Origin of the sequence: Tolypothrix tenuis PCC 7101 (assembly GCF_963874875.1) — a bacterium.
In the GTDB taxonomy this organism is placed as follows: Bacteria; Cyanobacteriota; Cyanobacteriia; order Cyanobacteriales; family Nostocaceae; genus Aulosira; species Aulosira tenue.
Map to the genome: position 1 here is coordinate 5509483 of NZ_CAWNJS010000001.1, position 57671 is coordinate 5567153.

At 40.2% G+C, this 57671-nt stretch carries 45 protein-coding genes and 1 tRNA gene (2 of these 46 only partly in view); 23 read left to right on the forward strand and 23 right to left on the reverse strand.

The window, feature by feature from the left end; all coding sequences use genetic code 11:
• The 4 genes from AACU25_RS21760 to AACU25_RS21775 all read right to left on the reverse strand — a co-directional run.
• On the reverse strand, window positions 1-760 hold the 5' end (the start) of the coding sequence (locus AACU25_RS21760; protein ID WP_096579196.1) for a transglycosylase domain-containing protein. Its footprint begins 1511 nt before the window's first position; 760 of the gene's 2271 nt are visible here — the first part of the coding sequence; the start codon lies at window positions 758-760; the stop codon falls past the left edge of the window.
• Between the two features lie 424 nt (window positions 761-1184).
• Window positions 1185-1826, reverse strand: coding sequence for a hypothetical protein (locus AACU25_RS21765; protein ID WP_190445943.1), 642 nt, complete (start codon window positions 1824-1826; stop codon window positions 1185-1187).
• Window positions 1827-2119: 293 nt separating this feature from the next.
• Complete coding sequence (gene lspA / locus AACU25_RS21770) at window positions 2120-2596, reverse strand: signal peptidase II (RefSeq protein WP_096579200.1); 477 nt, start codon at window positions 2594-2596, stop codon at window positions 2120-2122.
• Window positions 2597-2710: 114 nt separating this feature from the next.
• Window positions 2711-3298 carry a biotin transporter BioY gene (locus tag AACU25_RS21775; protein WP_096579202.1) on the reverse strand — a complete coding sequence of 196 codons (588 nt, stop codon included), beginning with the start codon at window positions 3296-3298 and terminating at the stop codon, window positions 2711-2713.
• A 540-nt stretch (window positions 3299-3838) separates the two neighbouring features.
• Between AACU25_RS21775 and pstS the strand changes: the two genes are divergently transcribed.
• The 9 genes from pstS to AACU25_RS21820 all read left to right on the forward strand — a co-directional run bounded on the left by pstS (window position 3839) and on the right by AACU25_RS21820 (window position 19976).
• Window positions 3839-5011, forward strand: coding sequence for a phosphate ABC transporter substrate-binding protein PstS (gene pstS, locus AACU25_RS21780; protein WP_096579204.1), 1173 nt, complete (start codon window positions 3839-3841; stop codon window positions 5009-5011).
• Between the two features lie 212 nt (window positions 5012-5223).
• Window positions 5224-6174, forward strand: coding sequence for a phosphate ABC transporter permease subunit PstC (gene pstC, locus AACU25_RS21785; RefSeq protein WP_096579205.1), 951 nt, complete (start codon window positions 5224-5226; stop codon window positions 6172-6174).
• Between the two features lie 19 nt (window positions 6175-6193).
• Complete coding sequence (gene pstA, locus AACU25_RS21790; RefSeq protein WP_096579207.1) at window positions 6194-7075, forward strand: phosphate ABC transporter permease PstA; 882 nt, start codon at window positions 6194-6196, stop codon at window positions 7073-7075.
• 55 nt (window positions 7076-7130) lie between these two features.
• On the forward strand, window positions 7131-7937 hold the full coding sequence (gene pstB, locus AACU25_RS21795) for a phosphate ABC transporter ATP-binding protein PstB (RefSeq protein ID WP_096579209.1): 807 nt from the start codon (window positions 7131-7133) through the stop codon (window positions 7935-7937).
• Between the two features lie 272 nt (window positions 7938-8209).
• Window positions 8210-10381, forward strand: a complete 2172-nt coding sequence (locus AACU25_RS21800; RefSeq protein ID WP_096579211.1) for a DEAD/DEAH box helicase — start codon at window positions 8210-8212, stop codon at window positions 10379-10381.
• 319 nt (window positions 10382-10700) lie between these two features.
• Window positions 10701-11180: an ankyrin repeat domain-containing protein gene (locus tag AACU25_RS21805; protein WP_096579213.1), complete on the forward strand. Its 480-nt coding sequence runs from the start codon at window positions 10701-10703 to the stop codon at window positions 11178-11180.
• A 49-nt stretch (window positions 11181-11229) separates the two neighbouring features.
• Window positions 11230-11811: a hypothetical protein gene (locus AACU25_RS21810; RefSeq protein WP_321206842.1), complete on the forward strand. Its 582-nt coding sequence runs from the start codon at window positions 11230-11232 to the stop codon at window positions 11809-11811.
• Window positions 11812-12051: 240 nt separating this feature from the next.
• Entirely contained in the window at window positions 12052-17034 is a 4983-nt protein-coding gene (locus AACU25_RS21815) for a two-partner secretion domain-containing protein (RefSeq protein WP_096579215.1), read from the forward strand.
• A 359-nt stretch (window positions 17035-17393) separates the two neighbouring features.
• Entirely contained in the window at window positions 17394-19976 is a 2583-nt protein-coding gene (locus tag AACU25_RS21820) for a CHAT domain-containing protein (RefSeq protein ID WP_096579217.1), read from the forward strand.
• A 348-nt stretch (window positions 19977-20324) separates the two neighbouring features.
• On the opposite strand, the gene AACU25_RS21825 is transcribed toward AACU25_RS21820, so the two are convergent.
• A tRNA-Pro gene (locus tag AACU25_RS21825) sits at window positions 20325-20398 on the reverse strand.
• 241 nt (window positions 20399-20639) lie between these two features.
• Here AACU25_RS21825 and AACU25_RS21830 point away from each other — a divergent pair.
• Entirely contained in the window at window positions 20640-21275 is a 636-nt protein-coding gene (locus tag AACU25_RS21830; RefSeq protein ID WP_096579219.1) for a YybH family protein, read from the forward strand.
• 12 nt (window positions 21276-21287) lie between these two features.
• On the opposite strand, the gene AACU25_RS21835 is transcribed toward AACU25_RS21830, so the two are convergent.
• The gene (locus AACU25_RS21835; protein ID WP_096579221.1) at window positions 21288-21773 is read right to left on the reverse strand and encodes a YcxB family protein; all 486 of its coding nucleotides are present in this window, start codon (window positions 21771-21773) and stop codon (window positions 21288-21290) included.
• A gap of 48 nt (window positions 21774-21821) precedes the next feature.
• Window positions 21822-23456, reverse strand: a complete 1635-nt coding sequence (locus AACU25_RS21840; protein ID WP_096579223.1) for a CocE/NonD family hydrolase — start codon at window positions 23454-23456, stop codon at window positions 21822-21824.
• A 337-nt stretch (window positions 23457-23793) separates the two neighbouring features.
• On the opposite strand from AACU25_RS21840, the gene AACU25_RS21845 reads away from it, so the two are divergent.
• Window positions 23794-24162: a Dethiobiotin synthetase gene (locus AACU25_RS21845; RefSeq protein WP_096579225.1), complete on the forward strand. Its 369-nt coding sequence runs from the start codon at window positions 23794-23796 to the stop codon at window positions 24160-24162.
• Between the two features lie 137 nt (window positions 24163-24299).
• Here AACU25_RS21845 and AACU25_RS21850 read toward each other — a convergent pair whose 3' ends face one another.
• From AACU25_RS21850 to AACU25_RS21865, 4 genes are all read right to left on the reverse strand, one after another.
• The gene (locus AACU25_RS21850; RefSeq protein ID WP_096579227.1) at window positions 24300-24911 is read right to left on the reverse strand and encodes a hypothetical protein; all 612 of its coding nucleotides are present in this window, start codon (window positions 24909-24911) and stop codon (window positions 24300-24302) included.
• 298 nt (window positions 24912-25209) lie between these two features.
• Window positions 25210-26238: a zinc-dependent alcohol dehydrogenase gene (locus tag AACU25_RS21855; protein ID WP_096579229.1), complete on the reverse strand. Its 1029-nt coding sequence runs from the start codon at window positions 26236-26238 to the stop codon at window positions 25210-25212.
• A gap of 141 nt (window positions 26239-26379) precedes the next feature.
• Window positions 26380-26565 carry a hypothetical protein gene (locus AACU25_RS21860; RefSeq protein WP_071989446.1) on the reverse strand — a complete coding sequence of 62 codons (186 nt, stop codon included), beginning with the start codon at window positions 26563-26565 and terminating at the stop codon, window positions 26380-26382.
• 53 nt (window positions 26566-26618) lie between these two features.
• Window positions 26619-27686 (reverse strand): glycosyltransferase family 4 protein, encoded by a 1068-nt coding sequence (locus AACU25_RS21865; RefSeq protein WP_096579231.1) that lies wholly within the window; start codon window positions 27684-27686, stop codon window positions 26619-26621.
• A 454-nt stretch (window positions 27687-28140) separates the two neighbouring features.
• Here AACU25_RS21865 and xth point away from each other — a divergent pair, with 454 nt between their 5' ends.
• Window positions 28141-28929: an exodeoxyribonuclease III gene (xth, locus tag AACU25_RS21870; RefSeq protein WP_096579233.1), complete on the forward strand. Its 789-nt coding sequence runs from the start codon at window positions 28141-28143 to the stop codon at window positions 28927-28929.
• 47 nt (window positions 28930-28976) lie between these two features.
• Here the strand turns inward: xth and AACU25_RS21875 are convergent, their stop codons facing one another.
• Window positions 28977-29408, reverse strand: a complete 432-nt coding sequence (locus AACU25_RS21875) for a hypothetical protein (protein WP_096579235.1) — start codon at window positions 29406-29408, stop codon at window positions 28977-28979.
• A gap of 618 nt (window positions 29409-30026) precedes the next feature.
• On the opposite strand from AACU25_RS21875, the gene hppD reads away from it, so the two are divergent.
• The 5 genes from hppD to AACU25_RS21900 all read left to right on the forward strand — a co-directional run bounded on the left by hppD (window position 30027) and on the right by AACU25_RS21900 (window position 35973).
• Entirely contained in the window at window positions 30027-31166 is a 1140-nt protein-coding gene (gene hppD / locus AACU25_RS21880; protein WP_190445942.1) for a 4-hydroxyphenylpyruvate dioxygenase, read from the forward strand.
• A 208-nt stretch (window positions 31167-31374) separates the two neighbouring features.
• Complete coding sequence (locus tag AACU25_RS21885) at window positions 31375-33030, forward strand: alpha/beta hydrolase (RefSeq protein ID WP_096583930.1); 1656 nt, start codon at window positions 31375-31377, stop codon at window positions 33028-33030.
• 121 nt (window positions 33031-33151) lie between these two features.
• Window positions 33152-33373 carry a hypothetical protein gene (locus AACU25_RS21890; RefSeq protein WP_190445941.1) on the forward strand — a complete coding sequence of 74 codons (222 nt, stop codon included), beginning with the start codon at window positions 33152-33154 and terminating at the stop codon, window positions 33371-33373.
• A 120-nt stretch (window positions 33374-33493) separates the two neighbouring features.
• Window positions 33494-34408: an ATP adenylyltransferase family protein gene (locus AACU25_RS21895; RefSeq protein WP_096579239.1), complete on the forward strand. Its 915-nt coding sequence runs from the start codon at window positions 33494-33496 to the stop codon at window positions 34406-34408.
• 203 nt (window positions 34409-34611) lie between these two features.
• Window positions 34612-35973, forward strand: a complete 1362-nt coding sequence (locus AACU25_RS21900) for a cysteine desulfurase-like protein (protein ID WP_096579241.1) — start codon at window positions 34612-34614, stop codon at window positions 35971-35973.
• Between the two features lie 146 nt (window positions 35974-36119).
• Here the strand turns inward: AACU25_RS21900 and AACU25_RS21905 are convergent, their stop codons facing one another.
• From AACU25_RS21905 to AACU25_RS21915, 3 genes are all read right to left on the reverse strand, one after another.
• Complete coding sequence (locus AACU25_RS21905; protein ID WP_096583932.1) at window positions 36120-36818, reverse strand: response regulator; 699 nt, start codon at window positions 36816-36818, stop codon at window positions 36120-36122.
• A gap of 504 nt (window positions 36819-37322) precedes the next feature.
• Window positions 37323-38021, reverse strand: a complete 699-nt coding sequence (locus AACU25_RS21910; RefSeq protein WP_096579245.1) for a Crp/Fnr family transcriptional regulator — start codon at window positions 38019-38021, stop codon at window positions 37323-37325.
• A gap of 109 nt (window positions 38022-38130) precedes the next feature.
• A complete protein-coding gene (locus AACU25_RS21915) occupies window positions 38131-39528 on the reverse strand; it encodes an amidase family protein (RefSeq protein WP_096583934.1) in 1398 nt (465 codons plus the stop codon).
• Between the two features lie 251 nt (window positions 39529-39779).
• Between AACU25_RS21915 and AACU25_RS21920 the strand changes: the two genes are divergently transcribed.
• A complete protein-coding gene (locus AACU25_RS21920) occupies window positions 39780-41228 on the forward strand; it encodes a hypothetical protein (RefSeq protein WP_096579247.1) in 1449 nt (482 codons plus the stop codon).
• Window positions 41229-41326: 98 nt separating this feature from the next.
• On the opposite strand, the gene AACU25_RS21925 is transcribed toward AACU25_RS21920, so the two are convergent.
• Complete coding sequence (locus AACU25_RS21925) at window positions 41327-41605, reverse strand: hypothetical protein (protein WP_096579249.1); 279 nt, start codon at window positions 41603-41605, stop codon at window positions 41327-41329.
• A 309-nt stretch (window positions 41606-41914) separates the two neighbouring features.
• On the opposite strand from AACU25_RS21925, the gene AACU25_RS21930 reads away from it, so the two are divergent.
• Window positions 41915-42838 carry a bile acid:sodium symporter family protein gene (locus AACU25_RS21930; RefSeq protein ID WP_096579251.1) on the forward strand — a complete coding sequence of 308 codons (924 nt, stop codon included), beginning with the start codon at window positions 41915-41917 and terminating at the stop codon, window positions 42836-42838.
• Between the two features lie 47 nt (window positions 42839-42885).
• Here AACU25_RS21930 and AACU25_RS21935 read toward each other — a convergent pair whose 3' ends face one another.
• Window positions 42886-43728 carry a protein phosphatase 2C domain-containing protein gene (locus tag AACU25_RS21935; protein WP_096579253.1) on the reverse strand — a complete coding sequence of 281 codons (843 nt, stop codon included), beginning with the start codon at window positions 43726-43728 and terminating at the stop codon, window positions 42886-42888.
• A gap of 515 nt (window positions 43729-44243) precedes the next feature.
• On the opposite strand from AACU25_RS21935, the gene AACU25_RS21940 reads away from it, so the two are divergent.
• Complete coding sequence (locus tag AACU25_RS21940) at window positions 44244-45449, forward strand: MFS transporter (protein WP_096579255.1); 1206 nt, start codon at window positions 44244-44246, stop codon at window positions 45447-45449.
• 183 nt (window positions 45450-45632) lie between these two features.
• On the forward strand, window positions 45633-45878 hold the full coding sequence (locus AACU25_RS21945; RefSeq protein ID WP_045872239.1) for a DUF7219 family protein: 246 nt from the start codon (window positions 45633-45635) through the stop codon (window positions 45876-45878).
• 288 nt (window positions 45879-46166) lie between these two features.
• On the opposite strand, the gene AACU25_RS21950 is transcribed toward AACU25_RS21945, so the two are convergent.
• The 6 genes from AACU25_RS21950 to AACU25_RS21975 form a co-directional block, all read right to left on the reverse strand.
• Window positions 46167-47219 (reverse strand): aliphatic sulfonate ABC transporter substrate-binding protein, encoded by a 1053-nt coding sequence (locus AACU25_RS21950; protein WP_096579257.1) that lies wholly within the window; start codon window positions 47217-47219, stop codon window positions 46167-46169.
• Between the two features lie 853 nt (window positions 47220-48072).
• Window positions 48073-48822: an SDR family NAD(P)-dependent oxidoreductase gene (locus AACU25_RS21955; protein WP_096579259.1), complete on the reverse strand. Its 750-nt coding sequence runs from the start codon at window positions 48820-48822 to the stop codon at window positions 48073-48075.
• A gap of 6 nt (window positions 48823-48828) precedes the next feature.
• The gene (locus tag AACU25_RS21960; RefSeq protein ID WP_096579261.1) at window positions 48829-49494 is read right to left on the reverse strand and encodes a class I SAM-dependent methyltransferase; all 666 of its coding nucleotides are present in this window, start codon (window positions 49492-49494) and stop codon (window positions 48829-48831) included.
• A gap of 445 nt (window positions 49495-49939) precedes the next feature.
• A complete protein-coding gene (gene metX / locus AACU25_RS21965) occupies window positions 49940-51016 on the reverse strand; it encodes a homoserine O-acetyltransferase MetX (protein WP_096579263.1) in 1077 nt (358 codons plus the stop codon).
• A 153-nt stretch (window positions 51017-51169) separates the two neighbouring features.
• Complete coding sequence (locus AACU25_RS21970) at window positions 51170-52474, reverse strand: O-acetylhomoserine aminocarboxypropyltransferase/cysteine synthase family protein (protein WP_096579265.1); 1305 nt, start codon at window positions 52472-52474, stop codon at window positions 51170-51172.
• Window positions 52475-52636: 162 nt separating this feature from the next.
• On the reverse strand, window positions 52637-53695 hold the full coding sequence (locus AACU25_RS21975) for a WD40 repeat domain-containing protein (RefSeq protein ID WP_321206826.1): 1059 nt from the start codon (window positions 53693-53695) through the stop codon (window positions 52637-52639).
• 490 nt (window positions 53696-54185) lie between these two features.
• Here AACU25_RS21975 and glyS point away from each other — a divergent pair, with 490 nt between their 5' ends.
• Window positions 54186-56336 carry a glycine--tRNA ligase subunit beta gene (gene glyS, locus AACU25_RS21980; RefSeq protein ID WP_096579269.1) on the forward strand — a complete coding sequence of 717 codons (2151 nt, stop codon included), beginning with the start codon at window positions 54186-54188 and terminating at the stop codon, window positions 56334-56336.
• Window positions 56337-56425: 89 nt separating this feature from the next.
• A protein-coding gene (murD, locus tag AACU25_RS21985) for a UDP-N-acetylmuramoyl-L-alanine--D-glutamate ligase (protein WP_096579271.1) crosses the window boundary here: on the forward strand, window positions 56426-57671 show its 5' portion. The gene runs 140 nt beyond the window's last position; only the first 1246 of its 1386 coding nucleotides appear in the window; the start codon lies at window positions 56426-56428; its stop codon lies off the right edge, out of view.

The window sequence follows — 57671 nt, forward strand, 5'->3', positions numbered from 1 at the left end:
TTAATACAGCGCGTAAAATCCCCAATGGATCAACCCCAACGTGCCAGTAATAACGACTATCTTCGGAAGCAATCACCGCTTTGGGTAGATAAGGGCCAAAATCCTCCAACCGCTTCATATCTACGTGAGATGTGGTTCTGGGTTCGCGCAGTGGGGTAGCACCATCACGGGCGTATACAATTACTGGCGCACGGGTAGCTGTAGGTAAAGGCCTCACGGAAAATTTCAACCATTCCACGCCAATTGCTAAAGCTACTAAAGCACTTACACCCCCAACACCATAAGCAGTCCAAGTTGCTGCTTTCACATACCAAGCTGGTGGGTCGATATATTGTAACCGCACAGAAGCTGCTAGTTCTGGCGGGCCTAAGGTAAAAATATCACCGTGACGTAATTCTAAAGAACTAATACGTCGCTTCCCACGGTAAATACCATTGGTGGAATTCTCGTCTTTAATCACAAAAACGGGAGTGCGCTGCGTAGAATCCCGTGATAATGACAAGTGAATTTGGCTAACTACCGGGTTACGGATCACTATATCGCAGGATTTAGAACTACGACCTAACACATAGCGATCGCCCAACAATGGATAAACCTCTGCCTTATCTGACCCCGCATCCTGCACCAAGAGTTCCGGTACTTTAGCATTAGGTTTGAGCGCTAGTTTGGAAAAATCTACTCTAGCTTGAATCGTATGTACGGCTTGTGTCAGTTGACCAAGTATAGTTTGTGGCTTTTGGGGGGGTTGGGGGGAACTCATCGGCTACTTACAGCACGGCTATTAATAAAGAATCGGCAGATTACAATCTGAATGGTTGTCTTACCCTATTTTAATCACAAGCCAAAGCATAAATTGGCTATACTGATTTTTTCAAATTTGATAATACACTTACGCAATCTATATTAAGCGTATTTACGATATTAATCGTGAACACTTATTTACATATTCAATAATTTTTATGATGCAACGATAATGCTGATTATATCTAGTGTTAATGTTATTCATAGGCAGTGTATAGCGATTTGCTTTTGTCATCTTAGCAACTGATAATGAAAAAATAATCGATGTAAATTTTACCGCTTCAACAGATATAAAGCACGCTAAAGCCAAAATGTATATCCCTATTTAGACAGATTTTATAATTAACTTTGTTTGTTTTAATGGGCCGAGTGTTCCGTTGAGGTTAATTCAGAATGAAGGGAAAATCTCTGAGCCTGATTGGTACAGCTCTAACTTTGGCTTTAAGTGCTAATGTTGCTGCAGCCCAGTCTAGTAAATCCTCCATTGCCCAAGCTGATAGCTCGTCCACTAGTGCACCAACGGAAATCAAAATGTCACCAGAAGGCATGAAGATTCTGTGTGAATACTTTCCGCTTAATTCCCGTTGTCCTGGTGGCGCAGCAGTTAACACTGGTAGTCCTAGCACTGGTTCTACAACCAGCCCCACCAGCCCCACTCCTGAGAATAATACAACACCAGGGCCCAGCGTTACACCAGGGTCTACTAAACCTGACAGCATAACACCAGGCACGACCACTATACCTGGGACTAGTCCTTCCGATACAAATACAACACCAGGGACTGCCCCTTCGGATACAACTACTCCCGCACCAGGTAGCACATCTACCCCTGAATCTACCCCTGAGTCTGGTAGCCCCACAAAGATTACTCCAGCAACACCAGGCAGCACTACTAGCCCAGATTCTGGCAGTACCAATAAAATGACTCCAGTACCAGGCAGCACTACCATTCCTGAATCTGGTACTCCTGGTAGTGTAGCTCCAGCAACACCAGGTAGCACAACTACCCCAGATTCTTCTACCATGCCAAGCAGTACTACTGAACCCAGTACTTCTCCATTACAGCCTTCTAAATAGTGGTTTACCTAAAGCTCTAGCTCATGGTAATTAAAAACTAATTTAGATTGTTGGCTGTCAAAATTTTAACAATATCTGTAAAAATTTGAGCTAATAAAAGCCTGGGAGAATTAATTTCCAGGCTTTTCTTATTACGTGGTCAGTGTATGTGCTTTTCCCTACTTTTTATATGAATGAAGATGGGAGAGTTGGGAAAAATCACAAATACCAAATAGCTACAAACAAATAACAACAGCTTGATTTACCTTGTCCTGTTATTGGAAGTTGGTGTTTTTTGCCAAGAAGCAATTAGCAAACAAACAATACCAATACTAATAAATGAATCTGCCATATTAAATACAGCAAAATTAATCAGCCGAAAATCGAGAAAATCAACCACATAACCTAAAATAAACCGATCAATACCATTGCCCATAGCTCCACCTAAAATCAAGCCATAGCCCAACTGATCCCAAAAATTTAACAAGGGGCCAAATAATGCCACTCCAATTAAAACTAAACTAACTGCTAAAGATAGCCAACGCAACCACTCTACTTTGCCACTTAAAAGACTAAAAGCAGCACCAGTATTAGTCACATAGGTGAAGTGAAATATATCTGGTAATAAGGGTAGTGTTTGTCCCAATTTAAAGGTTTGTACTATCCAATATTTTGTTAATTGGTCTATGAAAAAAGCGATGAGGGCGGCGATCCAGAACAGGTTATTTTTTAAACGCATGAAATTAGGGACTAGAGACTAGGGGCTAGATAATAGAGATTAGGAATAAAAAAGAAAATTTTATTGTATTTTTAATCTTTATCGCCTAACCTATATTGCTGATTTTCTCAAGAATTAATAAAACATTAAATGACGTAATATATATGCTATTACTGTGACGGCACAGACTACAGTAAATTGTCCTGGCAATACTGACCAGGAATATCTGAAGATTGCTTGTATTAATGTCAAGTTTTCTGTGCCTTGCCACTGGAAAAAATAGCTAATCATCAAATAACTAATACCGCAGATGTGGACAGATAACAAGCCACAAAGACAACTAAAAGCTAGGGTTTCTAATCTAGGTCTGGCTTTAAAGGCTAAAAAACCACAAATCCAAGCCCCCGGAATAAAACCTAGTAGATAACCAAAGTGAGCTAATTTAACGTAACCAATACCACCACCTTCAGAAAAAACAGGTAGCAAGGTTAAACCCATCACTAAATAAGCAATTTGGGAGAGTGCCCCAGCATTTTTACCTCCTAAACAACCTACTAGTAGCACCGCACCAATTTGATAGCTAACACCCAAAGAAAAAGTTTGAATTCTGTGCTGACTCCAACTCCAAGGTAAGCTAACACCATAGGCTTCAAGGAAGGTGCCCCCCATTGTCAGGAGTAAGCCAATCATAGACCATAATAATTGATTGGAAGCGGCAAACATTATATAAATATAGAAGGAATAAGCAAGCTCAACAAGCTACAACAAACACGACAGATATTAGTATGCAAATTTAATTTGTGCTAGCACTTGCAGCAGTAGATATAATTTTGTGCTTTTCAGTTAAATTTGTTAGCGATCGCTCCTTGTGTAGATCAGATTATACTGAGTATTAATTTATCGCTTAAGCGTGGTTTTAATAGCTGAAAATAGTACTAACTGCTTGGCAGTGGTCTAAAAATTAAAGTCGTATATATTATCACTTTTTGCTTGAATTGAATAATTTTTTCTGGCTTGAGCCCCTAACACTACATTAATCAACAGACTTTGTAAATATATACATTAATAATTAACTCAGCATTATTGATTAAATGTCCCATAACGAGGTATAAATTTTATCATTTAATAAATAATTATATTTGAAAAATTCATCTAAAAAAGACAGAGATTTTTTACTTTGTTAACCTTTTGTTTACCTTAGATTTTACCTTGGAGAGGTATTCTAGAAGCGCTCACTTGGAAGTTGACTAAAATTTGACAGCAATGCACTTACGTACAAGCGCAACCAAATATATTCGTATAGCAGCTTCAATATCAGTGTTAGCACTGACATTTAGCTTAACTGCTTGCGGTGGACAGCAAACAGATAACACAGCTACCAAGGAGACACCTGGTACTGCTACAGATGCTACTGCCTCCAATCCTGGTAAAACCTTAGATCTTGGTGGAAATATCAGCTTGACTGGAGCTGGTGCTTCCTTTCCAGCACCTCTGTACGCAAGTTGGTTTACTGATTTGAACAAAAAATATCCTAACTTGCAAGTTAACTATCAATCAGTTGGTAGTGGTGCTGGTGTTGAGCAATTTATCAAAGGTACTGTAGACTTTGGTGCTAGCGATGTTGCCATGAAGGATGATGAAATCCAGAAGGTACAAAAGGGTGTAATTTTGTTGCCTGTAACTGCTGGTAGTATTGTGCTAGCTTACAACTTGCCTGATGTTCCAGAACTAAAACTCCCACGAGCAGTTTACACAGATATTTTACTAGGTAAAATCAAGTCCTGGGATGATCCCTTAATTGCTAAGGCTAACCCTAACGCTAAACTGCCGAAACAGCCAATTTCAGTTATATATCGTTCTGATGGTAGCGGTACAACAGGCGTATTTACCAAACACCTTAGTGCTATCAGTCCAGAATGGAAGACTAAAGTAGGTGAAGGTAAAAGTGTAAAATGGCCTGTAGGTGTTGGTGCTAAGGGTAATGAAGGTGTCACTGCCCAAATTCAACAAACTCAAGGTTCAATTGGTTACATTGAATATGGCTACGCCAAACAAAATAATCTCAAATTTGCGGCTCTAGAAAATAAAGGCGGTCAATTTATTACACCGAATGATGCCTCTGCATCTAAAACTTTAGAATCAGTAACTTTGCCAGAAAATTTGCGGGAATTTATTACAGATCCAGAAGGTGCAGAATCCTATCCCATCGTTACTTATACTTGGATTTTGGCATACAAAAAATATGATAATGCTGCCAAAGGCAAGGCAGTAGAGGCAATGATCGAGTACGCTTTAACTGATGGGCAAAAGTTAGCCACTGAACTAGGATATGTTCCCTTACCTCAAAATGTGATTACTAAGGTAGCGACTGCTGCCGATCAAATCAGTCCAGACTATAAGATTGCTGTTGGTGGCAATACCAGTGCTAGTAAATAGCGATTTTTAACTTGAAAGTCAAGAGCTATATTATGGGAGCATATATTAGTCAAACTAAATTGACTAAGTAAATTATATAGACTTGTCGCTTACTTGGCGCTCCCCAATACTTAATCCTGATTTTGAGTTAAATAGGATTAATTGGCGACAATCTTATCTAATTTGGTTCTCTCCCACATTTTTCTCGATCTATATTGTTAAAGTCAGTATTCATGGCTACAAATACTCATAATCTGCTCTCAGCTATTAAAAGTCGTTCTGGAATAGATAAGTCGCTGGATCGGGGCTTTATTTGGCTGACGCGGATTTTTGCATTGGGAATCGCTGCTACTTTATTGTGGATTACCTTACAAGTTAGTATTGGTGCTTGGCCTGCCATTCAACAGTTTGGTGCTGGCTTTCTAGCCCAGAGCAATTGGAACCCAGTTAACAACCAATATGGGGTACTACCGCAAGTTTATGGAACTCTAGTGAGTTCTTTTATTGGTTTATTGCTAGCTGTACCCATTGGTGTTGGTACTGCTGTTTTACTAAGTGAAAATTTTCTGCCATCGAAAATACGCTTGGTATTGGTATTTTTGGTGGAACTACTCGCTGCTATTCCCAGCGTTGTTTACGGCATTTGGGGAATTTTTGTATTAGTCCCAATTATTACCAATGTGGGAAAATGGCTCAATAGTTCCTTGGGCTTTTTACCCATTTTTAGTACTCCTCCCTCTGGCCCTGGAATGTTGCCAGCTGGAGTAATTTTAGCAATCATGACTTTGCCCATCATTACAGCTATATCTCGTGATGCCTTAATTTCCATCCCTCCTAGTTTGCGTCAAGCAGCTGTAGGGCTGGGTGCAACCCGTTGGGAAACAATTTTTCAAGTTTTGATTCCTGCGGCTTTTTCGGGTATCGTCAGTGCTGTGATGTTGGCCCTGGGTCGGGCGATGGGAGAAACAATGGCGGTGACGATGTTAATTGGGAACTCTAATAACATCAGTTTTTCACTGTTAGCGCCAGCCAATACAATTTCTTCCTTACTAGCCAATCAATTTTCGGAGGCTAGTGGTTTGCAAGTAGCAGCTTTGATGTATGCTGCTTTAGTTTTGTTTGTTTTAACACTAATAGTTAATATTTTTGCCGAGTTAATTGTTCTTCGTATGAAGCGAATTTAGGGTGGTTGTAGGTTGAATTATGACTACTAGTTATCCGGAAAGCAGCCTAACACGCGCCCCCATGTCTAAGCGGACACTGTTTAATACAGTGATGACCGTTGTTGCATTTATCTGTGGGGCATTGGCGCTTTTACCTTTGTTGGCCGTGCTTTCGTATGTGCTGATTCAAGGCTTTAGCAGTCTCAGTCCCAGTATATTTACAGAATTACCGCCAGCACCTCTAAGAAAGGGAGGCGGTTTTGGTAATGCGATTTTAGGTACGCTGTTGATGGTCGGAATTGGTGCCTTGATTAGTATCCCCTTTGGGGTTTTGGCAGCAATTTATTTAACAGAATTTAGTTCCGGTAAAATTGCGAGAGTTGTGCGGTTTGCTACCAATATCCTTAGTGGTGTGCCCTCAATTATTGCTGGGGTGTTTGCCTATGGAATTATAGTTTTAACCTTAGTAAAGCTCAACTTGGGTTCTTACTCGGCCATAGGTGGTGGTTTTGCTTTAGCAATTTTGATGTTGCCAATTATTGTACGTACAACTGATGAAGCATTGCAATTAGTCTCACAAGATTTACGGCAAGCATCTTTGGGCTTAGGCGCTACGAAATTTCAAACTGTAGCACAAGTAGTATTGCCAGCAGCTTTACCAGCAATTGTCACTGGGATCACGCTAGCGATCGCAAGAGCAGCTGGAGAAACTGCGCCATTATTATTTACAGCTTTGTTCTCACAATTTTGGCCCAGTAGCTTATTCCAACCAACAGCATCGCTGGCTGTGTTGGTTTATAACTTCGCGATTACTCCCTTTAAAAATTTACAGTCACTAGCTTGGGCAGCGTCGCTAATTTTAGTGTTGATGGTGCTGATTACCAGTATCATTGCACGTTGGGCAACTCGCCAAAAAGCTTAGTGCAACCTAATCTCTAGGGCATATTAACTACCCCAAACTTACACTAGACTATTTTATGGCTACTAACATTAGCACAGTTAATGGTACTGACACCGTTTTACGTACAGAGAACCTGAACATTTATTACGGCAACTTTTTAGCTGTGCGGGATATTTGGCTAGATATCCCCAAAAACCGGGTTACAGCATTTATCGGCCCATCTGGTTGTGGTAAAAGTACATTGCTGAGATGTTACAACCGTCTCAATGACCTAATTGAATCCTTCCGCGCAGAAGGCAAAGTTTATTATTACGATAAAAATCTGTATGCACCCGACATTGATCCAGTAGAGGTGCGACGGCGAATTGGGATGGTATTTCAAAGACCAAATCCATTCCCTAAATCTATTTACGACAATATTGCTTTTGGTGCAAGAATTAACGGCTATAAAGGTAATATGGATGAGTTAGTAGAGCGCAGCCTTAAACAAGCAGCTCTATGGGATGAAGTTAAAGACAAGCTGCGCCAAAGTGCTTTTGCTTTATCTGGTGGACAACAGCAGCGCTTGTGTATTGCGAGAGCGATCGCAGTACAACCAGAAATTATCTTAATGGATGAACCATGTTCAGCGCTTGACCCCATCTCTACGTTGCGAGTTGAAGAACTGATTCACGAACTCAAAGAGAAATACACCATTGTGATCGTGACTCATAATATGCAACAAGCTGCACGGGTTTCTGACAAGACAGCGTTTTTCAATGTCCAACAGTCAGACAAAGGCGGTCGTAGCGGCTATTTGGTAGAATATGATGCGACCGAATTGATTTTCAACAATCCGCAGCAGCAAGATACCAAAGATTATGTGAGCGGTAGATTTGGTTAATTAATAGACATATTGCTAGGCGCAATCATGAGAGGTTTGCACTTATGTAAACATTACTCTGTTAATTCCCATTAAAGTGGATGAAGCGCAAGTGTGACTGTTAAAGCTGACAGTCACTAAATTTTATCAAAATTATTGAGAATTTTTCTGATTAATTTTTTTAGAATATCAAACTAAGATTCCCAGTTTCATCAATAAACGGGGAATTTTGTTTTTCATAACTGATTAAAACTGCTATATAATGCTGAACAAAATTTGCAACAAAATATCCTATGAGCGATACTTTTAATCGCCTAGCACCGTTTATTCAAGAATATATTTACGAGCATAATTGGACGGAATTACGTCCAGCACAGATTGCTGCTTGTCAAGTTATCTTTGATACTGATGCTCACTTGCTAGTGGCGGCTGCAACGGCTGCAGGAAAAACAGAAGCGGCATTTTTACCTGTAGTAACTCAATTACATGAAAAACCTTCGACTACCATCGGTGCATTATATATTGGCCCCATTAAAGCCTTAATTAATGACCAATTTGAGCGTCTCAATGGCTTGCTAAAAGCGGCAGATATCCCAGTATGGCATTGGCATGGTGATGTGAGTCAAAGTCATAAAAATAAGCTTTTAAAGAACCCTAAAGGGATTCTGCAAATTACACCAGAATCATTAGAAAGCTTATTAGTGAATAAACACCATGAATTAACTCGCTTATTTGGCGATTTACGGTTTGTGGTAATTGATGAAATTCATGCTTTTATGGGTTCGGAACGCGGTTGTCAAATTATTTGTCAATTGCAACGTTTGGCAAACATTACACAAAAACAACCCAGAAGAATTGGTTTATCAGCCACACTTGGCGATTACTCAATGGCAGAAGATTGGTTACGTTCGGGAACTGAAAAGTCAGTAATTACGCCAAAAATTGAAGCAGGTAAACGCCAGATTAAATTAGCTGTAGAACATTTTTATCTTAATGATGAAGTTGATGAAATAGAAGTAACTCCATACGATAGATATTTATTTAATCTGAGTCAATCGCGCAAGTGTCTGATTTTTGCAAATAATCGCACGCAAACGGAATCTGTGATTGCATCCTTAAGGCGAATTGCTAGCGAACAAGCATCACCAGACATTTATCATGTACATCACGGTAGTATATCTGCTAGTTTGCGACAACAGGCGGAAAATGCGATGCGCGAACCGCATAATCCAGCAGTTACAGCTGCTACTCTCACTCTAGAATTAGGTATAGATATTGGTCATTTAGAAAGAGTACTTCAGTTAGATTCACCCTTATCTGTAGCTAGTTTTTTACAACGTTTAGGACGTACTGGGAGAAGAGGTGAAGCTGCAGATATGCGCTTTATTTGTGCAGAAAATCAACCATCATTAGAAGCACCCCTCCCCGAACAAATTCCTTGGCAATTACTGCAATGTATTGCAATTATTCAACTTTATTTAGAAGAACGTTGGATCGAACCGATAAAGCCTGTAAAATACCCTTTAAGTTTGCTTTATCACCAAACAATGAGTATTTTAGTAGCGACAGGTGAACTTTCACCTACAGCTTTAGCTAAACAAGTGTTCAGCCTACCACCATTTGCAGAAATTTCTCCAGAAGATTTTAAATTATTGCTACGCTATTTAATTGATATTGACCATATTCATAAAACAGAAACAGGTAAATTAATTATTGGTTTGGCTGGTGAAAAGATTGTCAACAAGTTTCAATTTTATGCCGTCTTTGCTGATAGTCAAGAATATACTGTGAAGCAAGGGGGAACAGAAATTGGTAGTATTTTAAAGCCACCTCCTGTGGGTAATCAATTTGCTTTAGCTGGTAGAAGTTGGGAAGTAGTAGAAATTGACTTTAAAAAAAGGGTAATTACTGCTAAACCAATAGAAGGTAAAGCTAGCATTTATTGGCGTGGTGGTAGTGGAATTATCCATACCAAAGTTTTGCAAAGAATGCGGCAAGTATTGCTCGAAGATTTAGAATATAGCTACTTACAAACTAATGCTTTGCAAGCGTTACAAAAAACTCGGCAATTATTTATAAAAGCTGGGTTAGATCAACAGAATATATTGAGATTAGAAAATGGTAAATGTTGTATATTCCCTTGGATGGGAACTTTAGCTTACCGCACATTAGAAAGATGGCTCAATTATTGTTGTCGAGAATCTTTAGAAATTAAAAGTATTGGTGGGGTAAATCCTTATTATCTGATACTTAAATTAGGAAAGGATAAATTTCCATATTTGGCTACAGAAATTGCAGCATTGGCAGAAGAAAGAATTACACCGGAATATTTAATCAGTGAAGCAGAAGCACCAGAACTACAAAAATATGATGAATTTATTCCTTACCCGCTATTACGTAAAGCTTTTATTAATGATTATTTAGATATTGAAGAATTAAAGCTGCAAGTTGCACAGTGGTCATAGTATTTTGGATTTTGCGGAAAGTTGTGTGTTGGGGTTCTCCCCGCCCTTGCAAACTTTCCTTGGCGTAGCCTCTCTCTTTGGGAGAAGACGAATTTTGAATTCGGAGCGCAGCGAAGTGACAATCGCAACGTTTGTTCGTATCGTATTGTCCGAGCAAATTTATGTCAAGATTTTTTATCCTACCATAAAATAATTCTGCAAGAGGTCTTTTGTTCTTAGATGTACAAAAGCTAAATTCTTTACTGATGTTTTTACCTATGGCTTGATCATTGGGTGAAAATTTTGGGTATCAAATAGGCAATGTTGAAATAGGTAAAGTATGAGTAAAAAATTAGTAGACGCAGTCAAGACTAATGATATTAACCTGGCAAAACAACTGATTGCTCAAGGTGCGGATGTCAACCAAACAGATAGTAGTGGTAATAGCTTGTTAATTGTGAGTTCTGCCAACGGTAATGCGGCAATGGTAAAGTTGCTAATTGATGCTGGTGCTGATATTAATGCTGTAGACTCCAGTATGAAAGCAACTGCACTACACGCAGCTGCTTATTTAAGACATCCAGAAGTAATGCAGGTATTAGTTGATCATGGTATTGATATCAATGCTCAAGGCCCTTATAACGGCTATACTGCTTTACATGATGCTGTTTGGCAAAATAATATCGAAGGTGTCAAGATTTTAGTAAAATCAGGTGCTAATTTAAATATTAAAGGGAATAACGGTGCTACACCGCTAGAATTAGCAACTCAGAGTAGGCATAAAGAGATTGTTGAAATTCTCAAAGCAGCTAGTTCTTAATTAATCAAGCAATCCGGAACTCGATATTGGCATAGTTGATAGTAATTATGTGTTACTACCTGAACGACCTTGGTTAACGACTGTTGTTGATACGTTCTCCAGTTATGTTCTAGGTTTCCATTTATGGATAAAACAACCTGGTTCTGCTGAAGTCGCTCTTGCCTTAAGACATTCTATATTACCCAAGCAGTATCCCCATGACTATGAACTGAACAAAGCTTGGGGATACAGCCCTCCTTTTCAATACTTTTTTACTGATGGCGGAAAAGATTTTCGCTCTAAACATCTTAAAACCATCGGCAAGAAACTGGGATTTCAATGTGAGTTGTGCGATCGCCCAAACCAAGGTGGTATTGTAGAACGGATTTTTAAAACAATTAATACTCAAGTTCTCAAAGACTTACCTGGTTATACAGGATCTAATGTTCAGGAACGTCCTGAAAATGCAGAAAAGGAAGCTTGTTTGACCATACAGGATTTGGACAAGGTTTTAGCTAGTTTCTTTTGTGATGATTATAACTATCAACCTGATCCCAAAGATCCCCTCATCGATGGAGTTCCACAAAAGGCGATCGCAGTCTCTTCTCGGAGACGAAAAATTCAGTTTATAGACTTCGCAAGGTTAAGGTGAATGCTCCACTATTTTTTGCGGTTTGTAACAATAGAGAAACGCAGAAGCCTCGCTAAAGGCGATCGCACTCTCCAAGTTAAAATCACAAAGATGATCGCACAGCCTCAATAATAATTACTAATTTATCATTCCGGCTTTCTCAGTAAAACTAGCAGCAAAAAAGAGTACAATACCCCAAAAAGCAATTTTCACCTTAAACAGGTATTTTTAGTGCGATTTTTGGAAAATATACGTTTCTTAATGGTCAGCACTCTGACTTACTTGACTCTGGCTCACTTTAGCTTGGCTAAGGCGCAAATAATCCCAGATAATACCCTTGGCACTGAAACCTCAGTTGTCAACCTTGATACGATTAAAGGCATTCCCAGTGAGAGAATCGATGGGGGTGCAATTCGCGGGGCGAATCTTTTCCACAGCTTTAGTGAATTTAATATTGACTCAGGACGCGGCGCATATTTTACCAACCCCAGTGGAATTGAAAATATTTTGACAAGGGTGACGGGAAAGAATGCTTCTCAAATTTTGGGAACTCTGGGGGTATTGGGTAACGCTAACCTGTTTTTGATGAATCCCAATGGGATTATTTTTGGTAAAGATGCAGTTTTAGATATTCGTGGTTCTTTTACGGCTACTACTGCGGATGGCATTAAATTAGGTGAAAATGGGTTATTTAGTGCTACTAATCCTCAAAGTAGTAATTTATTGACGGTAAAACCAGGGGCGTTATTTAGCAATGCGTTGAGCAATCAGCAAGGGACGATTAATAATCAAGGTAATTTAAAGGTTGATGCTGGGAATAGTATAAATTTACTTGCTGCAAATGTGATTAACACAGGCACATTAACAGCACCGGAAGGGATAGTACAATTAACAGGTACAGAAAATTTAATCACTAGAGGAAATATCGCTACAGCTACATTATTCCTCAATACTAAAAACCTGACTATTGGTGAAAATAATAATGCTACAGTCGATAAAAATACATTAGAGGGTTTGTCTGGAAATACAAATCTGATATTACAAGCGACTAATGATATTACAGTTGATTCTCTAACTAATAGCACTTTAAATTTAGCTGATGGTAGCGGTAAAATCGCATTTATTGCTGATGCCGATCGCAATGGAATCGGTAATTTTCAGATGGATACAGCCGATACCATCAAAACCAATGGTAGAGATATTAGCATTTCGGGAGCGAGTTTGAACTTAGGTAATATTGATACTTCTTTGATTAAAGGAAGAGATATTTTTGCAGTTGCTATAGATGCTGGGGGTGATATTCCTGCGAATGGAACTGAACAAACAAATGCTCTTTTTACATTCACAGTATCAGATTCACAAACAATAGAAGATTTAGATGTACAGTTTTCCGCATCACATATTAGGAATAGTGTGTTAGACGTTTATCTTACTTCACCATCTGCGACAACATTGGAGTTATTTTATCTTGGTATAGGAAATAATGCTCGTAACTTTCAAGATACTTTGTTAGATGATAGTGCAGATAAGAATATTAATAATGCTTCACCTCCCTTTCAAGGGAGATTTAAACCAATAGGGGTAGGGGGGTTAGCGTCTTTTAATGGTGAGAATACTGCAGGAATTTGGAAATTAATAATAATGGATTATCCTTTACGAGCAGATTCTTCAGGTATTTTGCACAAAGCAGGGGAAACTGCACCTTGGGGAACTGCTGACGGGACAAAATTGATGTTTCGCACTTACATATCTGGTAATAGCGGTGCAATTACTCTCAATGCTACAAATGGTAGTCTTAATGTTGGCAATATTAATGCTGGAAATGCGACTACTGCTGGTGAAGTTAATCTATCAGCGACGAAAAATATTAGTCTAAATGGCAGTTTAGCTGCTGTGAATAAAATTAAAATATTGGCAGACGTTGATGCTAATGGCATCGGTGATTTTCAGATGAATCCTGCCAATACGATCAGAACCAATGGACGAAATACTGAGATTGCAGGTGTTAATTTAACTGTAGGTAACATTAATACTAGTTCTCAACAGGGTGGAGGTAATATAACTTTAACTGCTACAGGAGGTAATATCTCTACACAAGACCTGAACTCCTACTCCGGTTCATTATCAGAAAAGGCGGGTTCTGGAGGTGCGATCGCTCTAACTACCACAAAGGGTAATATCTCTACAGGAAACATGAACTCCAGCTCCCGTTCAGAATCAGGAAACGCAGGGGATGGAGGTGCGATCGCTCTAACTACTACACAGGGTAATATCTCTACAGGCAGCCTTGACTCCTACTCCTTTTCATTTTCAGGAAACGCAGGGGATGGAGGTGCGATCGCTCTAACTACCACACAGGGTAATATCTCTACAGGCGTGCTTCACTCCTACTCCTTTTCATTTTCAGGAAACGCAGGGGATGGAGGTGCGATCGCTCTAACTACTACACAGGGTAATATCTCTACACAAGGCCTAAACTCCACGTCATTGTCAATATCAGCGTCAGGAAATGCAAGTTCAGGGGGTGCGATCGCTCTAACTACTACACAGGGTAATATCTCTACAGGCTACGTTTACGCCTTCTCAGATTCAGGTTCAGGAAACGCAGGTAATGGGGGTGTGATCGCTCTAACTACTACACAGGGTAATATCTCTACACAAGACCTTAACTCCTTCTCAATTTCAGGTTCAGGAAACGCAGGGGATGGAGGTGCGATCGCTCTAACTACCACACAGGGTAATATCACTACAAAAGAACTATACTCCTACTCCCGTTCAGATTCAGAATCAGGAAACGCAGGTTCTGGAGGTGCGATCGCTCTAACTACTACACAGGGTAATATCTCTACAGGAGAGATAGACTCCTTCTCATTGTCACATTCAGGAAACGCAGGTAATGGGGGTGCGATCGCTCTAACTACTACACAGGGTAATATCTCTATAGGCGAGCTTTTATCCTTATCCTCTTCAGCGTCAGGAAATGCGGGAAATGGTGGAATAATTACTCTCAGTGCCAGAGATGGGAATATAATCCCATCTCTGGATGATAATTTTAATACTAGAACCTTGAGTTCCTTTTCTATTTCCAACAAAACCGGAAATTCAGGAGAAGGTGGAAACGTTACTTTAGAAGCTAAAAATCTGATTACAAATTTGGATATTTTAACTCTATCTTCTGCTGACAAATCTGGAGATGTTAAAGTTAACGGTTTTGGTGATTTATCGTTGATTAATACCAACATTATCACCAGTAAACAGGTGACAATCAACGTTCCATTTGTGGGCGGAATTACCCTAGATGTTGGTGGAGTAGGTCAATCAGGTAATGTAAATATTATCAGCACAGGTAATCTCACATTTAAAGATAGTCGCATCGAAAGCGACACCAAAGGCGACAATCCCGCAGGAAACGTCAATATCACCAGTCCTGGTACTGTCACCTTCAATAATAGTAAAATTGTCAGCAACACCAGCAATATAGGTCGAGCTGGCAATATTCAAATTAATGCCAACAACTTAACCCTCACAGATTCCTCACCAATCTCCGCTTCCACCACAGCAGAAGGTAAAGCCGGAGACATCACCCTCAATTCTCCCACTGTCACATTAGCCAATGGCGGTAAAATCTTCGCCACAACTACAGGTAAAGGTAATGGCGGTACAATTACTGTCAATGCACCGAATCTGGTTAATCTCGGTATCGGTGTGCAAGACTTCGCCCCCATTCTCTCCGTAGAAACTAGCGGCGCAGGTAAAGCCGGAAATATCATTGTCAATACACCTAGCCTCACCGTATCCGACACCGCCCGCATCACCGCCACCGCCACAAATACTGCCACAAATACCGAAGGCGGTGGAAGCATCACCTTAAACGCCTCCAAATTAGACCTAGCAGGTATTGTGGGAATTTTTGCCGAAACCCAAGGACAAGCACCCGCAGGTACATTAAAACTCAATCCGTATGCAAATCAAGCCAATTTAGATATTACCCTGTTCCCCAATTCCAATATTTCTGCTTCTACTTCTGGCAGTGGTAAAGGTGGTGACTTAATTCTCACCGCACCGGAAAATATTAACATTGCCGGTAAAGGAAAATTAGCAGTTGAAAGTACAAGTATAGGCGATGCAGGTAATATTCAAATTACCACCCAAAACTTAAATATTAATGATGGTGTCAAAATCTCCGCTTCAACAATGAATGGTCAAGGCGGTAATATCAACATTAATGCTAATACCTTAACAGCCAATAACGGCGGACAATTTCTCACCACGACATCCGGTACAGCAAAAGCGGGAAATATTAACGTCAAAGTCCGGGATAATATCACCTTAGATGGCACAAATACCGGATTATTTGCCAATACAGAAAAAACTGCAACAGGTGATAGCGGCAATATTACCATTGACCCAGAAATTTTTACCATTAAAAATGGTGCAGGTATCGGTGTAAATAGTAATGGTAGTGGTAAAGGCGGCAATATTTCCCTGACTGCTGGGACTTTAACTTTAGATAATCAAGCCTTTATTAATGCTGCAACAGCTAGTAATACTGGCGGCGAAATTACTCTAGATATTAAAGATTTTTTATTCCTGCGTCATAACAGCAATATTACTGCCTCAGCCGGCACAGATAAGGCTGGTGGTAATGGTGGTAACATTACGATTAATAGTCCCTTTATTATCGCCGTTAACCAGGAAAACAGCGATATCACAGCTAATGCTTACAGTGGTAAGGGTGGTAATATTAACATCTTTACTCAAGGATTATTCGGCATAGGATTCCAAGCGCAAGATACACAACAGAGTGCAATCACTGCTAGTTCGGAATTAGGCATTAACGGCAATGTGACTATCAATACACCAGAAGTAGACCCCAGTAAAGGCTTAGTTCAATTACCCACAAATGTGGCGGATGCTTCCGGGAAAATTGATAACTCTTGCAATTCGGGTAGTAAATATAGTCGTAGTTCCTTTACCATCACCGGACGTGGTGGTTTGCCTTCTAATCCCTATGAATCTCAGCAAGCTGATTCTGTAATTAAAACATGGGTAACTGTAGATGATGGGCAAAACATAAATAATCATAGTAATCTCAACCAAGTCAACAATCAGCCTTCAGAAGCAATTGTAGAAGCACAGGGATTGATTAGAAATGAAAATGGAGAGTTATTGCTAGTTTCGGAAGTACCCAAGGTTATACCCCATAGTCCGACGCTGACCTCTGTTACTTGTTCTCGTAAATAACGGGCAAGTATTGCTGTGTCCCTGCTATATCTTTGAGGTTCCAATTTAACTGGGATAATTGAGACCAGCAATATTCCCAAAACACAAGAGTTTGACAAAATTTAGATAGATAAAATCAATGTATTTTATAGCAATTGCCCCCAGTAATGTAACAGATGAACATCAGCAATATTTGAATTGACATTAGGGAACTCCAAAAAATTAATTATTCCGTTCAAGTCGTTGACTGTTGACAGTTAACAGTTAACAATTAACAGTCAACGGTCAACAGTGAACAATAACAATGGAATATTTTTTTACTTGGAAGTCCCTTAGCTGAACGTTCAAAGATCTAAAAACTGTAAATGATATTTTCAAAAATGAAATTTAAAGAGAAAATCTATCGTTTTGTGGCACTGCTATTAGCAACTACTGTAATATGCACGCATATTTCACCAGCTATAGGCAAACTTGCTGCCAAAAACCCGACAAGTTCGCAGACATTAATCTCTGTTGCTACATCTAACTTGCAGCAGGGAAAATTATTATATGATGCTGGCAGATTTGCAGAAGCTATAAAATTTTTGCAACAAGCAGTTCAAGAATATCAACAGCAAGGAGATACCTTAAGACAAGCTGCAACCCTGAGTAATTTATCTCTTGCTTACCAAGAACTTGGTGATTGGCATCAAGCACAACAAGCAATTACAGAAAGCTTAAAGTTATTAGCAACTAATCAACAGCAAACTCCAAATTTAGGAGTTCTTGCTCAATCTCTGGATGTACAAGCTAGTCTGCAATTGGCGATGGGACAAACAGATTTAGCCTTGAGTAGTTGGCAACAGTCAGCAGAGATTTTTACTCAACTTAAAGATCATCATGGTGTAGTGCGATCGCAAATCAATCAAGCCCAAGCATTACGCATTCAAGGTTTTGATCAAAAATCCATAAAAATACTGAATGAATTAAAGCAGACATTACAATCGCAACCAGACTCAAAAGAAAAAGTCATCGGTTTGCGATCGCTTGGTGATAGTCTGCAGTTAGCTGGCAATTTTTCAGAGTCTCGTAAAATCCTGCAGCAAAGTCTGGAAATTGCCGAACGTCTACAATTTCCCCAGGATATAGCTGCCAGTTTATTAAGCTTGGGGAATAATGCTGATGCTGAGGGAAAAATACCAGAAGCGATCGCTTTTTATCAACAAACTGTCAAAGTATCTTCTTCACCCCTAATTAAAATCCAAGCACAGCTGAACCAACTTAAATTGATGATTCAAGATGGTAAATCAGCAGATGCTCAAGCCCTATTACCTGTAATTCAATCGCAAATAGAACAACTTCCCCCTAGCCGTGCTGCTATCTATGCTCGAATTAACTTTGTGCAAAATCTGCTGAAATTAGGAAGTGAGAATTTAACAGTTAAAAATTCACAACTCTTAGCTACAGCTATTCAACAAGCCCGCAATTTAGGGGACAAACGAGCAGAAGCTTATGCTCTCGGTAGTTTAGGCAGTTTGTACGAAAAAACACAGCAGTGGATTGAGGCACAAAAACTTACTCAGCAGGCTTTAATGTTAGCCCAAGCTAATAATACACCGGATATAGCATATCAGTGGCAATGGCAATTAGCAAGGTTACTAAAAGCACAAGGAGATATTCAAGGCGCAATTGCCGCCTATGATGCAGCTTTGGCAACTTTGGCATCTCTCCGCAGTGACTTAGTGGCTGTCAGACAAGATGTACAATTTTCCTTTCGTGACATTGTAGAACCAGTCTATCGAGAATCGGTAGAACTACTCCTAAAATCACAACAAGGTAAAGCTGATAGCAAAATTCTCGAAAAAGCACGCCAGCGCATTGAAGCATTGCAATTGGCAGAACTAGACAACTTTTTTAGAGAAGCTTGTTTACAAGGTCAAAAAGTAGTGCTTGATAAATTTGTAGATGAAGATAATCCCACAACTGCTATTCTTTACCCCATTATTCTGCCAGAATCACTCCAGGTAATTGTTAAAATTCCTCAACAACCCCTACGATATTATGCCACCAGCATACCTCAAGCAGAAGTGGAAAAAATTGCGAATCAACTGCGAGCAAATCTTACTCAACGATATCCCAGCAAAGCTCTTAAAAACCAGTTACAGCAGGTTTACAATTGGCTAATCAAACCTGTTGAGTCAGAATTGCAAACAAGTAAAGTTAAAACCCTGGTGTTTCTCTTAGATGGGGTTTTACGCAATATACCAATGGCATCTTTATACGATGGTAAACAATACTTGGTGGAAAAATATGCAGTTTCCCTCAATCTCGGTTTGCAACTCCTCGATCCTAAGCCACTAGCAAAACAGCAGCTTAAAGCAATTACAGCTGGACTAATAAATCCTCCACCTGAATTTTCCCAATATCAGCCCTTACCTGGTATTGAAAAGGAATTCGAGTTAATCGCCAAAACTGGAGTAGCGACAACTAGTCTTTTAGAAAAACAGTTTACTAGCACAGCACTAGAAAACAAAATTAATTCTGCTAACTTTAATATCGTGCATATAGCGACCCACGGTGAATTTAGTTCGCGCGCTGAGGATACCTTTATTTTGGCTGCCGATGGCCCGATTAACGTCACCCAGTTTGACAAAATTCTTCGCAGTCGGGATAGTAGTAAATCTCACAGCACGGAACTATTATTTTTGAGTGCCTGCCAAACAGCAAGGGGAGACAATCACGCCGTACTAGGTTTAGCTGGAGTTGCGGTACGGGCAGGGGCACGAAGTACCATAGCATCCCTGTGGGACATTAATGATGAAGCAACAGCAGAATTTGTCGGTCTTTTCTATCAAGAACTCAAAGATGGCAAAACCAGCAAAGCTGAAGCACTGCGCTTTGCCCAGCTAAAGTTGCTCAAAGATCCACAATACAATTCACCCCGCTTTTGGTCTGCATATATAATCATTGGTAATTGGCTGTGAAGTACCCAACTAACCCTCTTGTGTCACTCTCTGAAAACTTTTGCCATTTCTGAATTAAGCGAGCTTTTGTTTAGCAAGCGTTGACGCGATTATTTTCTAATAACAAATACAATACCAACTTTTTTCTAATAGTATAGCTTGTATCGATTGCCTCATCGGGCTTTTAGCGATCGCCCTCCTGGAGATTGACAAAAGACGGATATTCTACAAGTTTAGTGGAATCACTCCATCACATCACAGTTGCGGCATTAATTTGCGAAAACTCAGTATAATTAAACTGACTATAAAAAACAGTCAAAACGACATTAATTTGCAAATTGCGACATATAATTTGCGAACTTACAACAATCGGGATGACTGGATTCGAACCAGCGGCCCCTTCGTCCCGAACGAAGTGCGCTACCAAGCTGCGCTACATCCCGGCATAATGATTAGTATCACCAAGATATTTTACCACAAATCTTGATAATTTACAAAATAAATAGACGCTGAGAAAAAATTTTAACCAGAGAATTGAGGAATTAGGGCTAAAGTCCTAGATTTTTCTTAACTAGAGGACTACTTAGGAACTGATGAAAATTAATTTGATGAATCAGTACTGTTCATAATGATAAATAATTTGGTAAATTACGCTCAATTAAACTCAATTTTAAAATTTTTCATATGCTGAAACAGCTATCGGCAGACATACACAACTATAGCCAGGTACTTTGGAGTATTTTGTTAGCAATAGTAATTTGGAATATACCTCTATCGGCTTTGGCAGATGTTAACCAGCAGGATATTAACAGTATTATTCGGACAAGAGACATTGCGCTAAAAGCCCTAAATACTCGCGATTTTTCCCAAATAGAACCTTACTTGCACCCAAGTTTTACGATTACAACAGTCGATAACCAAGTTTTTCACAAAGTGCCTGAGTTTGAGAAGTATTGGAATCAGCAATTCTCCACCACGATTAAAGATATCAAAATGCAGCTTAAAGGAGAGCCTGTCAGAACATTTCTTTCACCAGAAATAGATGTTTCTACAGGAGATGCGATCGCATCTTTCTATTTTAAAGATGGTAAAGCAGCTGATATGGCGTTGCGCTGGACAGCCGTTCTGCAAAAAGCCCAAGATAAATGGACGATTCAATCCCTGCATTTCTCCTCAAATCTGCTGGATAATCCGGTATTAAATGCTACGCAGCGATGGGGTCAGACTATGGCTGCGATCGCAGGTATAGGTGGCTTTTTGTTAGGAGTAGTCGTAATGTTGCTATTACGCCGCAAATCTAGAGGAATTCGTAATTCTTAGTTATCGACCAATTTACCACAATTTAATTAGTTGTTTACCTTCTAGAAATAAATCAAATCTGTGTATATCCTTTTCTGACTCAAAAGCTGCTACTGGTAAGTAGTGAAATTGCGCTTTTGTAATATACAAGAAGTAATATTCCCCTTTTTTCACAACTTTCATAAAATGTTCATATCGCATTTTTGTTAGACTGCCGTCTTCAAAGCAGATGGTAAAAAAGTTTTCATCCATTTCACAGTATCTACTTTGAAAATTTAAGGCAGATGTTCGTCCCTGCAAACGCATCCACAGAGGTACAGACAAAAAATAGGCGATTAAACCTAAGAAATATATCAACCACCAATCAAATCTTTGCAGGATTACCGCTAGAGCTATATTAATTGATGTTAAAATCAACAAGAGGATGAAGAAAACTTTCATACGTTTATAATAATCGGTCGCAATAATCCCTCGTAATTCTTTAGGACTAATTTGAAAAGTTTTAGTTTTAATCTGCATAGCTGGGTCGGTATTGGTGATTTGTGATACTGATACTCTTGTCTGCTTTTAAATATCTGCCACAATAGGTAATACAACACGAGAACTCGCCTCATTTCCGCAACTCACAGTTAAAGTAATAATTTGTGCATTTAGTAAACTTTCGCTACTATTTATGGCAATATTTCCAGAATTCATGGAGTAGGCGGGAAAACAAGCAACGCTCAAACTCAGACGTAAAGCATTACCTTTAGCTATTCGCACACAAGTGGCTTGTAGTTGAATTTTAGTCGGGATGGGTTTTGCGCCTTCTCGACAATGCACATATCCTTGGGTGATATTATATACTTGCCTATCAGGATGAACTTCGGACAGCACTGCACAAAAATCATAACTTGGTTGATCAGCACTGCAAAAGATTTCTACTATGACATCCCCTGCTAAATGCAAGTCAGTCGCTAGTGGTTCAGTAGTGTAAGTTAATACATCAGAGCGTAAATCAAGATGCGATCGCTCAAATACTCCCGCAGGTATGGCTGCATGACCACCCAAAGCAGGAACTGGTCGCCAAGGGTCGTGAACCAATACATCAACACAATTTTGGATTTTAGATTTTGGATTTTGGATTAAAGTTCCGGAGTCTTCGCAGATGCTGGCTAATCCGGTAGTTGATAAGTAATAGGATTTTGGGTTTGGGGTTGGGAAGTTGGGGAAAGTTCGCCAAATATTACTTCCCATCTCAAATAAACATACAGGTTCTTCTGTGAGTAAACCTGTATCGACATCTTTAAGAAACTGGTCAAACCAGCGAATTTGCATCCTATCTACAGGACTGGCGGCTTTGGGGCCGAAGTCAATATTACCCACTTTACGACCCCAAGGTAAATGTGACCAAGGCCCAACTAATAAATGTTGAGCAGTGGTGCTACGCCCTGCCATATCTTTATATAAATGTAGAGTTCCCCGCAAATAAGTATCAAACCATCCGCCTATGTGGAACATAGGTAAATCAACGGTTTGCAAGTGGCGTTTGGGTGACAGTTCTTCCCAATAATTATCTGCTTGGGGATGGGCTAACCACTCGTGATAAAAAGATTCTGGTGCAAGATGCTGCAAAATTTCTGGATTATTTAAAGGGAGATTACGCGCAGCAGTAAATAATGCTTGATAAGCAACCTTATCTCCTCTTAAACGGGCGGTTTCGGTAGCTAATTGAATTGCCCATGCTAGATTAGTTTGCAAACAGAATGCGCCACCTTCATAAGCCCAATCTGTATATAAATCATAGCCAATCATGGCTGGGCAAATAGTTTTTAAAGCGGCTGGTTGATTAGTAGCAGCATACAGCTGTGTCATTCCCTGATAGGAAAAACCATACATTCCTACTTTGCCATTGCTGTGAGGTAGGTTTGCAACCCAATTTACCGTATCTTCGCCATCTGCAATTTCGTTGGCAAATAATTTAAATTCTCCCTCAGAAGTACCTCGCCCTCGGACATCTTGAATTACTACGATGTAACCTTGGGCAGCATACCAAGTAGGATGGGCATAGACAACAGTTGATGCGATCGCTCTTCCGTAAGGTTGTCTCATTAATAATATAGGAAACTCCCCAGCCGCATTGGGACGATAGATATCTGCATCTAACCGTACGCCATCACGCGTATGCATCGAGGCTGTTTGTTTGGGAAGTACTTTGAACATGAGTCTGGAAGAATATATCAATGGCACCATAGATCAGCATAGAGCTACACAGAGACTTGCGATCGCACCATGAAGAGGAAAGGGGGCAAAGGGAGCGGGGAGCAGGGGGAGGAACTTATAATCTAGAAGATAGATGTAGTTTCTGTAAAAACTGCTGTAAGTACCTACTATTTCACAGGTAAATCAAATATTTCCCCCTTTCGCCTTTCCCCTTTTCCCCTTCACCGCACTATATTAGATACACCCTATTTGGGTAAATTATCAAACATTGGTAAAGGATTAATCATTTTTTTACCAAGTATTACTACTGAGGCAAAATCTGGGGTAAGGTGAATGCATGAATTACGAAACAGCTCGCAAAATCCTCATAGACCAAACAATAACCACCGAGGACAATCTAGATTCCCTGTTAATGCGTATGCAGCAGGGAAAACCGCCAGTTCCCGGTCAAATCACTTCGATTTTGTTGGCGTTAAAAGTGGTGTTTGAGGCCCTCAAAGAATCTTCTAGTCTCGACAGAGAATTAGCTTACGCCCTTTTTCAGTTAAGTATTAAGCCTTCACAAATATTTGTTGGCGGACGCAGGGCTGGGATTGATTGGCCACCATTGTTGAAGGAAGATTTGTTGCGAATTGCTTTAGCAGCCGAAAGTATCTTTTCTACTAAATGGCAAACTCCACCTTCTACTGGATTTGGGGGAGTATAGGCAGTACCATGAAAACTTGCAATCAAAAAGATAATAGAGGGTTAGCACGCAGTCAATAATTTTGGGTACAACCTTAAACTGTTGTGCGCCTAACCCATCCTATAAAAATTGCCATAAGGATTGCAATTTAAAACTATTTAACGATTTCGCAGTTCTGCTTCTAATTTGTCTAAATCACTTTTGAGTAAAATAGTCATTTGACCAGTAAAAGCCTTACCTTCCTTAGGCTGGGCTACTTCTACCCAATAAGCATAGCGATCGCCTAGACGCAATTCTCCCTGTAACGCTTCTCTAATGGGAGTTTTGGCAAATCTAGCTGAGTTAATTGCACTCTCATTGGGATATTTATATAGTAGCTGGGCACGTTCAAAATCTTGATAAATATCCAACCCGTAAATTATCCGTAAAGCTTCTTGAAAGCGCTCAAATGTCATGCCATTAACAGCATCATACATAGTAATGCGTTCAGAACGAATCATGCTACGGTCTTTAGTAAATGCAACTTTACCTGGCGGTAATACCGATGCTAAAAAAGTGAATCGCTGGGCTGCTGTATCAGTCTTTTGTACAAATAAACGCTCTCCGCTGTGGGGACGTAATGTAGGATGTGCTTGAATCCAGGTAGTTACTTCTTCAGTTTTTTGCCCTGGTAAAGCATTGGCTTTGGAATCAGCAAGCATTCCCACCGATAGCCAAGAAACCAGAGACAACGGCAAAATTAAGCAATTAAGCAGAGATTTGTTTAGCATTTTCTCAATCGGGAATTATATGAAATCACCCCATTAGCTACTCCCAATCGGGTGCTGAATATAGTTTTCCCGTTTCTTGGCAAGATTATTTCATATAAATTTAAAAAAGATGGTTGAATTTGTAAGTTTTTTTACGGATTGGGGTATTGGGCATGGGGGATTGGGGTTTGTGAAGAGTTAAGAGTTGGAGAGACGCGATTAATCGCGTCTGTACAAGAGTCAAGGGTCAAAGGTCAAGGGTAAAAAGGGTGTAAAGCTATAGATTATTCTCTCTTGCCAGTCCCCAGTTCCCATTCCCTCACGCCTTCAGCGCAACTTTAATTACCTTGCGCGCTTTCATGTCATTAAATACTTGCGCTAAATCTTGTAAGGGACGATGTTCGCTGATGAGTAGTTCTAAAGGTAGTCTACGGCTAGCTATTAATGTTAGGGCTGCGCGTACATACTTGGGGGTGTTGTGAAATACGCCCTTGAGGGTAAGTTCGCTGTAGTGTAGCTGTTCTGTGTTGACTGTGATAGTTGTATCTCGCGGACAACCACCAAATAAATTTACTGTTGCACCAGGACGGGCACAAGCGATCGCAGTTTCCCAAACGCTGGGTACTCCTGTGGCTTCAATGACTACATCTGCGCCCCATCCTTGGGTATGTTCTTTGACTACGCCGGGAATATCAGGAATTTGATGATAGTTAAATGTTTTGGCTGCACCTAACTTTTTACCTATTTCTAATCTTTGGTCGTTACCGCCCCATAGCCATACTTCAGCTTTCGTACTATCAGCTATAGCGGCGACAAACATTAGCCCAATCGCCCCATCTCCCAAGACTACTACCCGATCTGCGGGTTTGATTTCGGTACGCCCTACACCATGTAATACGCAAGCTAAGGGTTCGGTCATGGCTGCTAATGCAAAGGGCAAGTCATCGGGAATGGGCAGCATATTATGCTGTACTATGGGTGCGGGAATTTTCAGGTATTCCGCAAAGGTGCCGTTATTCCAGGTCAAATTTGGGCAGAGAGAATATTCTTGCCGTTGACAAAAAAAGCAATTCATGCATGGGGCAGAGTTATTCGCAACGATGCGATCGCCTACCCGCCAATCTGTAACACCTTCACCCAGGGCGACAATTTGCCCAGCTGCTTCATGACCAAACAAAGTAGGTGGTTTCAGCATTCTGGCATGACCACCACGCCGCCAGACTTTTAAATCTGTACCGCAAGTTGTCGCCGCCCCCACCTTAATTACTACCTCACCAGCAACCGGAGTCGGATCGGATACCTGCTCTAAGCGTAAATCTTCTTGACCATAAAGTAAGGCTGCTAACACAGCTTTTAACCTAAATGAGTAACTCCACCTGATTTTACCAGGTGGAGTCAGTCACAAGTCAGCCTTAATTCCATAGGTCTGTAGTTAACACTTGCGTGCTACAAAATTGAGGATTTTAGCCTTGACTACAAACATATTGCCCTAAGAATTAGCTGTAGGCTGGGGAAGAACACCTGTATTGCGGGTTTCCACATTCGACATCCGGCTCAGATTTAACAGTGGTACTTCTTGCCGACAAGATAAACAAAACCAATAAACTTCACTATGCCGAATATGGCGCAGGAGGGAACCACCACAACATGGGCAAGTGTTGGCTCTCATACTCATACCGATGTCCTCCCTAAAAAGGTTGTTGAAATGTGAAAAAAAATTTTTGTTAATTAAAGCTGAATTTTGGCAGCATGAATGCGGCCATTGGAATTTATGCGACCCTTGATAATTTGCTCGTAGACGGCTTCATAACCGTTCACCATTTGGCTGACACTAAATTTGTTTTCTACGTATTGGCGGCAGGTTTGTCGATTGAGGTTTAAAGCTTGCGGAATCATCTGTGCCATTTGTTCATAGTTTTGGCAGATAAAACCTGTTTCACCGTGGGCAATTACTTCTGGTACGGAACCGAGATTCATGGCAATTACAGGTGTACCAGTTGCCATTGATTCAATCATGACTAAACCAAAAGGTTCCTGCCAGGTGATGGGAAAAAGAGTTATAGCAGCATTACCCAGAAGTTCAGCTTTTTCGGCGTGGTTGACTTCGCCTAAATATTGAATTTGCTGACCATCAATGTGGGGAGCAATCTCTTGTTCAAAAAACTTCGAGTCTACTGCATCAATTTTTCCTGCCATTTTTAAGCGCCAACCAGTTTGCTTTGCAATTGCGATCGCATGGTGTGGCCCCTTTTCGGGGGAGAAGCGACCTAAGAATGCCAAGTATTCTGGGTCTTGGGGTTGTGCTTTAAACGGATAATCATCAGGATTAATTCCGTTATAAACAGTGCCAAAGTAATTTAAGTCTACTTGCCGTTGAGCGTTACTAATACTAATGTATGGTTGCTTTTGATGATGGCTATAAACTTTACGGTTGTCGTTGGTAAAGCTGCCGTGCAGAGTATGTACAGTCGGAGTGGGAACTAAACTCGCTAAAGACAATGCCGAGATGCCTACATGGGAATGAATAATATCGAAGTCCTTGGCTCGCTGGTACACTTGGCTAAGTTCAAGCATTTCATAAACTGCATACTCTTTGACATGGGGGTCTAAGCGTAATGCTCGGGGATAAACTGCTTCTAAATTAGCCAGAGTTTGGGAATCGCCAGAGGCAAATAAAGTAACTTCATGACCGCGACGTACTAATTCATCGGTCAAGTGACTAACTACTAGTTCAATTCCTCCGTATGTAGGGGGGGGAACTCTTTCCCATAAGGGGGCAACTTGAGCGATCTTCATAATGTTTTGGTTCAGCCGATTAATGTTGTTCTGCAAATGAGAACTTAACTTTAAACTTGGGGGGCGAAGAACTTATAATTAAGCTTCTGAAATTTAAATTAACCAAGTCCATGCCCACAAGTGCAATATCGGTTAACCGTACTGTGCAACAGCACCAAACAATTTCAGATAAACCGTATTTGCCCCCTTGCGACTACAATACCAATGTACAATCTACTGCTGAGTAATTTCATCTGTCTTGGGGATCATTGAGACAATTCGACCTATTCTGTAACTTAACCTACTGATTGGAAAAATTTGTAGCTGAAAATACTAAATTCTCCCTTGGGATCAATTGTTTTCAATTCTGATTGATGGAAAAGCGCTTATAACCTAGAGGTTGCATGAATATTAAAAAAAAGTAAAAATCGCTCTCATTAATGATTATTAATTAAATTATGTAAACTCGGGATCAATGAAAATCGCTACTTGGAACGTGAACTCAATCCGTATTCGTTTAGAACAAGTTATTGATTGGTTAAATCAAAATCCTGTGGATGTTCTCTGCTTGCAAGAGACAAAAGTAACTGATAGTCAATTTCCGCGATCGCCTTTTGAAGAATTAGGCTATCAAGTGTATATATCAGGGCAAAAATCATACAACGGTGTAGCTTTAATCAGCCGTCAACCTTTGTTAGATGTAAGTACTGGGTTCACCGCAATTGTGCCTAATTTACAACCAGAATGGGACGAGCAAAAACGTGTAATTACTGGAGTCCTTGATAATGTGAGGATTGTCAATCTTTATGTTCCCAATGGTTCATCTATAGGTAGCGAAAAATACGAATACAAGCTGCGTTGGTTAACAGTACTACGGGAGTATTTGCAACTACTATTAAAATCACATCCTGCTATCTGTGTATGCGGTGACTTTAATATTGCTTTAGAAAATAAAGATATTCACGATAAAGCCAAACCAGACAATCACATCATGGCATCTGAAGCAGAACGCCAAGCTTTGCGAGATATACTGACACTGGGATTTGCTGATGCCTTTCGTAAATTCACCTCTGAAGGCGGTCACTTCAGCTGGTGGGATTACCGCACCGCCGCCTTTCAGCGTAACTTAGGCTGGCGGATTGACCATCACTATCTCACGCCAGTATTGTATGAGCAGGCAACGAGTTGCATGATTGATGTCGCACCGAGAAAATTGACTCAACCTAGCGACCATACACCTGTAGTTGTGGAATTGGGGATTTAGTAACGCGCGAAAAGCTTAGGGATGCGTTACTAACGCATCCTACCTTTTTATGGACGAGGATAAGTCAAAGTCCAGTTATTTTTATCATTTAATTGGTTATATAAACCTTGAAGAATTAGGCGCAGTGCCGTGCGAGTTCTGATATATTCTCTCAATAAATGAGTTCCTGGGGCGGCAGATATACCATCATAGTATTGCTTGTAGCCAAATGGTTTAGCACATTCATTGCCAAAACCTTTCACAGTTAATACAAAAAATGGACTTTCCTTGTATTCGTTAGGAACCATAAAGACTCCATAGACATGATGTTTACCACGCCACGGCTGCACAATAACTTTAGCCGCCTGTACTTGGAATTTTTGGGTTTTTGATGACAGGAATGCTTCTGCATCGCAAGTAGAATCATTGATAGGCCACCATAAAGTTAAAATTATTAGTGAAATTAGGAAAAGCAAAAAATAGATAAATGGGCGACGCATAAATTCAACAGTAATTGTTGATGCAGTTGCTGCTATCTGATGAGCAATGTTAATGCAGCTTTAGTAGTGAGAAGATTTTTATGAACTGGAGTGCCATCTTCCACCACATTTTTTTACAGCATCTTGTTACTATTAAAATAAGTAATAATTCAACTAATTTTTGTGGCGATCGCTACTGATTATAATCATGCTAATAAATTTATCAGCAAGCTTTGATTTAGCAGCGTGATTTGGCTATATTGCACTAACTAATGCTGAATACAAACTATCTAGGGTATTATTTTTTAACCTTGACAAATGACAAATGAATTATAACCATGAATTTTGATTATGCATATTTATCACCGCACAATCATGGCGCAAATATGCCAAATATCCCGGCTTTTTCATCTATGAAAAATCCAAGCAATCTAACCCTAGAGGGATTCTTTAATAAAAGTTTCCTTCTAAACTGCCAATTTATGTATTAAATAAAATTATTTTTTATATTAAATTATACATTACTAAACCAATTTAAATGTACTGGAAAACAGTTACATTATATACTGCTAATTATATGCAAATATATTGTTCAAAAATTGGTATTTAATGATATCTAGTAAAAGAGAGGAATTACCCATGCAAACTAGAGAAAATAAAATATTTCCTTTGCCAGAACAGGATTCCATCAAATTAAAAAAAATTGACTATGTAGAATTTTATGTAGGTAATGCACAGCAAGCAGCCTACTTTTATTGCAAATGTTTTGGCTTTAGAGCGATCGCCTATGCGGGATTGGAAACTGGGATGCGCGATCGCAGTTCCTATGTTGTCGCACAATCTAATATCCGCTTTGTGTTTACCTCGGCGCTAACACCAGAGGGGCCAGTAGCCGAATATGTGAGGTTACATGGTGATGGAGTGTATAATATTGCCTTGCAAGTTGATGATGCTCGTGCTTGTTTTACAACTGCGATCGCACGTGGCGCACAACCAATACTAGAACCGACGATTTTTCAAGAACAAAATGGTTATCTTGTGAAAGCAACAATCAAAAGCTATAGCGGTGACCTAGTTCATTCTTTCATCGAGCGTCATAACTATACCAATTTTGCCCCCCAATATCAGCCGATTGCAAATATATCCAGCAACAATTATGCTGGTTTATTTGATATTGACCACATTGTGATTAATGTCGAATTAGGCAAAATGGATTTATGGGCAGACTTTTATTGCAAAGTACTAGACCTGCAAGAGAGTCAACTATTTACTAGCGATGAGATTTCTACTAAATATTCTTCGCTGATGTCAAAAGTTTTGCAAAATAATACTGGTCAAATTAGATTTCCTATTAATGAACCAGCAGCAGGCTATCGTAAATCACAAATTCAAGAATATTTAGATTTTCATCATGGCCCTGGTGTGCAACATATTGCCCTCAGAACCAATAATATTGTGAAAGCAGTTACAGAATTGCGTAGTAATGGTGTGGAATTTTTAGAAACTCCAGATATTTATTACGAGAATTTGCAACAACGCATTGGTCAAATTGATGAAGATATAGAGACGTTGCGAGAATTGAAAATCTTACTCGATAGAGATGAAAAAGGATATCTGCTGCAAATATTTACTAAGCCATTGGTAACTAGACCAACATTTTTTATTGAAATTATTCAACGCAAAGGCGCGCAAGGGCTAGGTAATGGTAATTTTAAAGCATTATTTGAAGCTATTGAGCGTGAGCAAGCAGCCCGTGGTAATTTATTACCTTTCAATTAAAGACTGGAGATTTGTTATAGCAAAAGCAGTGGTATAGAATAGCAATCCAAAATCCAAAATCCAAAATAGGCAAGTTTTGATACAAATTTATGCTATCTATGTAAATTCTCTATGCTGAACGACACCTGCTAAGATTTTTTACAGCATGGGTAGTAAGATACACCAATATCAGCTATATTCCCCTAAGCATGGTAAAAAAAAGATGTTAATGGGAAGAATCTGGGGAAATCTACAAACCGTTAAAGGTGGGTTGTGTGCAATGGCGATCGCACAAATTTTAGGGACAACTACCTCTGCAAAAGCGGCGGAAACAGTTGTAGTGAGATATGGCCCGTTTGCAGAATCCTTCGCTGTAGCGGATTTGCAAAAAGCTGCTAAAACTGGAGAGTTTCCCAGAGATATAGCACTTTTCACCAATAAGTTACCTGAAGAACAACGCCGTTCCATATTAGGGGCCTTGAGAATGAAGATACCCCTAAACGTGGTCGCTATTAGTCGCTTATTGAATACACAAATTGGGACAGCAATTCTCAACGACCTATCTACAGCTTTAGTCAGAAAAGATAGTGCTGGCGTACAAGCATTAAGAGCCGGATTTGTCTTAGGCTCTAATTCACAAGACGGACTTTCTATACTGTCTTTTATTAAATCTTATCCGAGTCAACGCTTAGAAATCAATTTACCGCAATCATTTAGAGTTGCCAGCAATTTAAACTCAGGTTTTTGGCTGACGCAACAGTTTATGTTGGCGATCGCACCGCAACTCAACCCCATCACATCGCAACTATCTTTTTCTCTTGATCCTAGCGCACCGGGAGTAGCTCAATATCAGGTTCTAGGCTTGGAATTAAATGACCAAAAACGCAACCGCAAAATTCCTGTAGATGTTTATTGGTCAAACTCTTCAACCACAGAAAAACCTGTAATTGTGTTTAGTCATGGTTTTGGATCGGTGCGTACAGATATGCGCTACTTGGCTCAACATTTAGCATCTCATGGCTATATAGTAGCGGCGCTAGAACATCCGGGTAGTAATGAGACATATACCAAATTAGCTTTCCAAAATAACACTAGATTTATCCAGCCCCAAGAGTTTTTAGATCGTCCCAAAGATATTAGTTTTGTCCTCGATGAACTAGAAAAACTCAACCAAACCGCTACTAGTCCCCTACAGGGAAAAGTCGCCACGAATAACGCTATGGTAATTGGCTATTCCTTTGGTGGTGGGACAGCCTTATCAATTGCAGGCGCAGAATTACAATTAGAAGAACTCAAACAGCGTTGTAAAAAGAATGTAGCTAGATTTAGTTTTGGAGAAACCCTGCAATGCGTTGCTCAAGAATTACCAGCTAATAAATATCAACTACGAGATGAGAGGATTAAAAGAGCGATCGCACTTAGTCCGACCTCTTCTTTAATGTTTGGTAAAAACGGACTCAGAGAAGTGAAAATACCTACCCTAATCTGGGCTGCTTCTGCAGATAAAACAGTTCCCGCTTTACCCGAACAAGTAATAGGATTCACTAAAATTCCATCTCCTAAATGGCTAGTGGGTATACTTGGCGGTACTCATTTGAGCGTCAAAGACCCCAGTACCACAACGGATCAAGCCACAAAGCTAAATACAGTCTTATCTGGTGGAGAAGTTGTAGGCGAACAAGCTGCAGATATTCGTAAATATTTGCAAGCGATCGCTTTAGCTTTTGCAGCCCAGGGAACTCCTGAAGCGGAAACATATGAACCTTTTCTCACACCAGATTATGCTCAATTTGCTTCCACTCAAGCATTTCCTATTCGCTTAGTTACTCGGATTCCTACACAAGCAATGCTAGTAGTTAGGCAATATATTAAGAGTGAGGAATAAATAATGGGGAATGGGTAAGGGGTAAGGGGGAATGGGTAATTGGTAATGGGTAATTGGTAATAGTAATTTATTGGGGATTGGGGATTGGGGAGGATTTGCGACAACGCATAATTGAATTTTTTTGCTGGAAGGCGATCGCACCTCTAACAATGTCATTGTATCGAGCGACAATGCGATCGCATCGCCTTACATTGTTAATGCATCGCCTTACATTATTAATGCATCGCCTTACATTGTTCATGCATCGCTCTACATTGTTAATGTATCGCTCTACATTGTTAATGCATCGCCCTACATTGTTAATGCATCGCCTTGCAACTTAGTTGCATCAGTCTACAATTAAATTGCATTTGGCCTTTGTTATTCCCCTTGTCCCCAGTCCCCAATCCCCAGTCCCCAATTCCCAGCCCCCAGTCCCCAGCGCTTCCTGCTACAATATTTCACCGAGCCGGAAGGAGAGCAAATGACAGAGGGAAAAATATTGTTGCAACCTGGCACTTTATGGCAAAGTGTCATAGAACGTACTGAATCCGCTTTGAAATGTGGGGCTTTGCTGTCTATACCAACAGAATTTGAATATATTGAGCAGGATGGTGTACGCTTCTTGGTAAGGATTTTGGCAAATCTGGTGCGTAAGGATGCAGCCAAGAAAAAGCAGGTGCAACAAACCGCCGCATCTGGTAAAGATTTTAATCCTTTTCTGCCATACGAAGAAGATTTATTTGTTGCAGATATTTCGGAGACTCATGTTTGTCTATTAAATAAATTTAACGTTGTTGACCATCATATATTGATTATTACTCGCGCCTTTGAGGAGCAAGAAAGCCTACTTACTTTAGAAGATTTTGCGGCGATGTGGGCTTGTTTAGCGGAATATGATGGTTTGGCATTTTACAACGGTGGTCAAGTTTCAGGGGCCAGCCAGCGACACAAGCATCTGCAAATGGTACCTTTACCTCTGACAACTTCAGGCGATGCAATACCTATTCAGCCGTTGTTAGCAAAAGCCGATTTTCAAGATGCAATTGCAACTATACCAGGTTTACCTTTTAAACACGCTATTGCAGCTTTAAATCCCCAGTGGGCAGAGTCGCCATTACAAGCCGCAAAAACTACAATGGAACTATATAATGCTTTACTCCATGCTGTAGGGATAACTGCGGTTAACGATAATAGACAATCTGGTGCGTACAACCTTTTAGCTACGAGAGAATGGATGTTAATCGTACCGCGATCGCAAGAAGAATACGAGTTAATTTCCGTTAACTCATTAGGGTTTGCAGGTGCGCTATTAGTGCGAAATCAGCAACAAATGCAACTCCTTAAAGACCAAGGGCCAATGAATATTCTTAAAAATGTGGGAATGGGTAATTGGTAATTGGTAATTGGTAATTGGTAATTGTAATGTCTCCTTTTTTCCTGCTCCCTTTCCCATTCCCCTTTTCCCCTTTCCCCTAAAAAGTGCCGTCCCAAAATTTATGTGTTATCTTTTGCAGCATCACTCATACCGATGTGTCAAAGCCGCTTTAATTCGTAATTCATAACTCATAATTCATAATTCATAATTTCAGGAGAATCATTATGCATCACTTTGACCTGAAATGGATACGCGGCCAGTTTCCCGCACTCACACAAACAATTAATGGTAAGCCTGTAATTTTTTGTGATGGCCCTGGTGGAACTCAAGTACCAGGTGCAGTGCTTGATGCTATCAGTGATTATTTAGTAAGGTCAAACGCTAATGCTCATGGGGCTTTTGCGACTAGCGCGCGCACAGATGCACTGTTGACGGCGGCGCGTGCTGCTACGGCTGATTTCCTGGGATGTCATAGTGATGAGGTGGTATTCGGTGCTAATATGACCACCCTTACCTTTAGCGTCAGCCGTGCTATTGGTCGAGAATTGCAAGCAGGCGACGAAATTATTGTGACCCAGCTTGACCATTACGCCAATGTTTCCCCTTGGTATGCGTTGGAGGAAAAAGGCGTGATTGTGCGCGAGGTGGGTTTCAATGTGGAAGACTGCACCTTAGATATGGGTGAATTAGAAAGGCTAATTAATGAACGTACAAAGTTAGTCGCAATTGGCTTTGCATCTAATGGCGTGGGGACAATCAACGATGTCCCCAAAGTTGTGCATTTGGCTCATGCTGTCGGTGCATTGGTATTTGTTGATGCTGTTCACTATGCGCCCCATGCGCCTCTCAATGTTCATGCGTTGGATTGCGACTTTCTCGCCTGTTCCGCTTACAAGTTCTTTGGCCCCCACGTAGGGGTTCTGTATGGAAAGCGTGAGCATCTTGCTCGATTAACGCCATATAAAGTTAAACCCGCTCCTGATGATGTTCCCTCGCGCTGGGAAACTGGAACTTTGAATTATGAAGGCTTGGCTGGGTTAGTAGCGGCAATAAATTACTTGACAAAATTAGGTTGTCATGTATCACCTAACGTTGATAACGAGTTGATTTCTGCCTTAATTGAAGCAGATAAGGAAGGTATAGAAACATTCCACTGTCCCAGCTTTCTCACTTCTGCAGATTCAGCAACACCTGCAATCACATCTGCTTATCACAGCAGACGGGCGGCTTTGGTAGCAGCAATGTCCAGCATTCAACAATACGAAAGAGAATTGAGTCACAAACTCATTCCGGGACTGTTAGCGATTCCAGGCTTAAAGTTATATGGTATTACCGATCCACAGCGCTTTAATTGGCGAACCCCAACAGTAGGAATTCGATTAGCCGGAAAAACTCCCGCAACTGTTGCCAAAGCATTAGGCGATCGCGGAATATTTTCTTGGCATGGTCATTTTTATGCGATCGCTCTTATCGAAAAACTAGGCATAGAACCTACCAGCGGCTTAGTGCGAATTGGACTCACACACTACAACACAGCCGAGGAAATTGAGCAACTATTGCAAGCCTTACAAGAAATTGCTGTGTAGTAAGCCTTGTAGAGACGCGATGAATCGCGTCTATTCCCCAATTACCCATCACCAATTACCCATCACCAATTACCAATTACCTATTACCTATTACCTATTACCTATTACCAATTACCAATTACCTATTACCTATTACCTATTACCTATTACCTATTACCTATTACCTCCCCCTCAACAGATTTATGATTTACAGTATTTGCATAAATCGCCAGTTGTGACCGATTCTTGAGATTAAGACGGTTGAGAATACTCGTCACATGAGTTTTTACTGTGCCTTCAGTAATATATAGCTTTTGAGCAATTTCGCGGTTGGTTGCGCCTACGCCAATCAACTGTAAAACCTCTTGTTCTCGTGCAGTCAGTTCTGATAACTTTGCAGGTGCGGAGTTTTCGCTGGTTTCAGCCGGAGATGTTTCTTTCGCTAAGAGTTTATCAAATAACCCTGGGCCAAATTGAGTATAACCATAATGTCCAAAGCGAATTGCATTTGCTAACTCGCTAGAAGGCATATCTTTGAGCAAATATCCTTTTGCACCTGCCCGCATAGCCCCAGCTAAAGAAGTATCATCATCAAATGTGCTGAGAATTAAAACTTTAATATGAGGATAGTTTTCCACAATTAATTTTGTGGCTGTTCGTCCGTCCATTTCCGGCATCCGAATATCCATTAACACCACATCAGGCTGGAGTTGTGCAACCATTTCTAGGGCAACTTGGCCATTCTCCGCATCCCCCACTACCTGTAAATCACGTTCCTGTTCTAGCATTGCTTTTAATCCTTGACGAATCAAGCTTTGGTCGTCAACAATTAATAGGCGAATTTTAGCAGATTCATCAATTTTCATAAGTTCTACCTCTTGGAAATATTCATAAATAAAGCTATTCATAATCAGTATTTGAAAGTGTCTATCGTCGGTATGCTTTTTTGAAATTGATATTGAGTTTGGTAAAAAGGGTAAAGGGTAAGGGTGAAAGGTTCTTTCTGTGTCCTTTCTCCCTTAACCGCAAACAATCGGGATTGAAGTAGTCAACTTCTTTCTAGGTTTAATTTATCGGAACTAACAAGTAAGTTCCATCGAATAAATGTCATGACTTGAGGATGATATTTGTCATCTTGTTCCATGACATTTGTCATTTTGGGGACTGGGGATTAGGTGCTGGGGATTGGTTACTGGGTATGAAGAAATACAGTTCAGTTAAGAAAATTAATTGATAACAAAACCAAAAAACTAGTTACTCAACAAAAAAACAGAACAATAATTTTGGAGGGGGTTTGGGGGACGCAACCGTCACCCAATCGGGGGTTTGGGGGAGAATCCCCCAATTCTTATGGCTTCTTTAAAATAAGATTACTCTATGCTGCCAAGAGCGATCGCATCTAATTGATTAGTATCAAGAATTGTAATTTTGCCACCTCGACTGTAGGTAATCATCGAGTTGAGGCTTTTAATTAAACGCACGCATTCCTCGTAAGAAATCCCAACACTACGAGCCATGCGATAGTAAGATAACTTAACTTTTAAAGTTTCGCCTTGTGTAGTTCGCTCAGTTCCAGATTCGGCGGCATAATATTGAATTAATCTGGCAAGTCTAACAATAGCTCTTTCAGAAACTAATCCATGTACTGTTTCATGTAATTGCTGAATCCGATTGTTAAAAACCATCAACATCTGTAAGGCAATTTCAGGATTTTGTTGTATAGCTTTTAATAAAGCATCTCGCTCTACAGTGAGAATTTCACACTCAGATTCAGCCGTTACAGTCGCAGGGGAAATTCCATTTCCTAATAAAGCAGGCGCAGCAAAAATTTCTCCTACTGCTAAGGTACGCAAAATCGTTTCTTTACCTGTGGTTGCTGTTTTGCTCACTTGAATGGAACCACTAACAACAGCATATAATTTTGCAGGTAAGCGATCGCCTTCATGGAGAATCATCTCTCCCTTACTATAATGTTGCAGTTGGGTTTGGGGTTGCAAACTAATTTTGTCTGCGGTTGTTAACCCTGCAAACACAGTGATTTGAGAGAGTTGTTCCAATGATGCCTGCATAACATTATTTTACTAAGGAAACTCAAAATCACTTTCTCCTTCTTGTAAAGACGCGATTAATCGCGTCTCTACCCCCTTGCCATCCAAGCGATAGAATATTCTTGATTTGTCAGATTGCAAAAGCTGGACGATTTTGAATCCAAGGATTTGCAGCCTCTAATTGTGCGGCGAGGCTGATGAGTGTGGCTTCTGCTCCTGGTTTGCCTACTAACTGTACGCTAATGGGTAAACCGTTACTATCAAATCCTACCGGAAGTGCGATCGCAGGTTGTCCGGTTGCATTGGCTGCGGGACAGGGAGCAATCCAGTTAATAATCTCTTTGAGTGTGTCTTCTGGACTTAAGTCAGCCCATTCACCTACGCGAATTGGGGAATGCAAATAAACTGGTAATACCAGCACATCAACATTATGGAAAAATCCGACAATTTGCCGTGCGGCGATTTGCATTTGTGATACTGCTTGCAGATATTCACCCGCAGAACCAGAACGCGCCAATAGCCAACGGTTCATTGGTTGCAAAACTTCTGCGGGAATTCCCGAAGCACCTACCCCAGCTTGCCAGATGATGGGAAATGGTTCAATTAATCCGCTAAAATCTGGCGATTTTTCTACAACTTTATGTCCTAATTGTGCCAACAACTTAACAGTTTGTAAAACTCCTTGCTCACAGCTACTATCTGCTTCGCCCAAGGGAGGAATAATCGTTGTATAGGCAATTTGCAACTCTTGGGGTGGTTTCTCGGTAGCAGAAAGGAAGGAAGTTTCCGGATCGGGTAACCAATAAGGATCGCCTACTACGTAACCTGAAATGGTATCTAAAAGTGCGGCAGCATCAGCCACAGTCCGAGCAATCGGCCCATTGGTGGCAATTCCCGACAGGCGATCGCCTACAGGTGCATTACTTACCCTGCCTCGTGATGGTTTAATGCCTACCAAACCACAACAAGCTGCAGGGCCACGAATTGAGCCACCACCATCGGAACCTTGAGCGATCGCACTCAAACCAGCAGCTACAGATGCGGCTGCACCACCACTAGAACCGCCTGGTGTATAGTCTAAATTCCAGGGATTTCTCGCTGGGGGAAATCCCATAGGTTCACTGTAAGGAAAAGAACCAACTTCGGAAGTAGCAGTTTTACCGAGGATAATAAATCCGGCTTGTTTGATGCGGGTGACAATCCCATCATCATAATTAGGGATATTGTTGATTAAAGCCGGATTGCCATAAGTACAAGGTACACCAGCTACCGGGTTCAGGTCTTTAATCGAAATTGGTACCCCAAAAAATGGCGGTAACTCGGAACTATTCGCCAGTATTTCTGTTTTAGCTTGAGCATCTGCGATCGCTAAATCTGCCGTCACCGTAAAATAGCTGCCTAACTGGGGATTTAACCGCTCAATTCTTTCTAGATATACATTTACCAACTCTAGAGGCGACAGTTCCCGGCGACGGATTAATTGCGCCAACTCCAGTGCTGGGGTAAAAGCTAAATCAGTGGTATTCATGCGTGAACTACTGAGTAGTTTGAGGTTTTTTCTGCAATTTTCTACTAAGTTTGTTACTTTAGCAGGATTTTCGGGAAATATATCTCTGTAAATGCTGAGATTTGTCATTCAACTAGGATACTAGTACACTTACGTGAAAGTATTGACTAGTATGCAGTGGGCGTAGTTATTTTTTTAATCAAGCCATAACTTCGCTGCATCGTAATTTTAATTGTTTGGCATCCACTTGCAACAATCCCCAAGGGATATTTATGGCTGAATTAGAAAAGGTACTGAATGAACTGCCAAAACTTGTTGAAGAGCTAAAGCTAACTGTGGGAAACACTGAAACAATTCAGCAAGAATTAACACGTCTAAGCGAAGTTAAAGAAAAATTGCACAATCTGCAAGTGGCGATCGCTCAAGAATTAGATTTGGCAAAATCTCATCACAATGGATATAGCGCGATTTCTGCGGGTACAGCCAGAATGGTATTGATACCTGACAATTTTTCAACGGATAATGGGTTTATTGCCGAAAAATTTGGCAGTTTTAATAAACAGCTTTCCTTAACCGAATTACAAACGCAAATGGTTCGCTGGCATGAGTGGGGTGAATTGCTTCAGTCTATAGCCAAAGATATGTTAAGTGATGAGCAAATTATTAGCCAGCTAAATTGTAATATAAACTATACCAATATTCCCGAAAAATTCCGAGAAATTGAACAAATAATTCCCATTAATTTAGCATTTGGCAATCAGAAAAAATTAGAGTTTCAAAATCAGCAACTTATTACTTATCAATCTGATTTATTAGAAATTCAACAGAGATTATCTATAGTATTTGATAGTATTAATAGCAGTCAGACTATTTTAGTAATTTTACTAGGATTATCGTTATTCTGCGGGCAAAATGGTCTAGAGCTACAATGGCTATCCGATGAATATGGCTTCATTATCTCTAGTATGGGCAAGTTCCAACCATTAACAGAGTTTATTAATGATTGTGAATCCTATAAAAATAATATTAATATTTTAGTTGAAAATATTAATAGCTTAAAAACGCAAACAGAACAAGCTATAGTTAGCATACCACAGAGTAATCCCTTAGGAAAAGCTGCAAAATATTTAGCCAGAAAACGCATCAATTCAATTTTATTCATTGCCTCTAGCATATTATTTGTAGGCTTGGGTGGTTGGACAATTTATCACCAAATTACTCAACTACAGTCAGGCAATGTAAGTGGTAACCAGCCAAAAAATGTTGTAGATAAATTCAAAGCTTCTCAAAAACTTGGGCTGGAAGCTTCCTTGATAGTGCAAAAGCCACCATTACCTCTCAAAGATTGGCAGCAAGCAGAAAGCAAATGGCAACAAGCAGTGCAATTATTAGAAAGTATTCCAGAAGGAACACCTGTCTCTCCTCAAGCGAAGAAACAACTAATTAGCTATCGTACTAAATATGCGGCTATTAGCCAAAAAGTTTTGAATGAAAAGAAAGCTGCTACTAACTTAGAATCTGCTCAAAAATTAGCAGTAGAAGCCGAGTTTATCGCCAAAAACGCACCACCAGAATCGGTGATTTTACAACAAGCAAAAGATAAATTAAAGGAAGCAATTAACTTATTACAAAGCATTCCAGAAGGGACTTCAGTCTCCAAAGAAGTGCAAGACAAGCTGACTAGTTATAAAAATAGCTATGAGGCTATTGGTAGTAAGTGATTGGGATTGGGGACTAGGGACTGGGGATTGGGGACTGGGGAAATTACCAACACCAAACACCAAACACCCAACTCCAATTACCAATTACCAATTACCAATTACCCAATGACAAACCACTGCCAACCAGTTAAAGTTTGATGTGCCATATCATGGGTACAAATTAGCCAAAAGCCATAAACAACTCCCGCTAAAATTGTTACTACTACAAATAAAATATTGTTTGGCAATGACCAAGCTAATATGACTAAGCCGATAAATATCAAACCCAATATACTAAAACGTAGCAATCCAGCTAGAGGATTAACTGGGTGTAAGTCGGCGGTAACGTGCTGTAATTCTTGAGTGATATTATTCACGCTAGCTGTGCGATCGCTCATCACCCACCCTACCTAAATTTGTCATTTCAGTTACTATTTAGCTTACCGTAAATTATCCACTGCTTAATTACGGCTCAAGTTAAGCCAATAATTTTATAAAATCAGTGCTAACAGTTAAATAAGGGCGAATTTTGGGCAAATTTAGTTGTAAAGTGACAATATGGCATAGAAAAACAATAGTGAACTACTTGGAGTTACACATACAGTTGACAACTTCAGCAGACTGTAGAAATCACAAGTATGATACCATTGCCATTTTGCAGATAATTCCCCAGCCCCTAAAAGTTGTTAAAAACCCAGATACAGTAAATGTCTTACCAAGTTAATCGTCTCATCAAAGTCAGCCAAGATTTATTTTTTGTTTGGGTATTAATTGGTGCAATCAGTGGTTATTTATTCCCCAAAATTACTGCCAGTGGAAGTGGTAATATTTCCATAGCGCTGGGAGTGGTGATGTTAGGAATGGGTTTAACAATCACTCTTGAGCAACTCAAAAGTTTACGCCATGCTGGTAAAGCATTAATTGTAGGAGTGTTTCTACAGTTTACTATCATGCCACTCCTAGGGTGGTTCGCGGCTACAGTTTTGAAATTACCACCAATGTTGGCATTGGGTGTAATTCTTGTTGGTGCTAGTCCGGGTGGAACAGCTTCGGAAGTTATTACTTTTTTGGCGCGTGGTGATGTGTCTCTATCTGTAGCTTTAACCACTGCTTCTACACTAATCAGCCCAATTATGACACCTGCTTGGATTTGGTTGCTGAGTGCAAATTGGGTTGAAATTCAACCGTTATCATTAATAATGACTACAGTCCAATTTGTCCTGTTACCTGTATTAATAGGAATTGTAATTCGATACTTTTGGACTCCTAGCAAATTGGTAATGGAAGGTATATTACCCCTAGTTTCCATGTTCGCAATTGTTTGGATTATCGCTACAGTTGTAGGCTTAAATCACGAGCGATTGTTGATTATGCCTATAGTAATCATTGCAGTAATTTTCCATAATGTTTTCGGTTTAATTTTAGGTTACATGGGTGCAGCTATTACAGGTCAACCTAAACCTATTTGCCGTACAATTTCCATAGAAGTAGGAATGCAAAATTCTGGTTTGGCTGTGGCATTAGCGATCGCACATTTTGATCCAGTAGCCGCAATACCAGGAGCCATATTTAGCGTTTGTCACAATCTTACAGGTTCCCTAATAGCCGCCATTTGGCGAAAATATTCATAATTCAGCCATTCACAGCAGTTTTTGCCACCAATAATCTTTCCCATGCCCTATGCCCCATTCCCTAATTCCAAGCGAACATAAGTGCGATCGTCAAATGACTCTCTACCTGGGGCGAGTCCTCTGTGACCTAAATAAATGTCATAAAATAAAGGGTCTTTGGCAATCATTTCTGAGAGAATGGCCTCGCTTTCTGTGAGAGTTGTTCTTAAATCTGGATAACCATCACTAGCAAGCACTACCGACTTAATTTGTTCGGGAATTTGAATCACTTCAATATATTTCTCAGGGACTTTGTCACCATTCATTACACCATAACCAAATGGTTCTGTAGGAGAATTACATAACGATGCTTGCAGTCTATATATAGAAACCAAAAAATTTTGGCTGGGATCGTTTTGTAATAGTTCGTCAATTGTTTTACCCTGAGCTAGATAGGAATGCACAATCAAAGAACGTAACTTAGTTGTCACTTCATCGACTTTGCTGAAGGGATTGTTACCTTTTCCATCTAATAAATATTGGCAATCTCCAACTCGCCAAAGTTCTCGACGTGCATTAGAGAAGAGTATGATTGCAAAACAGGGCGCAAAAATTGGTACTGTCTCTGATTGAACTCTTGCTAATGCTTCTTTTACTGCTTGAGTTAACTGCTCAATCGCTTCTATAGCGCTAGCCTCAGCCGCAAGATTTTCTAAAGCTTGAGCGCCTATTTCTGCTACAAAACGACCAGGAGAAAGCCCATCATAACTAGCACCTGATGCATCTGTAGCGCCATCTAAGACAGCTACAAAGTCTTTAGTAACAACCAAGCGATCATCACCCAGGCTCGGATCTCCGTATTTTGAGCGACTTAATGATTCCACTACTGTGAAGCTGGCGTTTTGATTCATCTCTAATGTCTTACCTCACAGATATCTGTACCAGATATTAAATACTTGTACGAATAAATATCAGGCTATTTACTAAGGGTATTTAATACCTATACCTGTAGATAATGACATAAAATGATTTGGCAATCAACTCAATTACAAAGTTTTTAAACCTACTGAAGCTTTGCTATAAAAACCTTGCCCTTTGAGAGATTTTATGTAACTATTCTATATAGATATTTTAAAAATACAAAATCTCGATAAACTTACAGTATTATATTGGTGTGTACAAATATATGTACACTTTATTGCTATTTTTAATCTACAAAAAAAGCTATATCTGGCTTCTAGTAAGCAATTATCTAGCCTATGATAAAAATTATTTTACTGGTTTTTAAATATGCCTATATTTATCAGTGATGGCTAAAATTTGTAGAGGGAAATGATGCATCATGCTGATTTGTCATTTGGTTGGGAAAAAACTCTGCTATAAGTCCGCAAATTAAGCAATAACCCAACTTATTAACTACATATTTATGGATTTTCAAGAGCAGTCTCAGCTCAACGATACAACTGCATTTAGCAATCTGCTAGCAAATCGAACGACTGTTTTCACCTTAGCGATCGCTTGCGGATTAGCAATAGCAAATGTGTATTACAATCAACCTCTGTTAGCAGATATGAGCAGAAGCTTTCATATCTCTGTACAGCAGGTAGGATTTATCCCGACGCTTACCCAAGTAGGCTATGCAACAGGCTTATTGTTTTTAGTACCGCTAGGCGATCGCTTAGAACGAAAACAGCTGATTATTAAAATGTTCGGCTTACTAAGTTGTACCTTAGTTGCAGTAGCCATTTCTCCCAACATTATTTGGCTGGGTGTAGCTAGTTTTTTTCTTGGGTTTAGCAGCATTGTTGCCCATTTAATTCTTCCCTTCGTTGCCCAAATCACGCCGCCCAACCAACGCGGAAAGGTAATTGGTACTTTAATGAGTGGGCTAATTATTAGTGTTTTGCTAGCTCGTTCTGTAAGTGGTTTTGTGGGTAAGCTAATGGGCTGGCCTGGAATTTATTGGATTTCTGCAGGTGTAATGATTGTTCTGGCTTTAGCGATTCGTCAGCAATTACCTGAAAATCGCTCCTCATCACAAATGTCTTATCCAGAACTAATGCAGAGTCTTGCCCATCTTACCTATCAACAGCCTGTACTTCGGGAAGCTGCATTCAATATCGCTTTAATATTTTGCGCTTTTAATGTCTTTTGGGTAACACTAGTTTTCCTGCTAGAATCGCCTGTCTATAACTATGACAGTCAAGTTGCAGGATTATTTGGCTTAGTCGGTTTAGTGGGAGCAGGTACAAGTTCTCTGGTAGGTAGGTTAGTAGATAAATGGGGCGCGAGGCGCGTTGTAGGTATCGCTCTTTGTTTTGCTTTATCTGGTTTTACAATTCTCTGGTTAACAGGGACTCATTTAATGGGTCTGATTTTGGGTGTAATTATCTTAGAGTTGGGTATGCATAGCGCTTACCTTTCCAATCAAATCCGCGTTTATAATCTTGTTCCCAATGCTGAGAGCCGATTGAACACTGTTTATATGGTGATTAACTACAGTGGTGGGGCACTTGGTTCTTTACTAGGTAGTTATAGTTGGGTAATTGGAAAGTGGAATGGGGTTTGTGCATTGGGGCTTTTCCTATTAAGTTTGGCTGCAATTTTGCACTTTGGTGGACGTAGGAAATAGACTCAGATTCCTAGCAACTTCAGTACTATCCGTAGCGATTGGAAAAATTCATCTTTGATTTTGAGGAAATACACTTATTCCTCAATACTAAACGGTACCTATTAATCTAGTAAAAGTATCAATTGCCAAGAAATTGAGGACTTGCTAATATTTTGCCTTCTAGATTACCAGCAGGTGCACATTATGGCGGAATCAAACGGCATAATCAAAGATGGCTTTCTCTATCCTCGCAGTCGCTATCATGGTCAAGTAAAACCGCAGAACTTAGTATTTAACGCAAATCTGCAAGAATTTTCTCAAAAAGTTGGTTATATTTCCTCGTTGGAGACAAACGGTAAACTTTCACCAGAGGAAGCTTATCAGAAGATTGAAACAATGTGGGAACAGTTAAAAAAATCCAAATTTGAATTAGGAATCACTTCTGATTAACTGATTTATCAGGGATTGATGACAAAGGCTGACTACAATATAAATAATTTCAAGATAGATAAGAGTTTCCTATTTTGGTTGTCTAACTGTACGAAGTTTATTGAAAAGTTTTGTATGGCTTATAGTGAGACACAATTGCATTCAGATAAATTAGAACTTCCACAGAAATACAAATTATCGGGGCAATCATAAATTGCCCCTAACTGCATATTTGAGCTTCGGCTTTTGTTTTACTGTTGAATGTTTACAGTTAATAGTCAACAACCAACAAATGTCATACGAATTACTTTAGTTTCTAGCTAACCTCTGAGGAATTATAGCTCGTAATGTGTCCGAGGGAGGTACAGCATCCCGAATATTAACTTTGCGGGGAATGATTTTTTCTTGGAAATAGAAATCAGCAACCTGTTGTTGTTCGGCAATAATAGAAGGTGTCAATGATCTTAACCGTCGAACAGTTCGGCGTGACACTACTTCTAAAACTGATGGGTCAAGTTTTACTTCACCCGCAAGTGCTTTGGCTGCTTCAGATGGATTTTTATCAGCCCATTCTCCAACTTTGTCTGCCTCATCTAAAAATACTCGTACTAATTCTTGATTTTCCGAGACAAATTTTCGTCTGGCAATATAAAATCCTCCTAAGGTGTTAATACCACCTGCATTTCTCAAATTACGAATAGGAATGCTTTTTTCCACAAGAGCTAAAAAAGGATCGCCAGCTACCCACACTTCCACTTTATTTTGAATAAAAGCATCGCGGGCTTCTGATGGAGTTAAACCAACAACTTGTACATCACTAATTTTTAAACCTACTTCTTTCAAAGCTTTTGCTAATAAATAATGAGCGTTCGACCCTCTTTGAAAAGCAACTTTCTTACCTTTGATATCTGCAAGCTTTTTAATTGGAGAATTGGCTCTCACCACAATACCTTGATTTAGCCCTTTACTAGGCCTACGTCCGGCAATATAAACAACCTCTGTAATACCTGCGGCTTGGGCAAATATTGGGGGTGTTTCTCCTACAGTACCGATATCAACCCTACCTGCATTCATTGCTTCTATCAGTTGTGGCCCTGCAGGAAATGGCCCTACCCAATTTACTGTTACACCCAATGCTTTAAAACGTGGCTCTACAGATTTTCTAGCTTTTACTATATCCCCCGAAGTTTGATAAGCCAAATTGATGACTTTTGACTTAAACCCTGTAGTTTTTGTTTGTGCTTCACTACTTTGAAGGAGACTACCTGTTAAAGGTGCTGATAGTGCAAAAACTCCTGCTAATGTATATTGCACCATCCGCTTTAATACAGTGCGACGTTGTGGAAGAAATGGTATTTTCATAACTTTTGACACGAACTCTAAGCTTCTTGAAAAGTTTGTTGATTTGCCCTCAGTTTTAGTAGCTTAAATAGCTATAAAATCTGTGCGTATCCCTGCAATATTGATAGCAGATGGAAATTTGTAATTAGCAAACTACTAAAAGTCGATTGATTTACCGTATTTTGCTATATAGGAAATTTTTCCACAGTTTGCAAAAAAATGCAACTGGTAAATTAAAGATTTTTATTAGTTAATATTTTTTGAAAAAAGTAAAAATACAATAGGTAATTTATAATTATCAACTTAATTTTTTATAATAATTTTGCACCTAATACCAATTTAATATGAAGTTGCATATATCTAGATCCCCCTAAATCCCCCTTAAAAAGGGGGAATTTGATTCTAGTTCCCCCCTTTTTTCAAGGGGGGTTAGGGGGGATCGAATTCTATGCAGCCTCATAAAGAATTGGTATAAAGTAATTAAAAAATATAAATTACTTCTAAGATGAATTAGAAACGCCTCTTATACCATAAGGGTTTCAAGATTTAATTAGTTACAGCACTTTTGAAGTAAGTGAGGTACATCATGAGTAATGAGTAATGAGTAATGAGTAGGAAATTTACTTATTAGAGACCATTTATAAAATAAATCTTAAGTAACGCACCGCCGCGTGGATGATGCGTTAGGCGCTAGGATAGTTCTTTCGTGACAAATCATATTGGAAACCAGCGCCTAACACATCCTACGATAATTTTATTTTTACTTTATAAATAACCTCTTACTCATTACTTTTTTCAATTAGTTGCTGTACCTCATAAACATCGCATCTGCTGTATTAAATCTTGAAACCTTGTTATCCTATTTCCTAAGTATTTACCATTCTTGCAATGTTGGTCGAATGAGGATTTCATTCACATTCACACGAGATGGCTGGGTAACTGCATACGCGATCGCAGCTGCAATATCTTCACTTTCCAAAGGTGTCACAGAACGACGACGCGCTTCGCTTTGTTGTTTAAAAACCGGGTCGGTAATATGATCGCTTATCTCCGTATTGACTAACCCAGGCTCAATAACTGTGACACGGATATTTTGCTTACAAACTTCTTGCCGCAAGGATTCTGAAAAACCGTTTACACCCCACTTAGTTGCATTGTATACACCAACGCCAACCCTGGCAGTGCGTCCCGCAACGGATGAAATATTGACGATATGTCCTGCACCTTGAGCTTTCAAAATGGGTAATACAGCATGGGTGACATACAACAACCCCAAGAGATTGAGATTAATCATCTCTTTCCATTCTGAGGTATTGCCACCATCGATCGCACCAATAACCGCAATACCTGCATTATTGATGAGGATATCTATGCGACCGAATTCAGTTTTTGTTTTGTCAACTAAATTCTGTACTTGAGCCTCGTCTGTCACATCAGTAATAATAGGTAAAGCCTTGCCACCAGTAGTAGCAATTTTTTCTGCCAAGGCATTTAAGCGATCGCCTCTGCGAGCAGCCAGAACCACTGCTGCACCTTCTGCTGCTAGCGCTAGGGCGGTGGCTTCACCAATACCAGAAGAGGCTCCGGTAACAATTGCAACTTTGCCGTCTAATTTACCTGTCATGATTGGTTAACGTTTGATTGCTAATGTGAGTCCATCTGCTATAGAAATCAAGCTTAAATCTATGCGATCGTCTTGATGCAGTTTGCTATTAAATTCTCGGATAGCATTGGTAGCTGAGTCTTGCACATCTGCGTTGGCTGCACGTCCAGACCACAGCACATTATCAATGGCAATTAATCCACCTGGACGAATCAGCTTGAGTAATCTTTCGTAATATGCATAATAGTTTTCCTTATCGGCATCAATAAAGGCAAAATCAAAGGTTTCTGCTTCATCTGCTGCCAATAATTTATCTAAAGTCTCGATAGCTGGAGCCAATTTCAAGTCAATTTTTTCTGCTACTCCTGCTGCTTGCCAATAACGACGTGCGATGCTGGTAAATTCTTCACTAACATCACAAGCGATGATTTTACCCTCTGGTGGTAAGGCTAAAGCCACGCTGAGAGAACTATAACCTGTAAAAACGCCTAACTCTAAAGTCTTCTTAGCTCCAATCAGTTTGACTAAAAAACCGAGAAACTGTCCTTGTTCTGGCGCTACTTGCATATTTGCTCTGGGATGACGTGTCGTCTCTTCCCGCAGTTTGAAGAGTAATTCCGGTTCTCGCAAAGAGATAGACAACAGATATTGATAGAGTTCGTTTGGTAGATGCAGCGTTTTACTAGGAGCCATTAGAGTCAATAACTATGGGTATTATTTGAGCTTCATAATTTAATATACTGTAAATCTACCAAATTACAGTATATTAAAGATAAAGCAATTTTGAAAAAAGATGGGTATGGTCTCAGTGTCCAAAATATTTTGGGATATCAAATTATCTTAATGGTGCTGTGCCCCTACAAAGAACTTATCTGTCGCCGACATTATTTGAATTAGTAGAAGACTAAAAAATCTACGAGCAAGATACCCGTATTACAAGAATGATTATTTTTTACCTAATTTACCTGTAATAAGCTATTCCATATTTAACTTGCATATATTGGGCGGGCAAGATGCCCACCCCACAATAAATATACAATTTCAGATTATGCAACCTAGATGTAGTTTAGCTTATCTGCATTTTTTTAAACAATATAGGAGATAAATTATAGATAAAATTTAACCCTATTTAAGATAGTTACGAATTACAAATTTTGAATTCTAAATTTAAAGCTTGGCGGAAGCGAATTATTAGTTTGTTTAGTGCATCTGTATCAATTAAAAATGCATCGTGACCGTAAATAGAATTTAGCCAAGCTATTTGAGAATTGGGGATAAAATCTGCTAATTCTTGTTGTTCGATTGGGGGATAAAGAATGTCAGAATCAATACCCACAACTAAAGTAGGTTGTTGAATACTTTGCAAAACAGATTCATAGTCTTTACCTTGAGCAATATCATGATGATCCATTGCTTTGGTAAGAGTAATGTAGGTATTAGCATCAAACCTATCTACTAGCTTTTGACCATGATGTTGTAAGTAGCTAGCGATCGCAAATTGATCGGCAGATGCATCATACTGTCGTCCAAAGCGTTCTGTAAAGCTGTGCCAATAACGGTAAGTACTCATCGCCATCATCCGCGCTACGGCTAATCCTTGCTTTGGTGGTTGTTCTTCTGTGTAGTTACCGCCTTTCCAGTGAGGATCTGCATAGATAGCTTGTCTTTGGGCTTCACTCAATCCGATACACCAAGCTGAATGTCTACCGGAAGTGGCAAGGGGTGCGATCGCTCTCACGATTTCTGGATATAATAAAGCCCACTCTAGTACTTGCATTCCACCGAGGGAACCCCCAATTACTAGTTGTAGACATTTAATTCCCAGATATTTAATCAGTTCAGCTTGTAAACGCACCATATCCCGAATTGTGATGACGGGAAATGATGCGCCGTAAGGAATTCCGGTTTGGGGATTGATGCTAGTTGCGCCCGTAGTGCCGTAACAACTACCTAAAATGTTGCTGCACAAGATAAAATCGCGATCGCTATCCAGTGCTTTTTTGGAACCTAATAAATCTTTCCACCAGTCATCCGCATCGGCTGAACCAGTTAAAGCATGACAAATCAGCACTCCATTATCGCCTTGTGAGTTTAACTTTCCCCAAGTGCGATAAGCGACTTGAACGCCAGTTAAAACTTCGCCTCCCTCTAATTCAAACGGCTGGGAGAGATGGTAATACTGAGTTTGCGGTGAAATGAAGTGCTGGTATTTCATTTATATTAGGGCATGGGGCATGGGGGAGGCAGTGCGTTGGACGGGTTTCCCGGCTTGAAGCAACTGCCGTCATGGGGCATTGGGAAGAATATGAGAAAATCACTAACTATGGACAAATGACAATTGTACAGACGCGATTCATCGCGTCTCTGACTAATGACTAATCTTCTCAAATGCTTGCTCGAAGTCTTCTTTGATATCGTCGATATGTTCAATACCAACTGAGACGCGGACTAAATCGGGTGTTACGCCGGCGGAAACTTGTTCTGTATCACTTAACTGTTGATGGGTTGTAGAAGCTGGATGAATGACGAGGGTTTTTGCATCGCCAACATTTGCTAGATGGCTTGCTAATTTCACATTATTAATGAAGGTTTTACCTGCTTCTAATCCGCCTTTGATTCCAAAATTTAAGACTCCACCAAATCCATGTCTAAGATATTTTTTGGCTCGCTGATGATAAGGATGATGGGGAAGTCCGGGATAATTAACCCAAGCTACTTGTGGTTGCTGTTCTAACCACTGGGCTAATTCTAGAGCATTGCTGACATGGCGATCTACACGCAGAGATAGAGTTTCTAACCCTTGTAATAACAGAAAGGCGTTAAATGGACTCAATGAAGGGCCAAAATCTCTTAACCCTTCTACTCTGGCGCGGATGATGAAAGCAATATTGCCAAAAGGACTACCAACGCCAAACACTTCTTGGAAATTCAGCCCGTGATAACCGGGGGATGGTTCAGTAAAGATGGGGAATTTACCATTACCCCAGTCAAATTTACCAGAATCGACAATTACGCCGCCAATCGAGGTGCCGTGACCACCAATCCACTTAGTTGCAGATTCCACAACAATATCTGCGCCATGTTCAATTGGTCGAGCCAAATACCCACCTGCACCAAAGGTATTATCGACAATTAAGGGAATACCATTCTCGTGAGCAATATGGGCTAAAGCAGCAAAGTCGGGAATATTAAATTGGGGATTACCAATGGTTTCAACATACAATGCTTTGGTGCGATCGTCGATCGCTTGACGGAAACTTTCTGCGTCGTCGCCTTCTACAAATTTGACGTTGATTCCTAAACGTGGCAGAGAAACTTTAAATTGGTTATAGGTGCCGCCATATAAAAAACTGGTAGAAACAATATTATCTCCAGCTTGAGCGATGGTACTTAAAGCCAAAAATTGTGCAGCTTGACCGCTAGAGGTGGCTAATGCAGCTACACCCCCCTCTAAAGCAGCTATTCGCTTTTCAAAGACATCCGTTGTCGGATTCATAATCCGAGTGTAAATGTTGCCAAACTCTTGTAATGCAAACAACCGCGCCCCATGCTCTGCATCATCAAAAACATAAGATGTGGTTTGATAAATTGGTACAGCACGGGCATTAGTTCCGGCGGCTGGTTCTTGTCCAGCATGGACTTGCAAGGTTTCAAAGCGATATTTTTCCGACATAAACAATTATCTGCATCAAATATATTTTTCTTTTGTAGCGCCAATAATTAACTATAAGTCTATCGGCTTTTAGTATTTTATCAGCCTACTCTATGAGCGCAAGGGAAAGAAGCATTGCTTAACGTTAACTAGCAGTAGACTGCTTGGCTGGCGATGGACAGGCTAAACACGCCAAATCTTGATTGACTTATCGCCGCTACCACTAATGAGATTTTTACCATCTTTGCTCCAAGCTAAAGCATAAATGCCGCCACCATGACCACTCAATTTATTGACTACTTTTACAGTTTTCAAATCCCATAATTGAATTTCTCGGGATAAACTGCCGATAGCAAAAGTTTTGCCATCAGGACTAATCGCTACAGCATTAATAGGGCCAATTCCTATGGAGAAATTATGCATTAATTTCCCGGTTTTCAAGTTCCAGATTTTAATATTTTTACCATCAGTTTCTTGCAGTGATTGATGGCTGTCATCGTAACCGCCATTAATCAGAGTTTGCCCATCTGGACTGAGAGCCAGAGAAATAACTGCGGATGCTCTCGCTTGGTCATACATGGGATTTACTGGACGAGGCGGAATCAAAGTTCGCAGCAGTCTACCATTGCTGATATTCCATAACTGAATTCTGCCATCTTCCATTCCACTAATTCGGGTTTTACTATCAGGAGTAATGAGAATAGCAGTCGAGATTTTGCCAGGTTTTAAGCTCCGAATTAATTGCCCAGTTTTTAGGTTCCAGAGCTTAATAGTTTTATCGTAACTAGTAGATACTAAAGTTTGTCCGTTTGGGCTAATATCAATATTAATAACTTGATTTGTATGTCCAGTTAAGGTGCGGATTAACTTGCCAGTTTTTGGGTTCCATAGCTTAATTGTTTTGTCAGCACTGGCGCTAGCTAATGTTTGTGCATCTGGACTCATCGCCAGAGATATTACTCGCTCAGAATGTCCAGTTAAAGTGCTGATTAAAACGCCAGTCTTGGGATTCCATACTTTGATTACTTTATCATCACCGCTACTAGCTAAAATCTGTTCATCTTTGCTGAGTGCTAGGGTGCGAACTGGTTCTTGATGTCCAGATAAAGTCAGAACTACTTGATTAAGTTGTTGAGTTTTGGGATTAGGTTCGGCAATCGCTGGAGTTAAATTAATAACGTTAACAATAGTAGATAATGTCAGGGTAGTTGCTGTGAGTGCTTTTAAAATAGAAGATTGCATTTGCATAGGTATTTGGTAGAGCAGTTTTTTTCTATATATATAGGACTTTACTTTTGAGTGATGCAGGATCAACTTCACAACTGATGAGTGAAATTCCGGTTTAGATCAGAAAATTTCTCGTTTCCCTGGAGGTAGAGAAACGAGAAAATAAAAGTAGTTCCCTACTGCACGTTTTCTATATAATTAACTTCATCAGGCTATAGGTAAAAATCGGAAAAGTCGGGAACTTCCAAAAACAAATTATCTAATAGCGGTTCCCATATAGGATTCATATTTGATTTGTAATATACAAAGGTGCGTTGCGCTTCGCGACAACACACCCTACACATAAATCTACTCAGATTATATTTCCTTTCTCCCCCTGCTCCCTGCTCCCTGCCCCTCTGCCTAAACAAAAGTGGGATTTTTCGAGTTGCAAGCCCCCAAGGGAGCAGTCAGCATAACAGGCGAGGTAAACTGTTGAAACTGACTGTTTTACACAAATTGCCTTATGCCGGAATTTTTATTGGAAGTTGGAACAGAAGAACTACCTGCAAGCTTTCTGGGAGATGCCATAGTACAATGGCGATCGCTAATTCCTCAAAGTCTTTCTACTCATAGCCTCACTAGTGATGCAGTGGAGGTTTACGGGACTCCACGGCGGTTAGCGGTACTGATCAAAGGTCTACCATCTCGGCAACCAGACCGAGAAGAAGAAATTAAAGGCCCTCCCGCACAAGCAGCTTTTAAAGATGGTAAACCCACACCCGCCGCCTTGGGATTTGCGAAAAAGCAAGGTGTGGAAATCGAAGCGCTGCAAGTTCGACCTACCGATAAGGGCGATTTTGTGTTTGTCAACAAAAGCATTGCTGGTCGTCCCGTAGCAGATTTATTAACAGAACTGGTGCCCCAGTGGATTTATGCTTTAGAAGGTAAGCGGTTGATGCGCTGGGGTGATGGGGATGTGCGTTTTTCCCGTCCTATTCGCTGGCTGGTGGCTTTGTTAGATGCAGAGGTATTGCCGATTGAGTTGGTCAATGCTTCTAAGGTGGTGAAAAGCGATCGCATTTCTCGTGGTCATCGTGTCTTACATCCGGAAACGGTCACAATTTCCCAAGCTAATGATTATGTTAGCACTCTGCGATCGGCTTTTGTCGTCGTGGATGCTGAGGAACGCACCACAACTATCCAAGAACAAGTGAAGGCATCAGTCCAAAAGTTAAGCGGTGCTACGGAAATTTACCCAGATTTATTAGCAGAAGTGACAAACTTGGTTGAGTATCCTTCTACGGTGGTGGGTAAATTTGAAGACGAATTTTTAAACTTACCAACGGAGGTAATTACCACTGTGATGGTAAGTCACCAGCGTTATTTCCCCGTATTTAAAACTGAAAATAGCAAAGACTTATTGCCCAATTTCATCACCATTTCTAACGGCGATCCTAGCAAAGCTGATATTATTGCTGTGGGTAATGAAAGGGTAATTAGAGCTAGATTAGCTGATGGACAATTTTTCTACAAAACTGATTTAGCTAAACCTTTAGAAAGCTTTTTACCACAGTTAGAAACAGTCACATTCCAAGAAGATTTAGGTTCTCTACGGCTGAAGGTAGATAGAATTGTCAAAATTGCGGGACAGATTGCTAACCAACTGCAATTAACCGAAACTCAATGCCAAAATGTTCACAAAGCTGCATTGCTTTGTAAAGCCGACCTTGTAACTCAAATGGTTTATGAATTCCCGGAATTACAAGGGGTAATGGGAGAGAAGTACGCTTTAGCCAGTGGCGAAAATTCCGAAGTTGCTAGAGCAATTTTTGAGCATTATTTACCTAGGGGAGCCGATGATATTTTACCGGAAACTCTCACAGGTCAAGTTGTCGGTTTAGCAGATAGATTAGATACCTTAGTCAGTATTTTTGGACTCGGTTTAATCCCCAGTGGTTCCTCCGATCCCTTCGCTTTACGTCGCGCAGCAAATGCTGTAGTTAACATTACCTGGTCAGCAAATTTACCAATCAATTTAGCTGAATTATTAGCACAAATTACCAGCGATTTTGTCGCCACATATAACAAAGACCAAGCACAATTAGTTACCTCATTGCGCGAATTTTTCTTGCAACGTATCCGTACCCTATTGCAAGAAGAAAAACAAATTGATTATGACCTAGTAAATGCCGTTTTAGGAGAGAATGACCCCGAATATACCGAACGGGCACTCAAGGATTTATTAGATGTCCGCGATCGCGCTTTATACTTGCAGCAAATTCGCCGCGATGGTACTTTAGATACCATCTATGAAACTGTAAACCGTTCCACAAGGTTAGCTGCCCAAGGCGATTTAGATAACGAACAGTTAGAACCAACTAACCTAGTTCGCCAAGAACTCTTCCAAAAGTCCTCAGAAGCAGCATTCTACAACGCCATAGTCGAATTAGTACCCCAGACCCAAGCCGCCCAGCGATCGCGCAATTACGAGCTGTTAATAACAGCATTAAGTAAAATCGCACCTACTGTTAGTACCTTTTTCGATGGTGCTGATAGCGTGTTAGTAATGGATTCTGATCCAGAAATCAAACGCAATCGGTTAAATTTGTTAGGACTACTTCGCAATCATGCCCGTGTTTTAGCGGACTTTGGTGCAATTGTCAAAAATTTGTAGCTTAAATAAACAAAAAGTAGGTGTAATTTTTGCCAATAAACGCTACGATCAGTAGTGCTTAACCAGGGAGACTCTGCTACACACAATCTATGCCTAGATCTGCTGTCATTGGATTAGGAAAATCCGGTATTGCTGCGGCAAGATTGTTGCGAAGGGAAGGCTGGGAGGTGGTGCTAAGTGATAGTAACACCTCCGAAACCCTCCTCAAACAACAACAAGAACTTGCTACAGAAAACATAACTGTAAAACTGGGGTACTCCCTAGAATTCAATGAGGCTGATTTACCGCAATTAATAGTTGTCAGTCCTGGTGTACCTTGGGATATTCCGGTATTAGTTAAAGCCAGAGAATTAGGTATTGAAACTATCGGGGAAATGGAGTTAGCTTGGCGATATTTACAAACTCCACCTTGGGTAGGAATTACCGGCACAAATGGTAAAACTACAACCACTGCGTTAATTGCAGCAATTTTTCAAGCTGCGGGTTTAGATGCCCCTGCCTGCGGTAACATTGGCTATGCTGCTTGCGAAGTTGCTTTAGCAGCAAAACAGCCAGATTGGGTAATAGGAGAAATCAGTAGTTATCAAATAGAATCTTCTGTAACTCTTGCGCCGAGAATTGGTGTTTGGACGACATTCACACCCGATCATCTCAGTCGCCATAAAACCTTAGATAATTACTACAAAATTAAAGCCCAGCTATTACATAAATCGCAATTGCAAGTATTCAATGGCGATGATGCCTATCTGAGTAAAGTAGGTCTAAGTGATTGGCCTGATGCCTATTGGACAAGTGTCAAAGGTAAAGATTTCCTTATAGGTGACAAAGGCTTTTATATTGAAGATGGCTGGGTAATAGAACAATTATCTGCCACCTCCACACCAGAACCAATTGTAGAAGCCTCTGCTTTGCGGATGGTAGGAGAACACAACCAGCAAAACCTCCTGATGGCAGTTGCAGCCGCAAGATTAGCAAAAATTGATCGTGATGCTATTTCCCGCGCCATTCGCGAATTCCCTGGTGTAGCCCATCGTTTAGAACATATCTGCACTTGGGAAGGCATAGATTTTATCAACGACAGCAAAGCCACCAACTATGATGCGGCGGAAGTTGGTTTAGCATCGGTGAACAGCCCAGCAATTTTGATTGCCGGTGGTGAAGCCAAAGCCGGTGATGACACAGGCTGGTTAGCCAAGATTCAAGCCCAAGCCGCCGCCGTTTTATTAATTGGGAACGCCGCCCCAGCATTTGCCCAACGTCTGCAAGCGGTGGGGTATGCTAATTATGAAATTGTGGAAACGATGGACAAGGCAATTCCCCAAGCCGCAGAATTAG

Bases quoted from the DNA above. Each gene is read 5' to 3' on its own strand.
- AACU25_RS21765 (WP_190445943.1), bottom strand. From the start codon at position 1,826: ATGGTAGAAGAATCTGGGGTAGTTGTGCTACCTGGTGTTGCTGGAGCT.
- lspA (WP_096579200.1), bottom strand. From the start codon at position 2,596: ATGCGTTTAAAAAATAACCTGTTCTGGATCGCCGCCCTCATCGCTTTT.
- AACU25_RS21775 (WP_096579202.1), bottom strand. From the start codon at position 3,298: ATGTTTGCCGCTTCCAATCAATTATTATGGTCTATGATTGGCTTACTC.
- pstS (WP_096579204.1), top strand. From the start codon at position 3,839: ATGCACTTACGTACAAGCGCAACCAAATATATTCGTATAGCAGCTTCA.
- pstC (WP_096579205.1), top strand. From the start codon at position 5,224: ATGGCTACAAATACTCATAATCTGCTCTCAGCTATTAAAAGTCGTTCT.
- pstA (WP_096579207.1), top strand. From the start codon at position 6,194: ATGACTACTAGTTATCCGGAAAGCAGCCTAACACGCGCCCCCATGTCT.
- pstB (WP_096579209.1), top strand. From the start codon at position 7,131: ATGGCTACTAACATTAGCACAGTTAATGGTACTGACACCGTTTTACGT.
- AACU25_RS21800 (WP_096579211.1), top strand. From the start codon at position 8,210: ATGAGCGATACTTTTAATCGCCTAGCACCGTTTATTCAAGAATATATT.
- AACU25_RS21805 (WP_096579213.1), top strand. From the start codon at position 10,701: ATGAGTAAAAAATTAGTAGACGCAGTCAAGACTAATGATATTAACCTG.
- AACU25_RS21815 (WP_096579215.1), top strand. From the start codon at position 12,052: ATGGTCAGCACTCTGACTTACTTGACTCTGGCTCACTTTAGCTTGGCT.
- AACU25_RS21820 (WP_096579217.1), top strand. From the start codon at position 17,394: ATGAAATTTAAAGAGAAAATCTATCGTTTTGTGGCACTGCTATTAGCA.
- AACU25_RS21830 (WP_096579219.1), top strand. From the start codon at position 20,640: ATGCTGAAACAGCTATCGGCAGACATACACAACTATAGCCAGGTACTT.
- AACU25_RS21835 (WP_096579221.1), bottom strand. From the start codon at position 21,773: ATGCAGATTAAAACTAAAACTTTTCAAATTAGTCCTAAAGAATTACGA.
- AACU25_RS21840 (WP_096579223.1), bottom strand. From the start codon at position 23,456: ATGTTCAAAGTACTTCCCAAACAAACAGCCTCGATGCATACGCGTGAT.
- AACU25_RS21845 (WP_096579225.1), top strand. From the start codon at position 23,794: ATGAATTACGAAACAGCTCGCAAAATCCTCATAGACCAAACAATAACC.
- AACU25_RS21850 (WP_096579227.1), bottom strand. From the start codon at position 24,911: ATGCTAAACAAATCTCTGCTTAATTGCTTAATTTTGCCGTTGTCTCTG.
- AACU25_RS21860 (WP_071989446.1), bottom strand. From the start codon at position 26,565: ATGAGTATGAGAGCCAACACTTGCCCATGTTGTGGTGGTTCCCTCCTG.
- AACU25_RS21865 (WP_096579231.1), bottom strand. From the start codon at position 27,686: ATGAAGATCGCTCAAGTTGCCCCCTTATGGGAAAGAGTTCCCCCCCCT.
- xth (WP_096579233.1), top strand. From the start codon at position 28,141: ATGAAAATCGCTACTTGGAACGTGAACTCAATCCGTATTCGTTTAGAA.
- AACU25_RS21875 (WP_096579235.1), bottom strand. From the start codon at position 29,408: ATGCGTCGCCCATTTATCTATTTTTTGCTTTTCCTAATTTCACTAATA.
- hppD (WP_190445942.1), top strand. From the start codon at position 30,027: ATGCAAACTAGAGAAAATAAAATATTTCCTTTGCCAGAACAGGATTCC.
- AACU25_RS21885 (WP_096583930.1), top strand. From the start codon at position 31,375: ATGGGAAGAATCTGGGGAAATCTACAAACCGTTAAAGGTGGGTTGTGT.
- AACU25_RS21895 (WP_096579239.1), top strand. From the start codon at position 33,494: ATGACAGAGGGAAAAATATTGTTGCAACCTGGCACTTTATGGCAAAGT.
- AACU25_RS21900 (WP_096579241.1), top strand. From the start codon at position 34,612: ATGCATCACTTTGACCTGAAATGGATACGCGGCCAGTTTCCCGCACTC.
- AACU25_RS21905 (WP_096583932.1), bottom strand. From the start codon at position 36,818: ATGAAAATTGATGAATCTGCTAAAATTCGCCTATTAATTGTTGACGAC.
- AACU25_RS21910 (WP_096579245.1), bottom strand. From the start codon at position 38,021: ATGCAGGCATCATTGGAACAACTCTCTCAAATCACTGTGTTTGCAGGG.
- AACU25_RS21915 (WP_096583934.1), bottom strand. From the start codon at position 39,528: ATGAATACCACTGATTTAGCTTTTACCCCAGCACTGGAGTTGGCGCAA.
- AACU25_RS21920 (WP_096579247.1), top strand. From the start codon at position 39,780: ATGGCTGAATTAGAAAAGGTACTGAATGAACTGCCAAAACTTGTTGAA.
- AACU25_RS21925 (WP_096579249.1), bottom strand. From the start codon at position 41,605: ATGAGCGATCGCACAGCTAGCGTGAATAATATCACTCAAGAATTACAG.
- AACU25_RS21930 (WP_096579251.1), top strand. From the start codon at position 41,915: ATGTCTTACCAAGTTAATCGTCTCATCAAAGTCAGCCAAGATTTATTT.
- AACU25_RS21935 (WP_096579253.1), bottom strand. From the start codon at position 43,728: ATGAATCAAAACGCCAGCTTCACAGTAGTGGAATCATTAAGTCGCTCA.
- AACU25_RS21940 (WP_096579255.1), top strand. From the start codon at position 44,244: ATGGATTTTCAAGAGCAGTCTCAGCTCAACGATACAACTGCATTTAGC.
- AACU25_RS21945 (WP_045872239.1), top strand. From the start codon at position 45,633: ATGGCGGAATCAAACGGCATAATCAAAGATGGCTTTCTCTATCCTCGC.
- AACU25_RS21950 (WP_096579257.1), bottom strand. From the start codon at position 47,219: ATGAAAATACCATTTCTTCCACAACGTCGCACTGTATTAAAGCGGATG.
- AACU25_RS21955 (WP_096579259.1), bottom strand. From the start codon at position 48,822: ATGACAGGTAAATTAGACGGCAAAGTTGCAATTGTTACCGGAGCCTCT.
- AACU25_RS21960 (WP_096579261.1), bottom strand. From the start codon at position 49,494: ATGGCTCCTAGTAAAACGCTGCATCTACCAAACGAACTCTATCAATAT.
- metX (WP_096579263.1), bottom strand. From the start codon at position 51,016: ATGAAATACCAGCACTTCATTTCACCGCAAACTCAGTATTACCATCTC.
- AACU25_RS21970 (WP_096579265.1), bottom strand. From the start codon at position 52,474: ATGTCGGAAAAATATCGCTTTGAAACCTTGCAAGTCCATGCTGGACAA.
- AACU25_RS21975 (WP_321206826.1), bottom strand. From the start codon at position 53,695: ATGCAATCTTCTATTTTAAAAGCACTCACAGCAACTACCCTGACATTA.
- glyS (WP_096579269.1), top strand. From the start codon at position 54,186: ATGCCGGAATTTTTATTGGAAGTTGGAACAGAAGAACTACCTGCAAGC.